This window comes from Pseudomonas sp. TYF_14, assembly GCF_043105275.1.
GTDB lineage: Bacteria > Pseudomonadota > Gammaproteobacteria > Pseudomonadales > Pseudomonadaceae > Aquipseudomonas > Aquipseudomonas alloputida.
The window spans coordinates 1-43836 of record NZ_JBICLK010000058.1; the positions used below are offsets into that span (position 1 = coordinate 1).

General features: G+C 61.6%; 45 protein-coding genes. 4 read left to right on the forward strand and 41 right to left on the reverse strand.

Annotated features, from left to right (window positions below; all coding sequences use genetic code 11):
- Window positions 1–334 precede the first annotated feature (334 nt).
- The 41 genes from flhB to ACF8O8_RS16150 form a co-directional block, all read right to left on the reverse strand.
- Window positions 335–1477: a flagellar biosynthesis protein FlhB gene (gene flhB / locus ACF8O8_RS15950; RefSeq protein WP_010955079.1), complete on the reverse strand. Its 1143-nt coding sequence runs from the start codon at window positions 1475–1477 to the stop codon at window positions 335–337.
- 2 nt (window positions 1478–1479) lie between these two features.
- The gene (fliR, locus tag ACF8O8_RS15955) at window positions 1480–2256 is read right to left on the reverse strand and encodes a flagellar biosynthetic protein FliR (RefSeq protein ID WP_010955080.1); all 777 of its coding nucleotides are present in this window, start codon (window positions 2254–2256) and stop codon (window positions 1480–1482) included.
- 7 nt (window positions 2257–2263) lie between these two features.
- Window positions 2264–2533 carry a flagellar biosynthesis protein FliQ gene (gene fliQ / locus ACF8O8_RS15960; RefSeq protein ID WP_003254414.1) on the reverse strand — a complete coding sequence of 90 codons (270 nt, stop codon included), beginning with the start codon at window positions 2531–2533 and terminating at the stop codon, window positions 2264–2266.
- Window positions 2534–2554: 21 nt separating this feature from the next.
- A complete protein-coding gene (gene fliP / locus ACF8O8_RS15965; RefSeq protein ID WP_003254415.1) occupies window positions 2555–3310 on the reverse strand; it encodes a flagellar type III secretion system pore protein FliP in 756 nt (251 codons plus the stop codon).
- The gene (gene fliO / locus ACF8O8_RS15970; RefSeq protein WP_392509979.1) at window positions 3310–3744 is read right to left on the reverse strand and encodes a flagellar biosynthetic protein FliO; all 435 of its coding nucleotides are present in this window, start codon (window positions 3742–3744) and stop codon (window positions 3310–3312) included. The genes fliP and fliO overlap by 1 nt, the downstream gene beginning before the upstream one ends.
- Before the next feature lie 12 nt (window positions 3745–3756).
- A complete protein-coding gene (gene fliN / locus ACF8O8_RS15975) occupies window positions 3757–4224 on the reverse strand; it encodes a flagellar motor switch protein FliN (RefSeq protein ID WP_029615633.1) in 468 nt (155 codons plus the stop codon).
- Between the two features lie 47 nt (window positions 4225–4271).
- On the reverse strand, window positions 4272–5240 hold the full coding sequence (gene fliM / locus ACF8O8_RS15980) for a flagellar motor switch protein FliM (RefSeq protein WP_003254418.1): 969 nt from the start codon (window positions 5238–5240) through the stop codon (window positions 4272–4274).
- A 9-nt stretch (window positions 5241–5249) separates the two neighbouring features.
- Complete coding sequence (gene fliL / locus ACF8O8_RS15985) at window positions 5250–5747, reverse strand: flagellar basal body-associated protein FliL (protein ID WP_003254419.1); 498 nt, start codon at window positions 5745–5747, stop codon at window positions 5250–5252.
- 351 nt (window positions 5748–6098) lie between these two features.
- Window positions 6099–7364 (reverse strand): flagellar hook-length control protein FliK, encoded by a 1266-nt coding sequence (locus ACF8O8_RS15990; RefSeq protein WP_392509980.1) that lies wholly within the window; start codon window positions 7362–7364, stop codon window positions 6099–6101.
- 70 nt (window positions 7365–7434) lie between these two features.
- Complete coding sequence (locus ACF8O8_RS15995; protein ID WP_004577674.1) at window positions 7435–7782, reverse strand: Hpt domain-containing protein; 348 nt, start codon at window positions 7780–7782, stop codon at window positions 7435–7437.
- Window positions 7783–7830: 48 nt separating this feature from the next.
- Complete coding sequence (locus tag ACF8O8_RS16000) at window positions 7831–9522, reverse strand: SpoIIE family protein phosphatase (RefSeq protein WP_392509981.1); 1692 nt, start codon at window positions 9520–9522, stop codon at window positions 7831–7833.
- Window positions 9523–9530: 8 nt separating this feature from the next.
- Entirely contained in the window at window positions 9531–9836 is a 306-nt protein-coding gene (locus ACF8O8_RS16005) for an STAS domain-containing protein (protein WP_003254426.1), read from the reverse strand.
- A gap of 176 nt (window positions 9837–10012) precedes the next feature.
- The gene (gene fliJ, locus ACF8O8_RS16010; RefSeq protein WP_060489125.1) at window positions 10013–10465 is read right to left on the reverse strand and encodes a flagellar export protein FliJ; all 453 of its coding nucleotides are present in this window, start codon (window positions 10463–10465) and stop codon (window positions 10013–10015) included.
- A 6-nt stretch (window positions 10466–10471) separates the two neighbouring features.
- On the reverse strand, window positions 10472–11827 hold the full coding sequence (fliI, locus tag ACF8O8_RS16015; protein ID WP_010955088.1) for a flagellar protein export ATPase FliI: 1356 nt from the start codon (window positions 11825–11827) through the stop codon (window positions 10472–10474).
- Complete coding sequence (gene fliH / locus ACF8O8_RS16020) at window positions 11817–12611, reverse strand: flagellar assembly protein FliH (RefSeq protein ID WP_392509982.1); 795 nt, start codon at window positions 12609–12611, stop codon at window positions 11817–11819. Before fliH ends, fliI begins: the two co-directional genes overlap by 11 nt.
- Before the next feature lie 162 nt (window positions 12612–12773).
- A complete protein-coding gene (gene fliG, locus ACF8O8_RS16025; protein WP_003254434.1) occupies window positions 12774–13793 on the reverse strand; it encodes a flagellar motor switch protein FliG in 1020 nt (339 codons plus the stop codon).
- Window positions 13786–15564, reverse strand: a complete 1779-nt coding sequence (fliF, locus tag ACF8O8_RS16030) for a flagellar basal-body MS-ring/collar protein FliF (protein ID WP_104961049.1) — start codon at window positions 15562–15564, stop codon at window positions 13786–13788. The genes fliG and fliF overlap by 8 nt, the downstream gene beginning before the upstream one ends.
- A gap of 15 nt (window positions 15565–15579) precedes the next feature.
- On the reverse strand, window positions 15580–15912 hold the full coding sequence (fliE, locus tag ACF8O8_RS16035; RefSeq protein ID WP_019099657.1) for a flagellar hook-basal body complex protein FliE: 333 nt from the start codon (window positions 15910–15912) through the stop codon (window positions 15580–15582).
- Between the two features lie 262 nt (window positions 15913–16174).
- Window positions 16175–17530 (reverse strand): sigma-54-dependent transcriptional regulator, encoded by a 1356-nt coding sequence (locus ACF8O8_RS16040; protein WP_392509983.1) that lies wholly within the window; start codon window positions 17528–17530, stop codon window positions 16175–16177.
- Window positions 17530–18747 carry a sensor histidine kinase gene (locus tag ACF8O8_RS16045; protein ID WP_392509984.1) on the reverse strand — a complete coding sequence of 406 codons (1218 nt, stop codon included), beginning with the start codon at window positions 18745–18747 and terminating at the stop codon, window positions 17530–17532. The genes ACF8O8_RS16040 and ACF8O8_RS16045 overlap by 1 nt, the downstream gene beginning before the upstream one ends.
- Window positions 18748–19186: 439 nt before the next feature.
- On the reverse strand, window positions 19187–20662 hold the full coding sequence (fleQ, locus tag ACF8O8_RS16050) for a transcriptional regulator FleQ (protein ID WP_010955093.1): 1476 nt from the start codon (window positions 20660–20662) through the stop codon (window positions 19187–19189).
- 170 nt (window positions 20663–20832) lie between these two features.
- On the reverse strand, window positions 20833–21126 hold the full coding sequence (locus ACF8O8_RS16055; protein WP_003254445.1) for a hypothetical protein: 294 nt from the start codon (window positions 21124–21126) through the stop codon (window positions 20833–20835).
- Between the two features lie 19 nt (window positions 21127–21145).
- Window positions 21146–21541: a flagellar export chaperone FliS gene (fliS, locus tag ACF8O8_RS16060; RefSeq protein ID WP_019750730.1), complete on the reverse strand. Its 396-nt coding sequence runs from the start codon at window positions 21539–21541 to the stop codon at window positions 21146–21148.
- Between the two features lie 79 nt (window positions 21542–21620).
- Window positions 21621–22976 (reverse strand): flagellar filament capping protein FliD, encoded by a 1356-nt coding sequence (fliD, locus tag ACF8O8_RS16065; RefSeq protein ID WP_367864060.1) that lies wholly within the window; start codon window positions 22974–22976, stop codon window positions 21621–21623.
- A gap of 78 nt (window positions 22977–23054) precedes the next feature.
- On the reverse strand, window positions 23055–23405 hold the full coding sequence (locus ACF8O8_RS16070) for a flagellar protein FlaG (protein ID WP_019750728.1): 351 nt from the start codon (window positions 23403–23405) through the stop codon (window positions 23055–23057).
- A 76-nt stretch (window positions 23406–23481) separates the two neighbouring features.
- Entirely contained in the window at window positions 23482–25503 is a 2022-nt protein-coding gene (locus ACF8O8_RS16075) for a flagellin (RefSeq protein ID WP_019750727.1), read from the reverse strand.
- A gap of 393 nt (window positions 25504–25896) precedes the next feature.
- Complete coding sequence (locus ACF8O8_RS16080; RefSeq protein ID WP_003254453.1) at window positions 25897–26826, reverse strand: ketoacyl-ACP synthase III; 930 nt, start codon at window positions 26824–26826, stop codon at window positions 25897–25899.
- A gap of 489 nt (window positions 26827–27315) precedes the next feature.
- Entirely contained in the window at window positions 27316–28881 is a 1566-nt protein-coding gene (locus ACF8O8_RS16085; protein ID WP_004575773.1) for a flagellar hook-associated protein 3, read from the reverse strand.
- A 13-nt stretch (window positions 28882–28894) separates the two neighbouring features.
- On the reverse strand, window positions 28895–30937 hold the full coding sequence (gene flgK, locus ACF8O8_RS16090) for a flagellar hook-associated protein FlgK (RefSeq protein ID WP_392509985.1): 2043 nt from the start codon (window positions 30935–30937) through the stop codon (window positions 28895–28897).
- A gap of 12 nt (window positions 30938–30949) precedes the next feature.
- Window positions 30950–32104: a flagellar assembly peptidoglycan hydrolase FlgJ gene (gene flgJ / locus ACF8O8_RS16095; RefSeq protein WP_010955099.1), complete on the reverse strand. Its 1155-nt coding sequence runs from the start codon at window positions 32102–32104 to the stop codon at window positions 30950–30952.
- Between the two features lie 11 nt (window positions 32105–32115).
- Entirely contained in the window at window positions 32116–33225 is a 1110-nt protein-coding gene (locus tag ACF8O8_RS16100) for a flagellar basal body P-ring protein FlgI (protein ID WP_004575771.1), read from the reverse strand.
- Between the two features lie 12 nt (window positions 33226–33237).
- Window positions 33238–33933 (reverse strand): flagellar basal body L-ring protein FlgH, encoded by a 696-nt coding sequence (gene flgH, locus ACF8O8_RS16105; protein ID WP_003254461.1) that lies wholly within the window; start codon window positions 33931–33933, stop codon window positions 33238–33240.
- A 36-nt stretch (window positions 33934–33969) separates the two neighbouring features.
- Window positions 33970–34755, reverse strand: coding sequence for a flagellar basal-body rod protein FlgG (gene flgG / locus ACF8O8_RS16110; protein WP_129932589.1), 786 nt, complete (start codon window positions 34753–34755; stop codon window positions 33970–33972).
- Between the two features lie 47 nt (window positions 34756–34802).
- Window positions 34803–35543: a flagellar basal-body rod protein FlgF gene (flgF, locus tag ACF8O8_RS16115; RefSeq protein ID WP_010955101.1), complete on the reverse strand. Its 741-nt coding sequence runs from the start codon at window positions 35541–35543 to the stop codon at window positions 34803–34805.
- A gap of 160 nt (window positions 35544–35703) precedes the next feature.
- Window positions 35704–35895 carry a hypothetical protein gene (locus tag ACF8O8_RS16120; RefSeq protein WP_003254464.1) on the reverse strand — a complete coding sequence of 64 codons (192 nt, stop codon included), beginning with the start codon at window positions 35893–35895 and terminating at the stop codon, window positions 35704–35706.
- A gap of 70 nt (window positions 35896–35965) precedes the next feature.
- Window positions 35966–37288 (reverse strand): flagellar hook protein FlgE, encoded by a 1323-nt coding sequence (gene flgE, locus ACF8O8_RS16125; RefSeq protein ID WP_010955102.1) that lies wholly within the window; start codon window positions 37286–37288, stop codon window positions 35966–35968.
- Window positions 37289–37316: 28 nt separating this feature from the next.
- Window positions 37317–38018: a flagellar hook assembly protein FlgD gene (flgD, locus tag ACF8O8_RS16130; RefSeq protein ID WP_003254468.1), complete on the reverse strand. Its 702-nt coding sequence runs from the start codon at window positions 38016–38018 to the stop codon at window positions 37317–37319.
- Window positions 38019–38030: 12 nt separating this feature from the next.
- Window positions 38031–38474 carry a flagellar basal body rod protein FlgC gene (gene flgC, locus ACF8O8_RS16135; RefSeq protein WP_003254469.1) on the reverse strand — a complete coding sequence of 148 codons (444 nt, stop codon included), beginning with the start codon at window positions 38472–38474 and terminating at the stop codon, window positions 38031–38033.
- A 2-nt stretch (window positions 38475–38476) separates the two neighbouring features.
- Window positions 38477–38887, reverse strand: a complete 411-nt coding sequence (gene flgB, locus ACF8O8_RS16140; protein ID WP_392509986.1) for a flagellar basal body rod protein FlgB — start codon at window positions 38885–38887, stop codon at window positions 38477–38479.
- Window positions 38888–39208: 321 nt separating this feature from the next.
- Complete coding sequence (gene cheR / locus ACF8O8_RS16145) at window positions 39209–40036, reverse strand: protein-glutamate O-methyltransferase CheR (protein ID WP_004575768.1); 828 nt, start codon at window positions 40034–40036, stop codon at window positions 39209–39211.
- A 52-nt stretch (window positions 40037–40088) separates the two neighbouring features.
- Entirely contained in the window at window positions 40089–41018 is a 930-nt protein-coding gene (locus ACF8O8_RS16150; RefSeq protein ID WP_010955104.1) for a chemotaxis protein CheV, read from the reverse strand.
- 77 nt (window positions 41019–41095) lie between these two features.
- Here ACF8O8_RS16150 and flgA point away from each other — a divergent pair, with 77 nt between their 5' ends.
- From flgA to ACF8O8_RS16170, 4 genes are all read left to right on the forward strand, one after another.
- Window positions 41096–41848, forward strand: a complete 753-nt coding sequence (gene flgA / locus ACF8O8_RS16155) for a flagellar basal body P-ring formation chaperone FlgA (RefSeq protein ID WP_392509987.1) — start codon at window positions 41096–41098, stop codon at window positions 41846–41848.
- Between the two features lie 164 nt (window positions 41849–42012).
- On the forward strand, window positions 42013–42327 hold the full coding sequence (gene flgM, locus ACF8O8_RS16160; RefSeq protein WP_003254479.1) for a flagellar biosynthesis anti-sigma factor FlgM: 315 nt from the start codon (window positions 42013–42015) through the stop codon (window positions 42325–42327).
- 49 nt (window positions 42328–42376) lie between these two features.
- A complete protein-coding gene (locus tag ACF8O8_RS16165) occupies window positions 42377–42844 on the forward strand; it encodes a flagella synthesis protein FlgN (protein WP_020193298.1) in 468 nt (155 codons plus the stop codon).
- 80 nt (window positions 42845–42924) lie between these two features.
- Window positions 42925–43668 carry a flagellar brake protein gene (locus tag ACF8O8_RS16170; protein WP_010955107.1) on the forward strand — a complete coding sequence of 248 codons (744 nt, stop codon included), beginning with the start codon at window positions 42925–42927 and terminating at the stop codon, window positions 43666–43668.
- The last annotated feature ends 168 nt before the right edge of the window (window positions 43669–43836 follow it).

Here is a 43836-nt window from a genome sequence, read left to right on the forward strand (position 1 = left end):
GCGTGGCTTTGCAAGAAGCCTTCCAACTTTGTGATCTGCTGTGAATCGGGGTGTTCGCCGTGAGGTTTTTGTCGCCTGTGAGATCGAGCGCCGCCCGCGCGGCGCATCGCGAGCAAGCTCGCTCCTACATTTGTTTCGGGCCAGTTATTCCTGCGGGATTTACGCGCGACCGCCTTCGCGTACACCTCGATATTGCGCCGTACAAGCAAGGCGGTCGCGCGCGCCGGGCACAGGAGGGACTGGCCCGAAACAAATGTAGGAGCGAGCTTGCTCGCGATGCGCCGCGCGGGCGGCGCTCGATCTCACAGGCAACGCAAACCTATCGCCGAACAGATCAACTGTCGCGGCGCAGGTCCGGCGGGATCGGCAGGTCGTCCTTCAGCGGCTCTGGGCGCTTGCCCTTGCCGGCGCGGTATTGGCGAATCTGGAACACATACGCCAGCACCTGCGCCACCGCCAGGTACAGCCCCGCCGGGATCTCCTGCTCAAGTTCGGTGGAGTAATAGATCGCCCGCGCCAGCGCCGGCGATTCGAGGATCTGGATGTTGTGCTCCACGCCAATTTCACGAATCTTCAATGCCATGAAATCGCTACCCTTGGCCAGCAGCAACGGCGCCGCACCGCCTTTCTCCGGGTCGTATTGCAAAGCCACCGCATAATGCGTCGGGTTGGTGATGATCACGTCTGCATCCGGTACCGCCGCCATCATGCGCCGCTGCGACACCTCGCGCTGCAGTTGGCGAATACGTTGCTTGACTTCGGGTTTGCCCTCGCTGTCCTTGTACTCGTCGCGCACTTCCTGCTTGGTCATCTTCATTTTCTTGTGCGTCTGGTACAGCTGGAACGGCACATCTGCCGCGGCAATCAGCAACAGCCCGGCTGACATCCACAAGGCACTCCAGCCCACCACCTGCAAGCTATGGATGATCGCCTGCTCCAGCGGCTCATTGGCAATCGACAGCAAGGCCTGGCGGTCACCGGAGAGCACCACCACCGCCACCACCAGAATCACGAAGAACTTGGCCAGCGCCTTGAGCAATTCAGTCAGGGCCTGCATCGAGAACATGCGCTTGATCCCCGACAGCGGGTTCATGCGGCTGAATTTTGGCTGCAGCAAGCTGCCCGAGAACAGGAAGCCGCTAAGCGCGATGGGCGCCACGAAGGAAACCACGAACAGCAGGATCAGCACCGGCTGCACCGCCCATATGGCCATCTTGCCCGAGGCCAGCAGGAAGGCACCCATGGCCCGTTCATCGACGATGATGTCGCGGGTCAAACTGAAGTTCATGCGCATCAACGCAAGCAATGTCTCGGCCACGTGGCCGCCGAACGCCAGCAGGCCACCGGCACCCGCCAGGGTCACCGCCACCGTGTTCAGCTCCTTGGAGCGGGCGACCTCGCCCTTCTCGCGGGCGTCGCGCTTGCGCTTTTCGGTGGGGTCTTCTGTCTTGTCCTGACCGCTCTCGCTTTCTGCCATGCTCAGCGTACCCTCGCCAGCTCACGCAGCCATTGCAGCGTTTCGCTGGCCAATGCCTGATAGTGGGACAGGACATCGGCCAGGCCGACCCAGAAGATGAACATGCCCATGACCAAGGTCAGCGGGAAGCCGATGGAGAAAATGTTCAGCTGCGGCGCGGCGCGGGTCATTACGCCAAAGGCAATGTTCACCACCAGCAGCGCAGCGATCACCGGCAGAATCAACAGCAGGCCGGCACCGAACACCCAGCCCATGCGCCCGGCCAGCTCCCAGAAGTGATTGACCACCAGCGCACTCCCCACCGGCAAGGTGGTAAAACTTTCGGTCAGTACCTCGAACACCACCAGGTGGCCGTTCATCAACAGGAACAACACACTCACCAGCATGGTCATGAACTGGCTGATTACCGTGACGTTGACCCCGTTGGCGGGGTCGACCATCGAGGCGAACGCCATCCCCATCTGTACCGCGACGATTTGCCCGGCAACCACGAAAGCCTGAAACAGCAACTGCAAGGCCAGGCCAAACAGCGCACCGACGATGATCTGCTCGGCGCACAGCAGCATACCGCGCAGGCTCAACGGGTCGAACTCGGGCAGCGGCGGCAATGCCGGCACGATCACAACGGTCACCGCCACCGCTACGTACAGGCGAATCCGCGCTGGCAACATGCGGGTACCGAAAATCGGCATGGTCATCAGCACCGCGGTCACCCTGAACAACGGCAGGATGAAGGTGGCGACCCAGGTGCCGATCTGCGTGTCGGTCAGTTCCAGCATCGCCGCATCAACCTATGAGCTGCGGGATGTTGGTGTAGAGCGTGGTGATGTACTCCATGAACTTCTGCACCAGCCACGGCCCGGCAATGATCAGCGTGATCAGCATCACCAGCAGGCGCGGCAAAAAGCTCAAGGTCTGTTCGTTGATCTGCGTGGCAGCCTGGAACATCGCCACCACCAGGCCCACCAACAGGCTCGGCACCACCAGCACGGCGACCATGAGGGTGGTCAGCCACAGGGCATCACGAAACAGGTCGACAGCGACTTCAGGTGTCATCGGCGGCTCTCCTTGACGGCGTCAGACGCCGCCGAAACTGCTGGCCAGGGTGCCCATGATCAGCGCCCAGCCGTCGACCAGCACGAACAGCATGATCTTGAACGGCAGCGAGATGATCAGCGGCGACAGCATCATCATACCCATGGCCATCAGCACACTGGCCACGACCATGTCGATGATCAGGAACGGGATGAAGATCATGAAACCGATCTGGAACGCCGTCTTCAGCTCGGAAGTGACGAACGCCGGCACCAGGATCGTCAGCGGCACCTGGTCGGGGCCGGCGATGTCGGTGCGCTTGGACAGGCGCATGAACAGGTCAAGGTCGCTCTGCCGGGTTTGCGCCAGCATGAAGTCCTTGAGCGGGCCCTGGGCCTTGTCGATCGCCTGCTGGGCAGTCATCTGCTCCTTCAGGTACGGCTGCAGCGCGTCCTGGTTCACCCGATCGAACACCGGCGCCATGATGAACATGGTCAGAAACAGCGCCATGCCGGTCAGCAACTGGTTGGACGGCGTCTGCTGCAGGCCCAGCGCCTGGCGCAGGATCGAGAACACGATGATGATGCGGGTAAAGCTGGTCATCAGGATGACGAACGCCGGGATGAAGCTCAGCGCGGTCATGATCAGCAGGATTTGCAGGCTGACCGAATATTCCTGTTGCCCGTCCGGGGTGTTGGACAGGGTGATGGCCGGGATCGACAGCGGGTCGGCGGCCAGGGCCAGCGGCGCAGCCAGCAGCAGCGCCAGAGTCAACAACGTACGCAGCGCGCCGCTCATCACTTGTTGTCCTTAGGGTCCTTGCCCATCAGCTCCATCAGCCGCTGGGCAAACTCCGGCGTCGCCTGACGGGCGCTTGCCGGCACTTCCACGGGTTCGGCCAGTACGTGCAGGGCCTCGATGGTGCCGGGGGTATGGCCGATCAGGATCTGCTCCTTGCCCACCTGCACCAGCAGCAGGCGGTCACGCGGGCCGATGGCACGGCTGCCGACAATCTCGATCACCTGCCCACCCTTCACTGCGGTGCTCTGCAGGCGCCGCAGCAGCCAGGCCAGAAAGAAGATCAGGCCCACCACCAGCAGCAGGCCCAAGACCATCTGCGCCAGCTGCCCGCCAAGACTGCCAGGTTGAGCCGCCGGGGTGGCTGCTGGCGTGGCCGCAGCCAGGCAGGCCTGGCTGGCGAACAGCACCGCTGCCGCAGCGATGGCGCGCATCGTGCCCTTCACTCAGCGCAGCTTCTTGATACGTTCGCTGGGGCTGATCACGTCGGTCAGGCGGATGCCGAACTTTTCGTTGACCACGACCACTTCGCCATGGGCGATCAGCGTGCCGTTGACCAGCACGTCGAGCGGCTCGCCGGCCAGGCGGTCGAGCTCGATCACCGAGCCCTGGTTGAGCTGCAGCAGGTTGCGGATGTTGATCTCGGTGCTGCCCACTTCCATGGAAATGTTCACCGGGATGTCCAGGATCACGTCCAGGTTCGGGCCTTCGAGGCTGACATTTTCATTCGGCTTCGGCGAGCTGGCGAATTCTTCCATCGGCAGGCGGCCCGGGCCGCTGCTGCTGCCGGTGTCCCCGCCCAGCAGTGCATCGATGTCGGCCTGGCCGGCAGAACCGGTTTCTTCCAACGCTGCGGCCCACTCATCGGCCAGTGCCTGGTCCTCTGGGGAGGTGATCTCGTTTTCGTTAGCCATGATTTCCTCGACAGGCATTCAATTCGTTGTAAGCGACCGGCACACCGTCAGCGGCGTTCGATCGGGTCGATGATCTGCAGGGCCAGGTTGCCCTTGTGCGAGCCCAGCCGCGCCTTGAACGCTGGCACCCCGTTAGCGCGCAGCACCAGGTGCTCGGGCAGCTCCACCGGGATCACGTCACCCGGCTGCATGTGCAGGATGTCGCGCAGCTTCAGCTGGCGTCGGGCGACCGTGGCGGTCATTGGCACGGCCACGTCCAGCACGTCCTCGCGCAGGGCCTTGACCCAGCGCTCGTCCTGGTCGTCCAGGTCCGACTGGAAACCGGCGTCGAGCATTTCCCGCACCGGCTCGATCATCGAGTACGGCATGGTCACGTGCAGATCGCCGCCGCCGCCGTCCAGTTCGATGTGGAAGGTGGACACCACCACCGCCTCGCTGGGGCCGACAATGTTGGCCATGGCCGGGTTGACCTCGGAGTTCATGTACTCGAAGCTGACCGGCATGATCGCCTGCCAGGCTTCCTTGAGGTCGACGAAACACTGGTCCAGCACCATGCGCACCACACGCAGTTCGGTGGGGGTGAACTCGCGCCCTTCGATCTTGGCGTGGCGGCCATCACCGCCAAAGAAGTTGTCCACCAGCTTGAACACCAGCTTGGCGTCGAGGATGAACAGCGAAGTGCCACGCAGCGGCTTGATCTTGACCAGGTTGAGGCTGGTGGGCACGTACAGCGAGTGCACGTATTCGCCGAACTTCATGACCTGCACGCCACCCACGGCCACGTCAGCGGAGCGGCGCAGCAGGTTGAACATGCTGATACGGGTATAGCGGGCGAAGCGCTCGTTGATCATTTCCAGGGTCGGCATGCGACCCCGCACGATACGGTCCTGACTGGTCAGGTCGTAGCTTTTGATACTGCCAGGCTCGGATGCACTCTCGGTCTGCACCAGCCCGTCGTCGACACCGTGCAACAGGGCATCGATTTCATCCTGGGACAGCAGGTCCTGTACGGCCATTGCGGACTCCTACTGCAATACGAAATTGGTGAACAGCAACTGGTCGATGACCGGCTTGCCGACTTCCTTCTGCGCCACTTCCTGGACCACCGCAGTGGCCTTCTGACGCAGCATCTCCTGCCCTACCGGGCTGCTGGCGAGGGTGTCGAACCCTTGCCCGGAGAACATCATCACCAGGTTGTTGCGGATCACCGGCATGTGCACCTTGAGGGCATCCAGGTCGGCCTGGTTACGCGCCTGCAGGGTGATGCTCAGCTGCATGTAGCGCTGGCGGCCGTTCTGGTTGAAGTTGACCACGAAGGCCGGGGTCAGCGCCTCGTAGATCGCCGCTGGCTTGACGTTGCTGGCCGCGGCCTCGGCGGCCGGAGCGGGCTCGCTCTTGTGCATGATGAACCAGGTAGCGCCCACCGAAAGGCCGATCGCCAGCAACAGGCCGACGACAGCCAGCAGGATCAGCTTGAGTTTGCCTTTAGTGGCGGGGTCTTTGACTGCTTCGCTCTTCGCCATGCCAATAATCCGTCGTCCATCGGGGGTTCAAAGGAGAATGGCTTGGCTTGAGCAAGTGTTATGCCAGAATTCGGCTTGAGGGATTTTACGTCTGTGAGATCGAGCGCCGTCCGCGCGGCGCATCGCGAGCAAGCTCGCTCCTACATTTATTTCGGGCCAATTATTCCTAAGGATTTGCGCGCGGGCCCTTGGCGCATGGCGCGATATCGTGTCGCACACACAAAGCGGTCGCGCGCGTTGGCACTGGCGTAACTGGCCCGAAACAAATGTAGGAGCGAGCTTGCTCGCGATGCGCCGCGCGGGCGGCGCTCGATCTCACAGCCCCCCAAAAACAAAGCCATGCACCAGACATCAGGCGTAGTAATCGACCGCACTGTCGCCGACAACCACCTGCTGCTCCAACGGCCGGACGCCATCGACCGCCTCGCCCCCACCCTGCTCGGAGCGGCGCGCCGCCACCCCGGAAAGGTTGCTGCCCTGCGCCTGCCCCTGCTGTTGTTGCTGCCCGCGCGACTGGTCAGCCACGTTGACATCCGGCTGCGCCAACCCCTGCTGGGCAAACAGTTCGCGCAGGCGGTGCACCTGGCTGTCGAGGGCATCACGTACGCCGGCGTGGCCGCTGATGAAGGTGACCTGGGTGGCCTGGTCCGCCGCAACATTGACGCGAATGTCGAGGCGACCGAGTTCTGCCGGCTCCAGTTGGATATCAGCCGACTTGAGGTTCTGGCTGGACAGGTACATGACCCGGTTGACCAGGCCTTCGGCCCAAGCGTTCTGGTTCATCGGCAATGGCTGATGCAGCGGGTTCGCATTGGCCGGCACGGCATTGGCGGTCTTGGCCGTGGCCGCCTGGGTCAGGCTGGCCAGGCGGTTGGCAAAATCATCGATGCGGGTGTCGCTGCTGGCACTCTTGGTGTCTTTCAGGCCGTCCTCAAGCAAGGCGCCAAAGGCCTTGCCACCAGACTCGCCGCTCTCGCCATCGGTATTCTCGACCAGATTCGCCAAGGTATTGACGGCCGCCTGCCCTTCCTCGCCCTGAGCCTGGGCAGCATCAAGGGCATGTGCCGAAGTGCCACCCTTGGCCTGGGCACTGTGCTCCAGCGCCAGGCGCAGGGTCGGCAGGTTGGCCAGGGGGTCAGCATCGGGATCGAAGGCCTCCTCGGCGGACGGCTCTTCAGGCAGTGCCGCGGCGACCTGGGTTTGCGCCGTGGCCGCCTGCAGCACTGGCGCCACCGCCTCGGCCTGCGCCTGGATCAATTGTGCGCCAGGCTGGGCATCAGTGACCTGACCGGCCACCAGGCTGGCATCACGCACACCCGTATCGGCCTGGGCCGAATCCTCTTCTGGCAACTTGTTGCCGTCATCGGCAACTGCAGCTTTGCCAGCCGGGTCTTTCTTGCCGCCGGCTGCCGCATCAGGTTTGTCCTTGGGCTTGGCTTGAGCGACCTTGTCGTCCTGCCCGGTAACCTTGTCGCGGCCCTGCTTGGCCATCACCTGGCCAAAGGCATCGCCCTTGTCGCCCAGCGCCTGCAGCGGCTTGTCCGCCTGCACGGTGGCCGAACGCGAGGTCTTGGCAATGGCATTGGCTTGCAACAAAGGGTTGGGTGCGACAGGCATCGAGCGGTCTCCGCGCCAGAAACAAAAATCATCGGGGCAGAGACAGGCAAGACTCGCGCCAACTCGCGTATCAGCCTGCGGAAATACGTTGCTGCTCACCACGGTAAAAGTGCTGCACCACGACGAATTCCATGTCGATGCGGCTGATCAAGTCTTCAATTCCATATAACGGGGGCCGCCGTGCGCGCTCTTCGAGCTGCTGGCACAGGCTGGCCAAGGCCACCGCGCCCATGTTGCTGCTGCTGCCCTTGAAACTGTGGGCTGCCGCGCCAAGCTCCTCGGCGCTTTTGGCCGCGTGCAGCTGGCCAAGACGCCGCTCCGAGTCGTCCAGAAAAGTCTGCACCAACTGCAGGTAGCCATCTTCCATGACCTCACGCAGGTCACTGAGTACCTTGTGGTCAATATGCATGTCAGTCACTTGTTCACTCCTTGATCAAGCCAGATTATGCCCGAGCCAACCCGTGGCTCACCATACGAACTCCACATGCGCGCAACGCCCGCCCTCACTCCAGCGCGCGTCACTGGCCAACTGCCGCACCAGATTCAGACCGCGGCCGCTCAGCCCCTGGTCCGGCGAAGGCCGCGCAAGCACGCGCTGCACGTCGAAGCCGGCACCGCTGTCGCGCACTTCGATCATCAGACGCCCACCGCCGCCATGCGGTTCAACCTTGAAATCGATGCTTACAAAGCCTTCGGTCAGCGAACCCAGGCGCCGGGCACGCTCCTGGTAATAGTCGGTAAAGCCTTGCACATCGCGCTTGAGCTGCGAGTCCAAGCCCAGCACACCATGCTCCAGCGCATTGGCATACAACTCGCTAAGCACACTGTGCAAGTTGCCGGTACGCGCGCGCAGGCCATGAATTTCTTGCAACAACTGCACCAGGTAAGGCACAGGGTTGCAGCGCTTGAGGCTTTCGCCCCGCACCTCGAAGCTCAGCGACCAGTCCAGCGGGCTGGAACGGCCACTATCAGAGTAGATCATCGGTGCCGGCACCCGCTCCTCGGCAGTGAACATGCGAATGTCGCACAAGCTGATGTCATCGCGTGGCTGCCCACCAAAACGCTCCAGGGCCAGCATCAGCTCATCGAACAACTTCACCGGGTCGCGGTTGTCGGCCAGCACCGCTCGCAGGCGCTGGACGCCAAACAGACGTTCCTGGTCGTCGGCGGTATCGAGCACACCGTCTGACAGCAGCAACAGGCGCTCGCCCGGTGCCAGCGGCAACACCTCTGTGCTGTCATCGAAGCGCTCAGCGGCCAGAATGCCCAGCGGCAGGTGCCGCGAACTCAGTGCCGACAGCACTTGGCCATCCACCGACAGGCGATAGCCATCAGGCATACCGCCATTCCACACCTCCACCGAGCCGCGCTGCATGCTGAGGTTGAGCAGCAGCGCACAGCAGAACATGTCCACCGGCAGGATGCGCTTGAGCTTGGCATTCATCTCGCGCAGGATCTGCGCCATGCCGTAGCCCTTGGCGGTCATCCCGTAGAACACCTCAGCCATCGGCATGGCGCCGACCGCCGCCGGCAGGCCGTGACCGGTGAAATCGCCAAGCAGCACACGCATGTCGCCGGCCGGGGTAAATGCCGCCAGCATCAGGTCGCCATTGAACAGCGCGTAAGGCGATTGCAGGTAGCGAATGTTGGGCGCAGAAAGGCAACCAGAGTGGGCCACCTTGTCGAACACCGCCTTGGCGACCCGCTGCTCGTTAAGCAGGTGATGGTGATGCCGGGTGATCTGGTCACGCTGTTCCAGTACCGTTGCCTGCAAGCGACGCAGGCGATCCATGGCGCGAATCTTGGCAGCCAGGATCACCGCGCTGTAGGGCTTGGCCATGAAATCATCGCCCCCCGCCTCCAGGCAACGCACCAGGCCTTCTTCTTCATTCAGCGACGTCAGAAAAATGATCGGCACCAGCGCTTCGCCAGCCAATGCCTTGATCTGCCGCGCCGCCTCGAAGCCATCCATGACCGGCATCAGGGCGTCCAGCAGCACCAGTTGCGGGCGCCGCTCGAGGTACAGCGCTACCGCCTGCTCGCCGTTTTCAGCGGTGAATACCTGATGCCCCTGGCGGCGCACGATCTGCGCAAGCAGAAGGCGATCGACAGCACTGTCTTCGGCGACCAGCACGGTTAACGCCTGTTCGGCAGGCATGTCGGCGCTCAACTGATATCGAAGAGTTTTTCGAAATTGGAGATAGCGAGAATCTTGCGCACATCGGAGCTGGCATGCACCACCCGCACATCCGACTCGTCGCCGCCCGCGTGGTCGCGCAGCAACAGCAGCATGCCGAGCGCGGAGCTGTCGAGGTAGGTGGTGTCCTTCAGGTCGACGACCACCGAATCCGGCCGCCTGGGCTGGCGTTCGTAGGCGTCGCGAAACTCCTGATGCTTGCCGAAATCGAAGCGCCCCTTGATCTTGATGGTCAGTTTTTTCCCGTCCTGCGAAAAATCAGTCTCGACTGCCATGCTAGCGATTCCTTCGATGATGGCGGATGCAACTGCTTTAAGGTTTAGCAGGCGATGGTGGGGGAGGCAAGCGGATGCAGGCTCATGGCTTTGATGGCCTGTACCGGCCTCTTCGCGGGCAAGACCTCTCATTTGTTTCGGGCCAATTATTCCGCTGCAAGGCCTGCGGCGAACACCTATAGAGGGTTTTGCCGCGGCAGGCGCTGCGACAGCTCATCCAGCAAGCGCTGCTCGCGCTTGTCTTCAGCGCGCCGGGCCTCGTCCTGGTAGCGCTGTACCAGCTTGCGCAAACCTTCCACCCGGGCATAGGCCTGCTGCCAGGTACCCCGGGCGTTATTGAGGTTGTTCTGGTGCCAGACCAGGCTTTGCCGCTGCTGGGTCATGGCCGTTTCCAGCTGCCCCAGAAAACGCTGATAATTGACCAGCCAGCTGCCATTGACCCCTTGCCCGCCGCGGTTGATCCACTGCAGCTGGTAATCCTCGCGAAAGCGCTCCAGCTCGGCCAGCTTGGCTTGGGCCGTGGCCACCTGCTGCTGGAAATGACCAAGGCGCTGAGCCGCCTTGCGCTCGGCTTCTTCGGCCATGTCCACCACCGGCGCCAGGCGCGCGGCACGCCCGGGCAGCGCCATGGCTTATCAACCTGCCGGGGGCGTGAAAATTGCCCCCAGCTGTTCGCGGCTCTGCGCCATGCCCACATTCTCGCGCAGGCCTTGGCGCAGGAACTCAACCAGCTTCGATTGCAAGGCAATGGCCAGGTCGGTCTCCGGATCACCGCCGGCCACGTATGCCCCCACGCTGATCAGGTCGCGGCTTTGCGACAGGCGCGACCACAGTTGCTTGAACTTCTGCGCCTGGCGCAAGTGGTCGGCATCGACCACTTGAGGCATGACCCGGCTGATCGACGCTTCGATGTCGATGGCCGGGTAATGGCCTTCCTCAGCCAGCCGACGCGACAGCACAAAGTGGCCATCAAGCACGCCCCGCGCCGAGTCGGCGATCGGGTCTTGCTGATCGTCGCCTTCAGACAGCACGGTATAGAACGCAGTGATCGAACCACCGCCAGGTTCGCCATTGCCTGCCCGCTCCACCAGCTTGGGCAGCTTGGCGAACACCGAGGGCGGGTAACCCCGGGTGGCTGGCGGCTCGCCGATGGCCAGGGCAATTTCCCGCTGGGCCTGGGCGAAACGGGTCAACGAGTCCATCAGCAACAGCACATTCTTGCCTTTGTCGCGGAAGTACTCGGCAATGCGTGTGCAATACATGGCGGCGCGCAGGCGCATCAGCGGCGCATCGTCGGCCGGCGACGCCACCACCACCGAGCGCTTGAGGCCCTCTTCACCGAGGATGTGCTCGATGAATTCCTTCACCTCGCGCCCCCGCTCCCCGATCAGGCCGACCACGATGATTTCGGCTTCGGTGAAGCGGGTCATCATGCCCAGCAATACCGATTTACCCACACCGGTACCGGCGAACAGGCCTAACCGCTGGCCACGGCCGACGGTAAGCAGGCCGTTGATACTGCGAATGCCCACATCCAACGGCTTGCTGATAGGGTCGCGGTTGAGCGGGTTGATCACCGGGCCGTCCATCGGCACCCAGTCCTCGGCCTTCATCCCGCCCTTGCCATCCAGCGCACGGCCGGCGCCGTCGAGCACCCGGCCCAGCATGCTCATGCCCATGGGCAGGCGGCCGCCGTCATCCAGCGGCACGACCCGGGCCCCCGGCGCGATACCGACGATGCTGCCCACCGGCATCAGAAACACCTTGGGCCCGGCAAAGCCCATGACTTCGGCCTCGACCTGCACGGGGTGATAACTGTCATCGTTGATCACCAGACAGCGGCTGCCCACTGCAGCGCGCAGGCCTTCGGCTTCCAGGGTGAGGCCAACCATACGCAGCAAGCGGCCTTCGACGATGGGCTGGGCCGGCAGCTCGATGGCCTCAGCGTAAGTGCCCAGGCGTTTGCCGAAGCTGGTGCGTTCAAGGCGCATCTGGGCTGTCCACGGTACGCTCGACCGGCGCGTCCAGGTCTATCGTCATGTCTGGCGCCGCCGGGTGCAGGGAATGGTCGTGCAACTGGTCGAACAGCTGCGCCACCGCTTTTTCGATACGCGTTTCCATGGTGGCATCGATACGGCTGTGGGCCGTCTCGATGCGGCAACCACCCGGTAGCAGCGCGCTGTCTTCCAGCAGCCGCCAGTTCTCCTCATGGCGTTCGCGCAGGGCCTTGGCCAGCTCGAAATCCTGCGGGTTGAGGTGGATGCGGATATTGTCCGCGCCCATGGGCAGCAGCTTGAGCGCTTCGCGCAGCACCTGAGTGATCTGGCTGGAATCGTTGCGCAGCTCGCGGCCAATCACCTGACGGCTCATGTGCGCGATCAGGTGCACCAGGCTTTTCTCGATCTGCGTGTCCTGCTCGGCGATCGGCTCCATCAGGTTGGCCATCAGCCGCTCGAGGCTATCCAGCTTGGCCTTCAGGGCCTCTTCGGCCTCCTGGCGGACTTTGAGCTGAGTGCTGTGGAAGCCCTCGCGCTCCCCGGTGGCGAAGCCCTCGTTGTAGGCCTCCTGACGGATGGCTTCGAGCTCTTCCAGGGTCAGTGGCTGGACTTCTTCCAGCGGCACTTCCTCGACTTCTTCCGCGATGACTTCGGGTTCCGGCTCTGGCTCGGGCGCAGGCTCCGGTTCCGGGTCGAAGCTGGGCAGCGTCCACACGTCCACGCCCTCGAGGTCGCGGGCGCGGATCAGGTCGCTGGGGTGGTGTTCTTTGGTGGGCATGCTGTCATGTTCTCAAACCATGTTCGGCCGACACGGTCCCTTGTAGGAGCGGGTTCATCCGCGAATGCGTCGGCAGCGACAACCTCGATTGCCAGGGCCGACGCCTTCGCGGGTAAACCCGCTCCTACAAAAGGCGGCGTCGGCTATGGGATCGCCAATACCTTAGATCATTTCCTCGGCGCCCTTGCCGCCGAGCACGATCTCGCCGGCCTCGGCCATGCGCCGGGCAATGGTGAGGATTTCTTTCTGCGCGGTTTCCACGTCGCTGACCCGTACCGGCCCTTTGGCCTCCAGATCGTCACGCAGCAGTTCCGAAGCACGTTTGGACATGTTCTTGAAGATCTTGTCCTTGACCCGCTCGTCGGCGCCCTTGAGCGACACCACCAACACGTCGGAGGACACTTCGCGCAACAGCGCCTGGATGCCCCGGTCGTCGACGTCGGCCAGGTTGTTGAAGACGAACATCAGGTCTTCTATCTGTTCCGACAGGTCGCTGTCGATTTCGCGGATAGCGTCCATCAGTGCACCTTCCACCGAGCTGTCGAGGAAGTTCATGATGTCGGCAGCACGCTTGATGCCACCCAGGGTGGTGCGCGCGGCGTTTGAGTTGCCCGAGAACTGCTTCTCGAGAATCTGGTTCAGCTCCTTCAGCGCCGCGGGTTGCACGGTGTTCAGCGATGACACGCGCAGGACGATGTCCAGGCGCACCTTGTGGTCGAAGTTGCTCAGCACTTCACCGGCCTGGTCGGGGTCGAGGTAGGCGACCACGATGGCCTGGATCTGCGGGTGCTCATAGCGGATCACGTCGGCCACGGCACGCGGCTCCATCCACTTGAGGCTGTCCAGGCCGCTGGTATTGCCGCCGAGCAGGATGCGGTCGACCAGGCCGTTGGCCTTGTCCTCGCCCAGGGCCTGGTTGAGCATCTTGCGGATGTACGCATCAGAACCGACGCCCAGGCTGGTCTGGTCGCCGACGATGTCGACGAACTCGCTCATCACCTGTTCGACCTGGTCACGGTGCACATTGCCCATCTGCGCCATGGCCACACCCACCCGCTGCACTTCCTTCGGGCCCATGTGCCGCAGCACCTGGGCCGCATCGGTCTCGCCCAGCGAGAGCAGGAGGATCGCCGCCTTGTCGACGCGGCTCAGCTTGGCGGTAACGGCTCGGTTATCACTCATCGGCGTTGATCCAGTCTTTCACGACCTGAGCCACACGGCCCGGGTCTTCGGCCACCAGGCCTTTGATTGCGTTGAGCTGTGCCTCGTAACCCTCGCTCGGGCTAGGCAGCAGAATGCTTGTCGGGCCACCCAGGCTGACGCGGTCGTTGGCCAGTTCGCCATCCAGACCCATCATGCCGCCCAGCTCCATGTCGCTGTCCGGGGCAGCCTGCTTGCCGCCCCCGGTAATGTTGTTCAGCACTGGCCGCAGCACGCCGAACACCAGCACCAGGATGAACACCACGCCCAGCACCTGTTTGACGATATCCCAGAACCACGGCTGCTGGTAGAAGGCGATATCGGCGATTTCCTCGCCACGGTCGGCGGCGAACGGCACGTTGATCACCGTCACGCTGTCGCCACGGCTGGCATCGAAGCCAACTGCGTCCTGCACCAGGCGGGTAAAGCGCGCCAGGTCCTCGGCACCCCATGGCGCCCGCGTGGTATCGCCAGTGGCCGGGTCGATCTTGACCTGGTCGTCCACCACCACCGCTACCGACAGGCGAGTCATGCGCCCCTGCTGCTGGCGGGTGTGGCTGATGGAACGGTCCAGCTCGAAGTTCTTGGTGCTTTGCTGACGTTTGTCTGACGGGTACGGCGCGAGCATCGGCTGACCGGTGGCCGGGTCCATGATCTGCTGGCCGTTGGCATCCACCAGCGGTTGGCCAGGCTGAATGGCGGCAGCCGGGGTAGCCGCGCCACCAGTGGTCTGCGGTGCCGAAGCGGCGCCTGGCGGCTGGTTGCTCAGCGCGCCAGGCACGCCTTGCGGGCCTTGGCTGCTGGCACGTTGTTCGTCGACCGACTGCTCGCTGCGCAACGCCGGCTGGTCGGGGTTGAACTGTTCGGAGGTGGACTCGACCGCGCTGAAGTCGAGGTCGGCGGACACTTCGGCCTTGTAGCGGTCGTTGCCCAACACCGGCTGCAGAATGTTGTGCACACGCTGGGTGAGCATGCTTTCCACCCGGCGGCTGTAGTCGAACTGCTTGCCGGCCTGGGTCAGCGCGGAATCCTGAATCTGCTCGGACAGCAGGTTGCCCTTCTGGTCGACGACGGTGACCTGGGATTTGTCCAGTTCCGGCACGCTGGTGGCGACCAGGTTGACGATGGCCATCACCTGCCCGGCTTCCAGTGCACGGCCTGGGTACAGCTCGACCAGTACCGAGGCGCTGGGCTTGCGTTCATCACGCACGAACACCGAACTTTTCGGGATGGCCAGGTGCACGCGCGCGGCCTTGACGTTGTTGAGGCTGGAAACGGTACGTGCCAGTTCGCCTTCCAGGCTGCGGCGGTAGCGGGTGGCTTCCATGAACTGGCTGGTGCCCAGGCCCTGCTCCTTGTCGAGCAGTTCGAAGCCGACATTGCCGTCGCTCGGCGCCACGCCGGCGGCTGCCAGTTTCAGGCGCGCACGGGAGAGGTCGTCGGCCTTGACCAGCAGGGCCCCCGAGTTGGGCTCCACGTTATAGGGGATGTCAGCAGCGGCCAGGGTGTCCATGACCTGCTTGGTGTCCATGCCCGACAGGCTGCCGTACAACGGACGGTAATCGGGTTGTTGCGACCACAGCACCACGGCAAAGCCGATGGCCACGCTGGCCGCCAGGCCGACCAGGAGGCCGATCTGGCGCAGCATGGGCATCTGCGAGATGTTTTCCAGAAACGCCATGCCAAACAGCGGCGGCTTGGCCGCTGGCGAGCCAGCTTTGGCGGGGGCGTTTTCGACGACTGCTTCAGCCATGGGTTACATCCGTCCTCAAACCGGCATCTGCATGATGTCCTGGTACGCCTGGACCAGCTTGTTGCGTACCTGGGTCAAGGCTTGCATCGACACGCTGGCCTTTTGCGAAGCGATCATCACGTCAGTCAGGTCGACGCCGCTCTTGCCGATTTCGAACGCGTTGGCCAGTTGGGTCGAGGCTTGCTGCGTCTCATGCACCTTGCCGATGGCCTGGCCGAGCATGTCGGCGAAGGTGCTTTGCCCTGGCGCCAGCTCGGGGGCGGCAGTTACCTTGGGCAGCGACATGGCATCGGCCTGCATGGCCCGCATGTCCAACATCAGACGATTGAATTCAACACCTTGGCTCATGACCCTTCTCTCTCCTGCGGCCGCATTTTTTTGACAGTCATGCGGCGAATGACCTACCTAAAGCAACAAAGGTGCCAGCCTTCGCAACTCATTTCCCAGAGATCACACAATTCCTGCGGGAGCGGCCTTGCGTCGCGATAGGGCCGCAGAGCGGCCCCGGCGATCTTTGCGGCGGAGCTGAAGACATGGGGCCGCTTCGCGCCCATTCGCGACACAAGGCCGTTCCCACAGAGGTCCGCGCCAGTTGCAGATGATTTGCCAGTCAGCCGAACAGGCTGGCCTCGACGTCAAACCCGGCATCGCGCATCTGCGCCAGCTTGTAGCGCAACGTCCGCGGACTGATCCCCAGGCGTTCGGCCGCCTCTTTGCGGCGGCCGCGCTCGGCGCGCAGGGTGTCGATGATCATCTGGTACTCGTGACGACGCATGTCATCCCCCAGGCCGCCGGCATCAGCAACCACCTCGAGAGATGGCTCGGTGCCAGCCGACAATGGAATGGCGCCTGCCAGACAAAAATCCGCCGCCTCGATCACGCCACCCTGCTGCAGAATCAACGCCCGCTGCAGGGCGTTGTCCAGTTCGCGCACGTTGCCCGGCCAGGCATATGCCTGCAGGCAGGCCCGAGCCGCTGGCGAGAGGCGCACCGGGGCATGCTTCATCTTGGCCACATGGCGCGCCAGCAGGCGCTCGGCCAACTGCAGGATATCGCCCGGCCGCTCACGCAGCGGGCGCCAGGCCAGCGGGAACACCGACAGGCGGTAGTACAGGTCTTCGCGGAAGCGCCCAGCCGCCACTTCGCCGGCCAAGTCGCGGTTGGTGGTGGCCAGCACCCGAATGTCCAGGCTGATCGGCTTGCGCCCGCCTACCCGCTCCACCTCGCGTTCCTGCAGCACACGCAGCAGCTTGGCCTGCAAGGCCATGGGCATTTCCGAGATTTCGTCGAGCAGCAAGGTGCCGCCTTCGGCCTGCTCGAACTTGCCCGCCTGAGCCGCGATAGCACCGGTGAAGGCACCCTTCTCGTGGCCGAACAGGGTGGCCTCGAGCATGTTGTCGGGGATCGCCGCGCAGTTGATCGCCACGAAGGGCTGCGCCGCACGCGGCGACTGCTGGTGAATGTAGCGCGCCAGCACTTCCTTGCCAGTACCGGACTCGCCGGAAATCAGTACGGTCGAGTCACTGCGCGCCACACGGGCCGCCAGCTCCAGCAACTGGCGACTGGCCGGCTCGCAGGCCACCGGCCCTTCTTCGCCGGTCACACGCCCGGCGGCATGCCGCTCCACGAGGTTGAGCAGCGCCTTGGGCTCGAACGGTTTGACCAGGTAGTCGGCAGCGCCTTGGCGCATGGCCTCGACCGCACGCTCGACGGCGGCATGCGCCGTCATCAACAGCACCGGCAACTGTGGCTGCTGGCGGCGCAGCTGGCTGAGCAACTGGTGCCCATCCATACCGGGCATGTTGACGTCACTGACCACCAGGCTGAACGCGTCATCCAGTACGGCCTCCAGCGCTTCTTCGGCACTGCCCACGGCCTGGTAGGCGAAACCGCCGATTTCCAGGGTATCGCCCAGCGCCTGGCGCAATACGCGGTCATCCTCGACCAGCAGCACCTTGATTGCCATTACACCCCCTCCGCCAATTGCCCGTCGATCAACGGCAGCTCTACCCGCACGCAGGTACCACGGCCGACTTTCGAGCGCAGGTTGATCGTGCCCTGATGCGCACGCACCACCGCCTTGACCACGGCCAGGCCCAGGCCGGTACCGGTGGCCTTGGTGGTAAGGAACGGTTCGCCCAAACGACCGAGCAAGCCTGCATCGATGCCACTGCCGGCATCGCTGACGCAGAGGTGCAAACTACGTTCGCGACGGTACAGGTGCACCTTCAGCCGAGCCGGGCCATCGCTGGCCTGCAGGGCATTTTCAATCAGGTTGAGCAAGGCGCCGACCAGGGTGTCGCGGTTGCACAGCAGCTCACCCAGATGACTGTCGCACTGCCAGCGCACGGCGTGCCCCTGCACATGCGCCTGGGCCGCCTGCTGCAGGGCCTGGAACAGCGCTTTCGGGGTCACCCGATCCCCCAGCGGCAACTCGCCACGGGCAAACACCAGCATGTCGCGCACCTGGTGTTCCAGTTCGTGCAGGCGCTCCTTCAAGGTCGCGGCGAAACGCAGGCGGGTTTCCGCGCTCAGCGCTTGCTCGCTATCGGCCAGGTGGCTGGCATACAACATGGCTGCGGACAGCGGTGTGCGGATCTGGTGGGCCAGCGAGGCAACCATGCGCCCCAACGACGACAGCCGCTCGTGGCGAGCCAGCTGGTCCTGGAGGCGACGGGTTTCAGTCAGGTCGTTGAGCAGCACCAATTGGCCAGGTTCGGCATCCAGCGAGCGGGTGGCGATCGACAGGCGGCGACCGTCGCGCAGCGAGACTTCGTGGCCGTCGTCCTTGCGCGGGGCAAAGCTACGGGCGATCACCTGGCGCCACAATTGGCCGATCAGAGGCTCACCGAGCAACTCGCAGGCGGCCGGGTTGGCTTCGCGCACCAGGCCCTGGCCGTCGATCACGATAACCCCGCCGGGTAGCAAGTCCAGCAGGTTCTGCAGGCGGTTGGCCAGGCGTTCCTTTTCACTCAGTTCGTCGATGCGCTGGGCGCTGACCACGGCCAGCTCACCTTTGAGTTCACTGACCCGGGCTTCAAGCAGGCTGTAGGACTGGCTCAGCTGGCTGGACACCTGATTGAACAGGGCAAAGGCTTGCGCGATACCCTGGCCGCTGTCCTGCGCGACCTGGGTTTGCCCCTGCTGATCGGGGGCTCGGGATACGTGGGCGGCCTGGGGCATCGTGCTCTCTCGCGTGGCTGACCGTCATAAAAACGGTGTGTTGCCAGCGGTGTAGCAATAGCCGTGCCGGAGATGGGGGTTTGGGTTTGACGTAGGATTGCGTTAAGACCGAGAAGGGTTCGCCGTGAGTTTTGTTGTGCCGCGGAGATCGAGCGCCGCCCGCGCGGCGCATCGCGAGCAAGCTCGCTCCTACGTTTGTTTCGGGCCAGTCCATCCTGTACAGGCGCGCGCGACCGCCTTGTTTGTACTGCGCAATATCGAGCCATGCACCAGGCGTTCGCGCGCAAATCCCACAGGCATAATTGGCCCGAAACAAATGTAGGAGCGAGCTTGCTCGCGATGCGCCGCGCGGGCGGCGCTCGATCTCCGCCCAAACAAAAACCTCAAGGCGAACACCCCGCCCAAACGCAACCCCCAAGGCGAACACCCAGCCCAAACATCAATCCTCCGCCTGGTCCTCACCGCCCTGGCGGCTCATGCCGTACTTGCGCATTTTCTCGACCAGGGTGGTACGGCGAATACGCAAACGTTCAGCCGCGCGCGCAACGATACCGTTGGCATCGTCCAGCGCCTGCTGGATCAGGCCCTGCTCCAGGCTACCCAGGTAGTCCTTGAGGTCCAGGCCTTCGGGCGGCAGCATGGCGTGGTTGCTGAAGTTTGGTGTGTGGCCATTGATCGCCACGCGCTCTTCCAGGTCGCTGCGCAGGCTGTCGACCATCTGCTCGTCTTCATCATCGACATAGCGGAATTTCTTCGGCAGTTCCGACACGCCAATGACCCCGTACGGGTGCATGATCGCCATGCGCTCGACCAGGTTGGCCAGCTCGCGCACGTTGCCCGGCCAGCCGTGACGACACAGCGACATGATCGAGGCGGAATTGAAGCGAATGGAACCGCGCTTCTCGTGCTCCATGCGCGAAATCAGCTCGTTCATCAGCAACGGGATGTCTTCCACCCGCTCACGCAGCGGCGCCATTTCGATAGGGAACACGTTCAGGCGGTAGTACAGGTCTTCGCGAAAGGTGCCGTCCTCGATCATGGTTTCGAGGTTCTTGTGCGTCGCAGCGATGATGCGCACGTCGATGCTCTGGGTCTTGTTGCTGCCCACGCGCTCGAAGGTACGCTCCTGCAGCACACGCAGCAGCTTGACCTGCATCGGCAACGGCATGTCGCCGATTTCATCGAGGAACAGGGTACCGCCGTTGGCCAGCTCGAAACGCCCGGCACGGCTGGTGATGGCCCCGGTAAAGGCGCCCTTCTCGTGGCCGAACAGTTCGCTCTCCAGCAGCTCGGCCGGGATCGCGCCACAGTTGACCGGCACGAACGGCGCCTCACGGCGCTTGGAATGGTAGTGCAGGTTACGCGCCACCACTTCCTTGCCGGTGCCGGACTCACCCAGGATCAGCACGCTGGCGTCGGTATCCGCCACTTGCTGCATCATTTGCCGCACGTGCTGAATGGCACGACTGGTGCCCACCAGGCTACGGAACAGATTGGGCTCGCGCTGGCGACCGCGCTCGCGCGCCTGGTCGTACATTTCGCGGTAAACCTGAGCACGGTGCAGCGAATCCAGCAGCTGGCTGTAGCTTGGCGGCATTTCCAGGTTGGAAAGCACCCTGCGGCGAAGGTCTTCCGGCAGCTCGGCAGAAGAAATTTCACCTAAAAGCAAAACCGGAAGGAACTCATCCCAGGTAGCCACTGTCTTAAGCAGCCCAAGGAGATTGCCCGGAGCATTTACGGTGCCGATGAGCACGCACAGCACTTCGCGGCTCGAGGACAATGGCTCGACCGCCTGCTGCCAGTCATGGCTGGCACATGCGAGGTTTTCTTCGCCGAGGAAGTTCAGCACCACCGCAAGGTCGCGGCGGCGCGCGCTGTCGTCATCGATCAGCAGAATCTTGGTTTCACGCCACATGCAATAGCAACTTCCCTAGTCATATCGGCGCCCTGCAGGGGCGTGCTCGACATCATTCCGACTGAATGGTCAGTGTTCGGACGTCTGAAATTCGAAAACAGCCACTAGTAAAGTCAAAAACTTAAAGGCAGTCAAATTTATGGCGCCGAAGCGTTGCTCTCTGCCCAGCTTCAGCTGAACAGATGGTATACCTTTGTGGCGTGTTTCGCTTGGTTGATATTCGACATTTGTGCGACCAAGGATTGACGCTCGTCACTTGCAACGTCGATCAGCTGACGATAAACCGCCATCAACGCTTCCAGATTGGCCCGGATTGCGGCCTCATCATCCTGATTCTCTTGCAGTAATTCATCCATCAGCGCACGACAGGCCAAGTCCAACTCACCAATGGCCGCCCAGTCGCGCACTTGCAGGGCCTCGCTCAGGGCAAGGCGGGTGTCTTCGATTTGCTGCAGCGCGCTCATGGGGGGGCTCCTCAGGGTGTTATTGCTCGGCGGAGGCGATGGCATCCCAGCCGCTTTTGACAGTGATCATCAATTGCGCGACTTCGTCGATCATGGCCGGATCGCTATGCAGGTTGGCCTGAATCAGGCGGCGAGCCATGTAGTCGTACAGGCTGTCGAGGCGGTCCAGTTCGTCTGGGTTATCGGTCTTTTCCTTATCCAGCCCCTCACGTAGACCACCGATGATGTCAATGGCCTTGCCCAGCATCACACCCTTCAGCGCCACATCGCCGCGCGCGATCGCACCTTTGGCCTGAGCCATGCGGTCAAGCGAGCCTTCCATCAGCAACTGCACCAGGCGGTGCGGAGTGGCTTCAGAAATCTGAGCGTGGGAATTGACCTTCTGGTACTGGCGAAGGGCTCTCATCGGGTGCATGGGGGATCCTCAGTGAACGGGGCTGGACGTGGGCCGCATACCTATTGAATCGGCCGCAGCCCGGTTTTCTTTAACGTAATCAGTCGTCGCTGTTGGACTTGTTCAGGGCATTGAGCGTGGTCATCACGCTGTCGCTGGTGGCCTTTAGCTGAGCAACCATGGTGTCCATGGCGTTATATTTTTTGGTCAGCGTATCGGTAAGCGAAGTGATGCGGCGATCAAGCGCTGCCTGCGCCTCATCGAGCTCTTTAAGCTGGTTGGTCAAGTTTGTCTGGCGAGTCTCCAGTATCCCGCCAGTTTTTACATAATCCTCGGTAGTGTTTGTCAGCCGGGTCAGCAAGCCATCTTTTCCGGTAAACAGCCCACTGATGTCAGCCCCGTAGGTCTTGACCGCTGCATCCCACTTTGTATCGTTTAACTCCAGCAGGCCGGTCTTCTGGACAGTATTGATACCCAGCTGCGACAGACTACTCAGACCAGTAGTCCCCACGCTACGAGTGATCTCGCTACGAATCGAGTTAACAAGCGAGCGCATGGTTGCATCGCCAGTCAACGCTGCCGCTCCGGTAGCAGCGCCGTCAGCGCCCGTGGTGACCTTGGTCTGGGCGTTGACTGCTGTCATAAGCGCGTTATAGGCCGTGACAAAAGACTGTACGGAGGTCTTCAAGGTATCGTTGTTGCTGGCGATCCCAAGGTTGGCCTTACCCTCTTTGACCAGCGTGATATCGACACCACTGACGGCTCCAGTGACAGTATTGGACGCTGATTCTAGCTCCAGACCGTCCAGTGTATATTTGGCATTTTGGGGTTTAGCGACCGTTGTGACACCGGTCGCCATGCTGGCGGTGCCACCAAGCGTCAACTCGGTACCCTCGCCCATCTTTGTAGACGAGAATATCAGCCGCGAACCTTTGGCATCTGTAACGATGTTGGCTGTAATGCCTTTGGACTGAAGTTGGCCGTTGATCGCATCGCGAGCCTGCTGCAGCGTTGCACCGTCGGCGATGGTGACACTGTGGGTAGAACTGCCCTGACTGATAGTGAGGGTCTGTGGCTCACCCGAATCGTTGACTACGGTAGAGGTCTTGTCATAAACCTGCGTCGATATCTTCGAAGCAGTTGCCAATTGGGTTACTTCAAGCGCGTAATTGCCCGACGAAGCCCCGTCGCCCAGCTTGATCTTTGCAATCGCCTCGTCGGACGACGATGACGCCAAACCGGAAAAACTTGATGCCGTATTCAGCTTGGCGATTGCCGCACGGAACGTGTCCAGCGCACTTTTGATGGTACCGATAGCCGACAGCGAAGTAGTGGCCGTAGTGGCTTGGGTATTGATCTGTTTCTGCTTGGGCGCCTTTTCGGCATTTGCTAGCGCCGCAACGATTTCGTCGATCTTAAGACCAGAACCCAGGCCGGTAATAGTTGAACTCGCCATCTTCACTCTCCATTTCGGTGACCGTCGAAAAACCGACGAAAACGCGTCCGTGCGGCTTTACAACAAAAGCCGTGCCAATCAGACCTGAGTGTCGAACAACAGGCTGTTGGCATCCTTCAGGTTTTCCGCCAGCTTCAGCGCCACTTCGGAGGGCAGCTGGCGGATGACTTCGCCGCTTTGGCGGGCAATGACCTTGACCACCACCTGGCCGGTGGAGTCATCGATCGAGAAGTCGAGTTGTCGCTCTGAAGACTTGACGAAATCCTGGATGGCACTGATGGCGCTTTCCAAGTCTTGCCGAGCTTCAGGCTTGGGTTGTTTGTCGACCGGCTCGCTAGCTGCCGGGTCGCTTGCTTGCCGCTTGCTCGCCGATGTGTCAGGCGCAGCGGAGGCGGGATAGGACAGGCCTAGCTTCACGCTCATATCCATGTCTTACACCTCTTATTCTCGGAAAGACGAAAGGGTACGTCGCCGTACCCTTCGTCAAACTACTCAGCTTTTGAAATTAGCCCAGCAGTTTCAGTACCGACGACGGCAGCTGGTTGGCCTGGGACAGGATCGCGGTGGAAGCCTGTTGCAGGGTTTGCTGCTTGGTCAGTTCGGCAGTTTCAGCCGCGAAGTCAGCATCTTGCACACGGCTGCGGGCAGCAGTGGAGTTTTCGCCGATGCTCTGCAGGTTATCGACGGTGCTGTCGAAACGGTTTTGAACAGCACCCAGCTGAGAACGCTGGCTGTCCACCTGCTGGATTGCGCCATCAAGAGCCTGGATGGCTTGCTGGGCGCTCGCGGCATCCAGGATGCTCAGGTCGTTGACCGAAGTATTCATAGTCACTGCGTTGGTGGTACCAGCGCTCAGACCCAGAGCAGCAAGACCGGTGCCATTGCTACCATCTGCAATTACGATGTTTTGGTCAGCGAACAGACCCAAGGTACCGTCGTCGTTTACAGAGGCAGTAACGCCGCTGCTCGAGCTGTTAATTGCTGCAGCGATGGCCGCCATGTCGTCGTCTTTCTTGAATTTAACTTCGACATTATTGACGGTGATCGAAGTAGCCTCGGTCAGCTTGGCCTTGGTGTTACCAGAGGTCAGACCCAAGGTGTCCAGTGCGCCAGCGCTGTTATTTTCCAGCTTGATGTCTTTGCCATCGGCCGAGGTCAGAATCAGACGACCATCAGCGCTGGCGCTAGCGGTCACACCAGTGGCCTTGGTCCCATCACCAGAACCCACAGCACCAGCACCGTCATTGATCGAAGCAACGATCGAACTCAGGGTATCGCCAGCCTTAAAGCTGAACCCCTGACCATTAACTTTGATGGAAGCATCGGAAGTCAGGCCAGTAGTGGTCGTAACAGCAACATCACCGCCAGCAGTGCCGTAACCAAACGCGGTTGCAACAGCTGCACTAGTGGAAGCGCCCAGGGTGAAGTCAGTTTTCGAACTCAGGCTGAGAGAGCCAGTGCCATCGCCGTTATCAGCAATTTTGGCAGTTACGCCAGTCGAAGAAGAGTACTGGTTAACTTTATTTACGACATCTTCAAGGGTATCAGTTGCTGCGAGACGGATTGCAGAACTGCCAATGACCAAGTCACCGGCTGCGCCAATTGCCTGGACCCCCATCTGCACCGTACCATCGGTGTCAGCAGTACCACCAATTGCGGTAGCGCCAGCTGTCAGACCAACTGCGGCCAGAGTACTGGCATCACCAGCGAGCGCCATGTCGGCACCGGTGTTGTTGAGGCGCAGCACACCGCCCTGGTTCGATGCAGTGATGCCGGTGACACCTGCAGCATTGATCTTGGTAACGATGCTATCCAGATTGTCGGTTGCAGCCAGATCAACATCAGTAGTGCCAATGGTGATTTTGCCAGCACCAGTAGCGCCCAACGTTTTTTCTTGAGCAACAAATTTCGCGGAGCTTACGTCGTTGGCGTTGGAAGTAATTACCCCAGCCTTGCCTGTGACAACAGCGCTCAGCTTGTTGGTACCAGCATCTACCGACGCTTCGTTATAGGAACCTTTCAGCTCACTAGCGCTAACGCTCTTCATACCGAACGAGATAGTTTCGTTCGCATTCGCGCCAACTTGGAAGCTGGTGCTGGTGAAAGTACCATCCAACAGGTTACGACCACCGAAAGTAGTGGTGCTGGAAATACGGGTCAGTTCGCCCGACAGCGCGGTGAACTCTTGCTGCAGCGAGGTACGGTCTTCATCGCTGTTCGAGCCGTTCGCCGATTGCAGAGCCAGTTCGCGCATACGCTGCAGGATGTTCGTGGAAGCTTGCATCGCACCTTCAGCGGTCTGGGCGATGGAGATACCGTCGTTGGCGTTTTTTACGGCAACGTTGAGACCGCTGATCTGACTGGTCAGACGGTTGGAAATTTGCAGGCCAGCGGCGTCGTCTTTGGCGCTGTTGATTTTCAGGCCAGAGGACAGGCGGGACATGGAGGTGCCCAGCGCGTCGGAAGCACGGTTCAGGTTCTTCTGAACGCCCAAGGAGGTGATGTTAGTGTTAACGGTCAAAGCCATGACGAATTCCTCGTTGTATGGATACTGCGGCTTCCGGCCCTGGCGACAGCCGGGTGTGGCCTAGAGAACCTTCGTAATGGTTATCGTCGGGTGTGCGGGTTGCTTGAGGGTTTTTTCAAAAAAAAAATACTGGCATGGGGCCAGCCCTGAGAAATCAAGGGGTTAAGGGCGGTTTATTGGCGTCAAAAACTGTTTGGAATGGGCTGAATGCCTCATCCCGCCTGTAGGAGCGGGTTCACCCGCGAACACCGGCGAAGCCGGTGCCATAGACCGAGCTGCCTTCTTCGCGGGTGAACCCGCTCCTACAATGGGCTGCGTCAGGCAGACATTTATTTTCGACAGAAAAAAAGCGCCGGGCGGTGGCCGCCGGGCGCTTTTAGGGGCTGACTGGGATCAGTCGCGGTACAGGATGGCCGAGCCCCACGACAGACCCACGCCGAAGCCACTGATCGCCACGCGCTTCCAGCTGCCATCGAGCATGTGCTTCTGCAGCAGCAGCGGAACACTGGAGGACACCGTATTGCCGGTTTCCAGCATGTCCTTGACGAACTTCTCCGGGTGTTGCTCTTCAAAGCGTCGCGCCACGGCGTCGACAATCGCCGCACTGCCCTGGTGGATGCAGAAGGCGTCGATATCCGACGACTTCAGGCCGCTGGCATCCAGCAGCTCGTGCAGGTGCGCTGGCACCTTGATCAGGGCGAAGTTGAATACCTGGCGGCCGTTCATGAAGAACTTGCCGTCGCTGACTTTCAGGTGCTCAGCCCCGGAACCGTCAGTGCCGAAACGCGCCTGGCCCAGGTTCCATACCGCGTTTTCACCCATCCAGGTGGCCGTGGCGGCGTCGCCGAACAGCATGGTGGTGTTACGGTCTTCCGGGTCGACGATCTTCGAATACGGGTCGGCGGTGATCAGCAGGCCATTCTTCAGGCCTGCCGCTTCCATGAAGCCTTTGATCGCATACAGGCCATACACATAGCCGGAGCAGCCCAGTGACACGTCGAACGCCGCCACGCGGGTAGACAGGCCAAGTTTGCTCTGGACGATGGCTGCGGTGTGCGGCAGGCCTTCTTCGTCGCCGTTCTGGGTGACCACGATCAACGCATCGATCGATTGCGGATCAAGGTCGGGGTTGCTGGCGAACAGTGCCTGGGCGGCCTCTACGCACAAGTCGGAGGTTTCTTGCTCTTCGGCCTTGCGCGGCAAGAACGACGCACCGATCTTGCCGAACATGAACTCTTCGTCCTTGCCGAACTTCGCACCCTGAACGTAGTTGTCCAGGCCAGCGGTGGGCACGTAACTCGCAATGCTTTTGATGCCAATCATTCTGGCTTCCCAATGAAAACAGCCAAAGACCACCACTCGATGAATTGAGGGCGCCAAATACCGGAGCGACCACCGCCAGGGGTTGTAGCCAGGGCTCGCCTGCGCACCGGTAACAAAATGCTGCAACAGCTGCTGCATAGAATACAGGGAAGATGAGCGTTTTGACTCATTGGTCACATTGAAATGCTACGAAAGCCGTGGCGAGGGTGTGGGGACTGGGGAATTTGCGGAATGACCGGGCGGGCACTGGACCTCGAATGATCAGCTTCGCAGCAGATATCGATGGGGCCGCTTCGCGACGCAAGGCCGCTCCCACGAATACGCAACCTTCAGGAGAAAGGACGACCTGGACTGCCCCCAAGAAGCTGGACACCAATCCAACCCTTGGGAGCAGTCCAAATACGCCGCCCTCAGGAGAGAGGAGGACCTGTGGGAGCGGCCTTGTGTCGCGATAGGGCTGCGCAGCAGCCCCAGGATCAGGCAGGCAGATTAGATCTTGTCGAACAGGCTTAGCTGAGAAATGCGCGCAAACGCCAACTGCGAAGCCTCAAGCATGGCCTGCTGCAGGGTCAGCTGAATGGTGGCCGAGGCCATGTCAGTATCGCCAATGGCACTTTGTGTGCTTTGGTTGGCCAGCCCCAGGCTTTCGTTTTCCTGCGCCTGAATATCCAGCGAGTTGCCCCGCGCACCGATCGAACCACGGGTAATGTCGATACGATCCCGGGCACTGGCCAGGTTGGAAATCGCCGAGTCGGTGGCGGTTTTCAGTGCAGCCTGCGCCTCGGGTGTGTCCAGTGGCTTTTCCAGAGCGCTGCGTAGCTGGCCCAGGGTATCCAGTACGTTCTGCGTGCGATGGGTATTGGCATTGACCGAGAACTGGTCGCCTTGCTTCGGCGCGCTGTCGAACTGGTAGGTAACGCCTGCCACCGTCACTGCGTTGCCCGCCCCTACTGTACCCGAGCCAATCGGCTTGCTTTCGGCACTGTACGGCTGCGCATACAACGAATACTCGGTGTCGCTGGTGAAGCGGATCACCGCGCCGTTGCTTGGGAAGGTGCTACGGTAAGCTTCCGGGTCGGTGACGCTGGTGCCGGTCACCTGCGCCGTCGACGGGTTACCCGCGCTACGCGTCGCCGTAAGGGTATCGGGCTTGGCTTCGAGGGTGAACACATGGCCGGCAACGACGGCGTCAGCATCGTCACCTTCCGCCAGGTTCAGGTTGATCTCGAAGTCGACACCGCGCAGCGAGATCATCTTGCCGCCTTCGGTATTGACGTCGAACTTGCCCTTGCCGGCGGTTTCATTGGTGATGTCATTGCCGGCGGCATCCCTCACGCTGTACTCGGTGGCACTGGTGAAGGTGACAGAATACGGCTGACCAGCGGCAAACTGATTGCCGTAGGTGGTGGCCGAGGTCAACAGGCCGCCAGACAGTAATACCTTACCGTCATCCGGCGACGGTGCTACCAGGCTCGACTGGGTGCGGCTGTTGTTGGTGGCCTGGTCGAAAATGCTGTAGCCGGTGTCGTTGGTCGCCAGGCGCAAGGTGTCGGACACCTGCAGGCTCAGCTGGGTCTGGTCGCCCTGGTAGCTGTAGGTGCCGTCGGCGTTGCGCACATAGGGCGGGGTCGACGACTTGGAGCCGCCAAACATGTAGTCGCCGTTGGCATCGCGCGAGTTCAGCAGACCGAACACGTTGGCTTCGATTTCCTTGATCTCGCTGGCGATCGAGGTACGGTCGGCATCGCTCAGGCCCCCGTTACCCGCCTGGATCGCCAGCTCGCTGGCACGCTGCAGGGCATCGTTGATGGTCGATAGCACGCTCTCTTCCTGCAGCAGGGCGTTCTTGACCGTGGTCATGTTTCCGCTGTACTGCTCCAACAAGGCGCTCTGTTGCTGCAGCACCAGCAAGCGCGCAGCGCCGACCGGGTCGTCACCGGCCGACTGGATGCGCGATTTGGAGGTGACCTGTTCGGTAATCTTGGCCAAGTTGGAGTAGTTCTGGGAGTAGCTAGTGGCGCTGGTCTCATAGAACTGAGCAGTTGAAATACGCACGGTCCGCTACTCCTTACAGGGCGTTGATCAGGGTGGAGAAGGTTTCTTGCGCCGCCTTGATGATCTGCGACGACGCTGTGTAGTAGTGCTGGAACTTCACCAGGCTGGCCGCTTCGTCATCGAGGTTGACGCCCGACACCGCGCTGCGGCTCTCGGTCGCAGACTTGAGCACTGCCTGGGTCGCCGTGGTGTCAATGGTGGCCTGGCTGGCCTTGGCCCCTACCCGCTCGACCAGCGAGGCGTAGGCCGAGGTGAAGCTGGTACCGGTGCCGGAATTGGTGCCCACGGTCGACTTGGTCTGCAGGTCCAGCAGCGCGTTGGCATTGCGGTTGTCCGCCTTGCCGTCGGCATTGAACGACAGGGTAAAGCTGTCATTGGCCGCAGGGCTGCCACCGATTGTGGTCTCGACGGCAAAGGTACGCGGGTTACCGCTACCATCCAGAATCGGGTCGCCGGCCGCATCCAGCATCGGCACGGCGATGGACAACTTGTTGTCCTGCCCAGGCACCACGCTGCCGGTACCAATCTGGGTACCCTTGGCGTCGAACAGCTTGTAGCCCTGGGAGCCACCGCTGGCAGCGTCGAACACCACGCGCACCGGCATCGAATCGCGAATCGACTGCTGGATCAGCGCGGTATCGGCACCGCCATAGATATCCAGCGATTCGCCCAGCGTAGGTTGGGTGATGGTGCCGGTACCGCTGTTGCCACTGCCTGCCGCAGCACTGATCGGCCCGGCGAAGGCCAGCTTGTTGGCATCGGTCAAGGTCGTGGTAATGCTCCCGGCAGCTGCACGGGTGGGGATGACCTTGAAGCTGTCGCCGGCCGCCAGGCCGCCGCCTTTCAACGCCAGGCTGAATCCATCGATCACCGGTGCCGGGTCGGTATTCAGGTCGAAGCTGCCCATGTCGGTGCCGTCCGAGCGACGCACACTGTACTGGTTGGCGCTGGTGAACTTCACCTCGTAGTCGTAGGTGGTCAACGCACCGCTGTTGGCGATGGTGACATCCAGATTGCCGGAGCCTGCACTGTTGTTCGACGAGGCCAGGCTGCGCTGGGCAATGGCGGTGGCGCTGTTGATGCTGGAGAACAGCGAGCTGCCGAACTGGCCGTTGGCATCCAGGCCCTGCCCCAGCTGGCTATTGATGCTGTCGGCGACGACCAGGGCAACGCGACCAAGCTCGTTCATCGACGGCGTCAGCACGTCCTGGCGATAACGCAACAGGCCGCCAATGGCGCCACCGGACACCACCGAGGTCACGTCTGAGCTGAACGAGTCATAGTTGATGCGCAGGGCAACCTGGCTCTTGTCGGCCACACCCGGCTCCACCGACAAGGTGTTGGCCTTGGTTCCGGTGACCAGCGATTGGCCACTGCCCAGGTACACGTCGTAGTTGCCATCACGCTCCTGCACCGTCACCCCTACCAGCTCGTTGAGCTGGCGCACGGCTTCGCTGCGCGCATCCAGCAGGCTGTTGGGGCTGTTGCCGGAGGCGCTGGCCGCGGTGATCTGCTTGTTGTACTCGGCAATGTTGGCGGTGAGCTTGTTCACCTGGCCGGCCATGGTGTCGAGCTGGGAGTTGATCGTGGCGTTCTGCTGGGTCAGCTGGGTGCTCACCGCGTTAAAACGGTTGCTCAGGGTTTGCGCCTGGGTCAGCAGCAACTGACGCGAGGCAACGTCACCCGGTTTCGCCGCTGCAGTCTGCAGCGCCGAGAAGAAGGCGGTAAGGACCGAGCTGATGCCGGTGTCACGGTCGGCCAGCAGTTTGTCGACGCTGGTGATCTGATCCTGGAACGTCACCGAGTCTGCCTGCAACGAGGTGGCCGTCTGCAACTGGTTGTCCAGGTAGGAGCTGTAGATGCGACGCACATCCGCCAGCGTGGTGCCGGTACCCAGGAACCCTGCGCCTATGTTGTGCGAAGGCCCCGCCGCCTGAACCGTCTGCTGGCGCGAGTAGCCACTGGTCGCGGCGTTGGCGATGTTGTTACTGGTTACCGACAAGGCCGCCTGGCTGGCACTCAGGCCACTCAGGCCGATGGAAATCAGGCTCGACATGATTTAGTCCTTTTATAAGTTCGTGGTTCTGCCAGCCATGGCGTATTGCGGGGTTGACTGCATTTGCTGGGCGATGCTGATGATTTTCTTCGCATAGCCCGGGTCGGTCGCATAACCTGCTTTTTGCAGCTCTCTTGCAAACTGCTCAGGGTTATCGGCCGCATCCAGCGCACCTTGATAGCGAGCATTGCTCTGCAGCAAGGTAACGAGATCGTGGAAGCTGTCCTGGTAGGAGTCGTAGCTGCGGAACGCCGCGGTTTCCTTGACGAACTGGCCATCGCGGAATTCGCTGGTGATCGCCCGCGCCTGCTCGCCTTGCCAGTTGCCGGTGGCTTTGATGCCGAACAGGTTGTGGCTGCTGCTGCCGTCGCTGTTGCGCATCACCGACTTGCCCCAACCGGTTTCCAGCGCGGCCTGGGCCACCAGGTAGCGTGGGTCGACACCAATGCGCCGGGCGGCCTGCTCGGCCATTGGCAGCATGGTGGCGACGAAGGCGTCGCTGTCGGTGAAAGCCTTGTTCGGCGCCAGCGGTGGCTGGGCCACGGCACGGCCGACAATGCGCAGGCCGTTGTCCGGCACGGCGAAGGCCTTGGCTACTGCCTGACCGTCACGGGCAGGCACGGCGGCGTTATTGGCAGTTTCCGCCGACGGCACGATACCGGCCAACAGGCGGTCGGTGAGTTTGCTTGGCAGGGCCAGGCGCCGCGCGTTGAGTGCAGCAACGTCGTTGCGCGTAGCGGACGAGGCCATGGCATGCGCTGGCTCCGCCACCTTGTTGCCCCACAATGCCGGGCCACCGCTATCGACGCGCGGGAACGGGCTGGTATTGATCGACGCACTGCGGCCCTTGGTCAGCTGGCGCACCAGCACGTCCTGCAAGCCGATGCCGCCACCTTCGCGGGACATGCTCACGGCCAACTGCTGGTCGTACATGTCGCGGTACTGCTTGACCGTTTCGGTGTTCATCGGGTTGTCGTCGGCCAGCACGTCACTGGCCTTGCGCGAGGCCTTGAGCATTTCGCTGATGAACAGCGACTCGAATTCCTGGGCCACCTTGCGCACATTGGCTTCGCTGTCGCGATCGCCGTGCTTGAGGGCACTCAGACGGTTGAGGTCGGTGTAGGCGCCGCTGTCGGCACTACCGGATACCTGGCTTTTGATATTCATCCGCGCCGTCCTCAGATCACGATCAGGTCGGCCTGCAAGGCGCCGGCCTGTTTCAAGGCTTCGAGGATCGCCATCAGGTCGCCGGGCGCTGCGCCCACCTGGTTCACCGCGCGGACGATTTCATCCAGCGTGGTGCCCGGGCCGAACTTGAACATCGGCTTGGCTTCCTGCTCGGCATTGACCCGCGAGCGTGGCACCACGGCAGTCTGGCCATTGGAGAAGGCCCCCGGCTGGCTGACGATCGGGTCTTCGGTGATGGTCACGGTCAGGCTGCCGTGGGTCACCGCCGCCGGCGACACCTTGACGTTCTGGCCGATCACGATGGTGCCGGTACGCGAGTTGATGATGACCTTGGCCACCGCCTGGCCCGGGTCGATTTCGAGGTTTTCGAGGATCGACAGATAATCCACGCGCTGGCTTGGGTCCATCGGCGCGCTGACCCGTACCGAACCACCATCCACGGCCTGGGCCACGCCAGGGCCGAGCAGGTCGTTGACCTTGTCCACGATGCGCTTGGCGGTCGTGAAGTCGGGGCGATTGAGGTTCAGGGTCAGGGTGTTGCCCTGGTTGAAGCCGCTGGGCACCGCACGCTCGACACTGGCACCACCCGGAATACGACCGGCCGACGGCACGTTGACAGTGATCTTCGAGCCGTCACGGCCCTCGGCGTCAAAGCCACCCACGACCAGGTTGCCCTGGGCAATGGCGTAAACGTTGCCGTCGATACCCTTGAGCGGGGTCATCAACAGGCTGCCGCCGCGCAGGCTCTTCGAGTTACCGATCGACGACACGGTGATGTCCACCACCTGGCCCGGCTTGGCGAACGGTGGCAGGTCGGCATGCACCGACACTGCGGCAACGTTCTTCAGCTGCACGTTGCCGGAACCGGCCGGCACCTTGATGCCGAATTGCGACAGCATGTTGTTGAAGGTTTGCAGGGTGAACGGCGTCTGGGTGGTCTGGTCACCCGTGCCATTGAGGCCTACCACCAGGCCGTAACCAATCAACTGGTTGGAACGTACGCCAGAGATGCTGGCAATGTCCTTCAGGCGCTCGGCCTGGGCAGCGAAGGCGCAGGACAAAAGCAGGGTTGTGGCAATCAGCTGCCTCACGTTGAACATGGTCATCCGTACTCAGAAAGGCCAAAGCGGGCTGATGAAGAAGCGGTCCAGCCACCCGGGCTGGCTGGCATCGGCGAACGAACCGGTACCGGAGTAGGTGATGCGCGCGTCGGCCACACGGGTGGACGGCACGGTGTTGTCGGTGGCGATATCGTCAGCGCGAACCATGCCGGCAATGCGCACCAGCTCTTCGCCGGTGTTCAGGGTCAGCCACTTCTCGCCGCGCACGGCGATGATGCCGTTGGGCAGTACCTCGGCCACGGTGACGGTGATCGAACCGGTCAGCGTGTTGCCCTGGGTGGCCTTGCTGTCGCCCTTGGTCGCGCGATCGCCGCTATAACCGGCCTCCAGCGAAAGGTCACCGCCACCGAACGGATTATTGGTGTTGGGCGTGCTACCAAACAGCGAAGTCAGGCCGATGTCGGTCTTGCTGGTCTTGGCGATCTGCGAGCCCGCGTTCTTGCTGGCGGACGTGCGCTCATTGAGCGTGATGGTGATGATGTCACCCACCCGGAACGCCTTGCGGTCGCTGTACAGGTTCTGCTCGAAACCGGCCTGGTAGATCGAACCGTTGTTGGCCGCTGCCGGCAACGGGGTGCGCGGCAACACCGGCGCATAGTACGGGTCGTTGGGCTTGGGCGTCGGTGCGACGCAACCTGCCAGCAACACCGCCCCCCCCAGGGCGAAAACGGACAACAGACGATTCATGACACTTACCTCACGGGCGCAGCTGAGTGACAGGGCTTAGAGCTGTTGAGTAACGAACGACAGCATCTGGTCGGCCGTGGAAATGACTTTGGAGTTCATCTCGTAGGCACGCTGAGTGGTGATCATGTTCACCAGCTCTTCCACGGTACTGACGTTGGAGTTCTCCAGCGTCTGCTGCAAGGTGGTGCCAAAACCGTTCAGGCCTGGGGTGCCGACCTGAGGCGCGCCACTGGCGGCGGTCTCGAGGAACAGGTTGTCGCCGATCGCCTGCAAGCCAGCCGGGTTGATGAAGTCGGCGGTCTGGATGTTGCCGATCACCTGTGCAGCCGGGTTGCCGGCGGTGGTGATCGACACGGTGCCGTCCTGGCCAACGGTGAAGGTCTGGGCGTCGTTAGGCACGACAATGGCAGGCTCCAGGGCGTAGCCGTTGTTAGTGACGATCTGGCCGTCGGAGTTCAGGTGGAAGGTACCGTCACGGGTATACGACACGGTGCCGTCCGGCTGCAGGATCTGGAAGAAACCGCGGCCGTTGACTGCCATGTCCAACGGGTTGTCGGTGGTTTGCAGGCTGCCGGCAACGAAGCTTTTCTGGGTGCCCACGATACGCACACCGGTACCGACCTGCAGGCCCGAGGGCAGCTCGCTGTCCTGGGTCGACTGGGCACCAGGCTGGCGCTTGATCTGGTAGAGCAGGTCTGCGAATTCGGCGCGATCACGCTTGAAGCCGGTGGTCGAGACGTTGGCCAGGTTGTTGGAAATGACCGTCAGGTTGGTGTCCTGAGCGGACAGGCCGGTTTTAGCGACCCAAAGAGCCGGAAGCATGTGAGTTCTCCTCGTGCGCCTGTTTTACGGCACCCGTTCAAAAGTGATTAGCCGATTTGCAAAACCCGAGCCATGGCTTCGTCGCCTTCCTTGGCCGTATTCATCATCTTGACGTGCAGTTCGAACTGGCGGGACAGCGCCAGCACCGAGGTCATTTCCTCGACAGCGTTGACATTGCTGCCTTCCAGGAAGCCAGCCACCACCCGCACGTTGACGTCGGCATCGGCCGGCTGGCCGGAAGTGGTATGGATCAGACCGTCCAGGCCCTTCGTCAGGCCTTTGGTGTCCGGGTTGACCAGTTTGATGCGGTCGACCTCGGCCATCACCCGCGGGTCTTCACCCATGGAGCGGATGCTGATGGTGCCGTCGGCACCCACTTCCACTTTCTGCTCCGGCGGGATGGCGATCGGGCCACCGTTGCCGATCACCGGCATGCCATTGCCGGCACGCAGCACACCGAGGGCATCGATGTTCAGGCTACCGGTACGCACATAGGCTTCGCTGCCGTCCGGCGCCTGCACGGCGATAAAGCCTTTGCCGGTCACCGCCACGTCAAGGTCGCGGCCAGTTTCGACCAACGGGCCTTCACTGAAGTCGGTGGCCGGGCGCTCGGTCATGGCGAATGCACGCGCCGGAAAGCTGTCACCGAACACCGGCATCGAGCGGGCCTGCTCCAGGTCGCGCTGAAAACCGTTGGTGGAAATGTTCGCCAGGTTGTTGGCGTGGGCCTTCTGCGCCAGCGCGTTCTGGCTGGCGCCGGTCATGGCCACATAAAGCAACTTGTCCACAGTTTCTCCTCTGCGCGTAGCTGCCGCGCTGTCACTGGGCAGGTTCCAAGCAATAATTGAACCAAGTCTGAAACACCCGGTTTACGGGGCTTTCAGCGCGGCAAGGGGCAATAACCGTCAGTTTGTCGGCGGATGTTTGCCGCCTGCGGCAAGGGCTTGCTCAATGGGCGCGGCAGGCGGCGTTGTTGTAGGGGCCAGAGTGGCGCACCCAGCCTTTGCCCGGGTTGTGGGCCGAACACAGGTAGCGGCCGGTGACCAGGCTTTGCCATTGATAGAACGGGGCGGGGGCAGCGGGGGCAGGCAGAACCAGCACCAGCAAGGGGAACAAGGCCAGTAACGACAGCCGCTTCATTCGCGTGAACCTTCACATTCTTGGGGCCGCTTTGCGGCCCCAATTACAAACACCAAAGCCAATACAATCATCAGGTCATCTGAATGATGGTCTGCATGATGGTGCTTTCAGTGGAAATGGTCTTGGCATTGGCCTGGTAGTTGCTCTGCGCCTTGATCAGGTTTACCAGCTCGCCGGTCAGGTCGACGTTGGAGTCCTCCAGGGCACCACCGGAAATCTGGCCGAGGGTACCGGTGTCCGGAGCGCCGATCACCGGCACGCCCGAGGCATAGGACTCTTTCCAGTTGGTACCGCCAATCGGCGTCAGGCCCTGCAGGTTGGCGAAGTTGGCAATCGCCACCTGGCCGATCACCTTGTCCTTGCCGTTGGTGAAGCTGGCAAACAGGTAGCCGTTCTGGTCGATGCTCAGCCCCGACAGCTCACCGGTGGCGAAGCCATCCTGGGTTTTGGCGATTTCTGCGGACGACGCGTTGTATTGGGTGGCACCCAGCATGTCCAGCTTCACACCGTCCGCGTTGGCGATGGCGCCATTGGCCGACCACTCTCCAGCGGCGTTTTTCTGCGCCGGGATCCAGTCGTTGAGCTGGAAGATCTTGTCTTCGCCAATGCTCAGGCCGCCCGCGACGTCACCCGCAGTCATTGCATCCTTGTCCAGCGTACCATCGGACTTGAACGGCACGGCGTTGACCAGCGGCGTGGTGGAGGCCGGATTGGCCGGGTTGCGGCCATCGATAGTGGTGTGCATGGACCAGGTATTGGTCGCGTCGTCCTTGATGAAGTACTGGTTCATCTGGTGTTCATTACCCTGGCTGTCGAACACCGGGGTATTGAACGTGAAGTTGTAGGAACTGGCATTGGTGGGATCGAAGGGCGTCACCGACGGGGAGGTCGCAGCCGAGTTCAGGTTGATCTTCTCGGTGATGAGGCTGGTCGGCTTCGGCGTCAGGTTGGAAGTATCGATCTGCAGGTCAGTCAGGATGCCCTGGATGATCTTGCCGTCCTCGCCGACCGCATAACCCTGCAGGTTGGCACCCGAAGCATTCACCACATAACCGGCCTTGTCGCTGTAGAAAGCGCCCGCACGGGTGTAGATCTTCGAGCCGTTGTCGTTCAGGGCAAAGAAGCCGTTGCCATCGATAGCCATGTCCAGCGCCTGGCCGGTGGCGTTGATATTGCCTGGCGTGAACAGCTGCGACACCGCGGCAGTCTTTACCCCGGTGCCGATCACGGTCTTGCCCGCGCTGGTGCCGCGGATGGAGTTGGAGTACTGGTCGGCGAACTCGGCACGCGACGACTTGAAGCCGGTGGTGGCAACGTTGGCAATGTTGTTGCCGGTAACGTTCAGGGCCTTGTTTGCTGCATAGAGGCCGCTAAGGCCGATATTGAAAGACATGTGTAACTCCTGTCGTTTTGCTCAGGCCCTAGATGCCGATGCTTTGGATTTTGGAAAGCGCAACACTGCCCAGCCCGGCCAGGTTGAGCGTCATCTCCGAACCGTTGCTACCCATGGTCACACTGGTAACCGAGGCCGGTAGGTTGGTGGTCATGGCCGTGGCCTTGCCATCGATCGAGGCGGTGGCCTTGAAGGTGTAGGTCCCGGCGGCCGCGACTTCACCGTCATCGTTCAGGCCATCCCAGGTAAAGTCGATGCTGCCAGACTTCTGGGTACCGAGTTCGATGGTGCGCACCAGCTTGTCGTCCTTGTCGTAGATCCCCACCGAGGTGGAGGTACTGGACGACGTCAGGTTGACCGAGCCCTTCATGTCCTTGCTGGTATCGACCACAGCCTTGTCGGTCTGGACAATGACATTGCGCCCGACCAGCGAGGAGGCCTGCAAGGCCTGGGAAGATTGCAGCCCGGCCGCGATGTAGGTCACAGCGTCGTTCAGCGACTGCATGCTTTCCAGGCTGCTGAACTGCGCCAACTGGGCCACGAACTCGCCGTTTTCCTGCGGGTCGAGCGGGTTCTGGTTCTGCATCTGGGTGACCAGCAACTGCAGGAACGCGTCCTTGCCCAGCGCGCTGCCGGCGGCGCCGGTAGAGCTGTCAGTCTTGGACGTCTGCTTCTGCAGCGAGGTCAGGTATGCGCTGCCGACGTCTGTAGTGGAATTGGTGGTGGTCATGTCGGCTTCCTATCACTGCCCCAGGGTCAGCACTTTCTGCATCATGTTCTTGGCCGTGTTCATCAGTTCAGCGTTGGTCTGAAACGCGCGGCTGGCGGAGATCATGTCAGCCATCTCCTCGACCACATTGACGTTCGGGTAGTAGACGTAGCCGTCCTTGTTCGCCGCCGGGTGGTTCGGCTCGTAGCGTGCTTCAAGGGTGCTCTGGTCTTCGACGATGCCTTTTACCTGCACGCCCTGCCCTGCCTCGCCCTGGTCTTCGAACAGCGACTGGCTGCTACCGGCCTGCGCATTCTGGAAGGTGGTGGCGAACACCGGGTGGCGGGCGCGGTACGTCTGGTCGATGCTCGAAGACACGGTCTCGGCGTTGGCGATGTTGGACGCCACGGTGTTCAGACGCGTGTTCTGTGCGCTCATGCCGCTACCGGCAATGTTGAAGACACTGGAAAGGGACATGGTCATTCTCCCCGCAGGGCGGAAACCAGCCCTTTGAATTTATTGTTGAGCAAGGTGAAGCTGGCCTGGAAGCCAATCGCGTTTTCCGTGTAGTTCGATTGCTCGATCTGCGCATCCACGGTGTTCTGGTCGATCGACGGCTGCAGCGGCGTGCGGTACTTGAGGGTTTCATCGGCCATGGCCAGGCCCTCAGCTTCGATGTGCCGGCTGTTGGTCCGGTCAAGGTTGAAGCGGCCGCCGCTCTGCTGCTTGTCGCTTTCGGCTGCGAGCACCGAGGCGAAGTCCATGTCACGGGCCTTGTAGTTGGGCGTGTCGGCGTTGGCGATGTTGTTGGCCAGCACTTCAGCGCGCTGGGCGCGGAAGCCCAGTGCCTTTTCGTGAATACCAAGCGCCTTGTCGAAGCTGATGCTCATGTCAGGGAAACCTTCAGAGGTTGACCGGAATTTCGTTGAGCAAGGTATAGCAAGGGCTGTGCCAACCACTGGAAAGCCCGTATTTATGGGGTTTTGCGGCGCGGTACTGTCAGATTGATGCCAGAAAAGCGGCAAAGGCCTTCCGCCTGAGGTGACAAAAGCGGCAATTGATGGGCGGCAAAAGCGGCAAAACAAAAAATTGACGTCAGTGTTTTCCTGGGCCGGCCTCTTCGCGGGTAAACCCGCTCCTACGGGGAGCTCGGCAGGAACAGCGGATAGGCATACAAAAAGGCCGGCATCTCTCGATACCGGCCTTCGTGCTTACTTGGCCTGGTAGATGATCCCCGGGCTGCACTGCACCATCTGGTAATGGTCCGGCAAGCCGTTCAGCGCTTCCGAGGCGCCGAGGAACAGGTAGCCACCGGGCTTGAGGGTACTGTGAATGCGCAGCAGGATGTCCTTCTTCACCTGCGCCGAGAAATAGATCAGCACATTGCGACAAAACACGATGTCGAACTTGCCCAGACTGGCATAGCTGTCGAGCAGGTTGAACGAGCGGAACTCGACACGGCTGCGAATCGCCGGCTTGACCGCCCAACGCCCCGGCCCCTTTGGATCGAAGTAGCGCTGCAGGCGTTCCTGGGACAGGCCGCGGGCAATCGCCAGGCTGTCGTATTCGCCGGTCTTGCAGTTGGTCAGCATGGTGCCGGAGAGATCGGTGGCGACGATCTGCGCCCCCATCTTCAACTGGCCGAGGTTGCTGCGCTCGAACTCGTCGATCGCCATTGAAATGGAATACGGCTCCTGCCCCGACGAACAGGCCGCCGACCACATGCGCAGGCGCTGGCCGGGGTTGTTGCGGATGAACTCGGGGATCACCTTGTTCTTCAACACCTCGAACGGGTAGGTGTCGCGAAACCACAGGGTCTCGTTGGTGGTCATGGCATCGACCACCTGCTCGCGCAAACCGCCGCGCGGCTGGGCCTGAATGCGCTGCACCAGCTCACCCAGGCTCTTGATGCCCTGTTGTTCCATCAGCTTGTTGAGACGGCTGGAAACCAGGTACTGCTTATTCTCGCCCAGCAGGATGCCACAGGCTTTCTCCAGGAAGACCCGGAACTGTTCGAAATCCAAATTACCCGTAGACACTACTGCCGCCTCTTTTCAATCACTGGTGCCGGAGGGCATGCCCCCGGCTGCTTCAATGCGCTGCCTTGATCCGGTCGACCACCCGCTGGGCCAGGTCGTCCGGTTTGAACTTGGCCAGGAAGTCATCGGCACCGACCTTCTTGACCATTGCCTGGTTGAACACCCCGGAAAGCGAAGTATGCAGGCAGATGTGCAATTTTTGCATGCGCGGATCGCTGCGAATCTCTGCGGTTAGCGTATAACCGTCCATTTCCGGCATTTCAATGTCCGAGATCATCATCAGGAACTCTTCTTCCGGCTTTTTGCCCTCATCCACCAGCTGACGCAGGTAGTTCAGCGCCTGACGGCCATCATTAAGCGCCACTACCTCGACCCCTACGGTCTGCAGGCAACGGCTGACCTGCTTGCGCGCAACCGACGAATCGTCGACGGTCAGGACCCGCATCAACACCGCCTTGTCCTGCACTTCTGCATCTATCACACCGGCCGATACCGACTCGGACGACGGCGACACTTCGGCCAGCACCTTCTCCACGTCGATGATCTCGACCATGCGGTTGTCCACCCGGGTGACAGCGGTCAGGTAGTGATCACGGCCGGTACCCTTGGGTGGCGGATGGATCTCTTCCCAGTTCATGTTGACGATGCGCTCCACCGAATGCACCAGGAAGCCTTGGGTCTTGGTGTTGTACTCGGTGATGATCACGAAGCTGTTGCGTGTGTCTTCCTGCAACGGCCGCAACCCGGTGGCCATCGACAAGTCGAGGATCGGGATGGTCGCCCCGCGAATATTGGCAACGCCACGCACCACAGGGTGCGCCTTGGGCAGCAGGGTCAGCGCAGGGCATTGCAGTACTTCCCTGACCTTGAACACATTGATGCCGTAAAGCTGTTCGCCATTGAGGCGGAACAGCAGCAATTCCAGGCGATTCTGCCCCACCAGCTGCGTGCGCTGGTTGACCGAATCCATAACACCCGCCATGCCAGACTCCTTAACGTTTCAGCCTTTCGTTGCAACTCAGGTAGCGAGTCGGCACGGGCTTTGCTTTTTTGAGTGTCATGCACACGAAAACGACATTTTCCCGACGATTGACACGCCTGCTGACTGGCCCGCTGGCCACGCTGTGCCTGCTGATGCCCGGCGTTCGCACGGTGGCGAACGCGTTCACCTTGCCTGAACAGCTTATCGGTGTCACCCAAGGGTTTCTTGAATTCACCGTTGAAGATTATCTGTCCACCACCCAGACTGCCGGCCGCTATGAAATCCAGGTCAACCCGTTGGACCCACGCCTGCGCATGCCGTTGTGCAGCCAGCAGCTGGACGCCTCACTGGAAAGCCCGGCCCAGCCGCTGGGCCGGGTGACGGTACGGATACGCTGCAACGGCGCAGCACCGTGGACGGTATTCGTGCCGGCCACCGTGCGAGTTTTCCGCGACGTGGTGGTGGTGACCCGCCCGCTCAAGCGCGACAACACGGTCGGCGAAGGTGACGTGGCCCTGCGCGAGCGCGATGTCGGCACCCTGGGCCAGGGCTTTCTGACCGAGCTGGACCAGGCGGTGGGCATGAAGATGCTGCGCCCCACGGTGATCGACCAGGTGCTCACCCCGCAACATCTGGAACAGGCCGAGGTGGTGCGCAAGGGTGACCAGGTGGTGATCATTGCCCGCAGTGGCAGCCTGAGTGTGCGCATGCCGGGCGAAGCCCTGAGCAAGGGCGGCCTGAGCGAGCAGATTCGGGTACGCAACCTCAATTCCAAACGCGTGGTCAAGGCCAGGGTGACCGGCCCGGGCCAGGTCGAGGTCAGTATGTAGGCCAGCCACCAGATTGCGCTGGCAGTGAGGAACCGCTTTTCCTAAACTGTGTCAGAACACGGGTTCGCGGGCTTGCCGACAGGCGGCAATGCATTTGTGCCTAAAGTTTATATCGGGTTGGCCGAAAACAAGGCAAGCGTCCAAATACCCAGAGGTTTCTGATCATGGTCATCGACTTCAGTCGTTTGAATAACTCTCCGTCCGTCACGGGCGGCGTGCGCGGCAACACCGCGTCCGGCAGCGCCGAAAAACCGGCAGCCAGCCAGGAAGCGGTGAAAGACACCAGCGCCAGCGGAGAGGCGGTACACCTCAGCCAAGAGGCACAGCAGTTGCAGAAGATCAGCGACAAGCTGCGCGACGAGCCCGTGGTCAACAGCGCCCGTGTGGCCCAGTTGAAGCAGGCGATCGCCGACGGCAGCTACCAGGTCGATGCCGGCCGGGTCGCCAGCAAACTGCTTGATTTCGAAGCCCAGCGCTGACCGTACGGCGCGCTGACTTCACGGACGCCAGAAAAGCCAAGAGTTAGCCATGCACGACACCACCTTGCTGCAACTGATCGAAGATGACATTGCCCCGATGCAGGAATTGCTCGACCTTCTGCACAAGGAAGCAATCGCCCTGCATGGCCGCGACATGCCGCTGCTGGAGCAAATCCTGGCGCGCAAGCAGTCGTTGATCATCTTGCTCGAGCAGCACGGCCAGCGCCGCAGCCAATTGCTCGGCAGCCTGGGCCTGAGTGCCGACCGCATCGGTGTGCAGGCTGTAGCTGCGCAGTCACCCCATGGTGATGTGATGCTGCAGCGGCTCGACATGTTGTCGCAACTGATGGACGACTGCCAGCAGGTCAACCAGACCAATGGCCGGATCATCCAGGTGCAGCAACACGTCACCAACAACCAGATCCGCATCCTTCAGGGCGGCGATTCGCCTTCGCTCTACGACAGCCGTGGCAGCACCTCGCCGCTGGCCAAGCCGCGCGCGCTCAGCCAAGTGTGATTTTTTCTATCAAGGCACAGAACATAGTGGCAAAATGCCGTTACTTGCGTGTGTCGCTTTTGCCTGGAGAACAATAAGCTGTGTTCAATGAATCCGATGCCCCGCAACCACCCAAGGTGTTGAGCACCCCCTTGGAGATTGCGGCCAACTTGCGGCAGCTGCAGGAAAGCCACGACCCCCTGATCATCACCTTCCACGACCGCAGCCATCGCTTCCAAAGCTATGTGGTGCACGTGGACCGCGAAAGCAACACCCTGGCACTGGATGAGATGATCCCCCGTGACGGCGAGAAATTCATCGAGAACGGCGAGCACTTCCGTGTCGAAGGCTTCCACGATGGTGTACGCATCGCCTGGGAATGCGATCACGCGCTGAAAATCAGCGAAGTCGACGGCCACCGCTGCTACAGCGGCCCCCTGCCGCAAGAGGTGACCTACCACCAGCGCCGCAACGCCTTCCGCGCCGCGCTGAAGCTATCGCAGCTGGTCGACATCATCCTTGACGGTGCTCACCTCAAGGGCAACGGCGCCATGCGAGGCAAGCTGCTGGATATCTCGGCCACCGGCTGCAAACTGCGCTTCGAAGGCAATGTCGAAGACCGCTTGCAACTGGGCCAGGTGTATGAGCGCTTCAAGGCGGGCAACCCACTGGGCCTGGTGGACACCATGGTCGAGCTGCGTCATCTGCACTATGAAGAGCGCATCAACACCACCTTTGCCGGCGTGCGTTTCCACAACCTGAGCGGGCAGGCGCAGCGCAAGATCGAGAGTTTCGTGTACCAGCTGCAGCGTGAGGCGCGGCGGTTCGACAAGGACGATTATTGATCGTCGGTCGGTAAAACAGAAAACGCCACCTGCTGAGGTGGCGTTTTCATTTGTGTTTCTGCTGGGCTGGCCGCTTCGCGGGTAAACCCGCTCCTATGTATGGACTCGCCCACACTGTCTAGCTGCTTTTTGAACATAGGAACCCGGTTGCATCTATGTATCAGGCCT

Excerpts from the sequence above, each read along its gene's own strand:
- flhB (WP_010955079.1), bottom strand. The coding sequence starts at position 1,477 with ATGGCAGAAAGCGAGAGCGGTCAGGACAAGACAGAAGACCCCACCGAA.
- fliR (WP_010955080.1), bottom strand. The coding sequence starts at position 2,256 with ATGCTGGAACTGACCGACACGCAGATCGGCACCTGGGTCGCCACCTTC.
- fliQ (WP_003254414.1), bottom strand. The coding sequence starts at position 2,533 with ATGACACCTGAAGTCGCTGTCGACCTGTTTCGTGATGCCCTGTGGCTG.
- fliP (WP_003254415.1), bottom strand. The coding sequence starts at position 3,310 with ATGAGCGGCGCGCTGCGTACGTTGTTGACTCTGGCGCTGCTGCTGGCT.
- fliO (WP_392509979.1), bottom strand. The coding sequence starts at position 3,744 with ATGCGCGCCATCGCTGCGGCAGCGGTGCTGTTCGCCAGCCAGGCCTGC.
- fliN (WP_029615633.1), bottom strand. The coding sequence starts at position 4,224 with ATGGCTAACGAAAACGAGATCACCTCCCCAGAGGACCAGGCACTGGCC.
- fliM (WP_003254418.1), bottom strand. The coding sequence starts at position 5,240 with ATGGCCGTACAGGACCTGCTGTCCCAGGATGAAATCGATGCCCTGTTG.
- fliL (WP_003254419.1), bottom strand. The coding sequence starts at position 5,747 with ATGGCGAAGAGCGAAGCAGTCAAAGACCCCGCCACTAAAGGCAAACTC.
- ACF8O8_RS15990 (WP_392509980.1), bottom strand. The coding sequence starts at position 7,364 with ATGCCTGTCGCACCCAACCCTTTGTTGCAAGCCAATGCCATTGCCAAG.
- ACF8O8_RS16000 (WP_392509981.1), bottom strand. The coding sequence starts at position 9,522 with ATGCCTGCCGAACAGGCGTTAACCGTGCTGGTCGCCGAAGACAGTGCT.
- ACF8O8_RS16005 (WP_003254426.1), bottom strand. The coding sequence starts at position 9,836 with ATGGCAGTCGAGACTGATTTTTCGCAGGACGGGAAAAAACTGACCATC.
- fliJ (WP_060489125.1), bottom strand. The coding sequence starts at position 10,465 with ATGGCGCTGCCCGGGCGTGCCGCGCGCCTGGCGCCGGTGGTGGACATG.
- fliI (WP_010955088.1), bottom strand. The coding sequence starts at position 11,827 with ATGCGCCTTGAACGCACCAGCTTCGGCAAACGCCTGGGCACTTACGCT.
- fliH (WP_392509982.1), bottom strand. The coding sequence starts at position 12,611 with ATGCCCACCAAAGAACACCACCCCAGCGACCTGATCCGCGCCCGCGAC.
- fliG (WP_003254434.1), bottom strand. The coding sequence starts at position 13,793 with ATGAGTGATAACCGAGCCGTTACCGCCAAGCTGAGCCGCGTCGACAAG.
- fliF (WP_104961049.1), bottom strand. The coding sequence starts at position 15,564 with ATGGCTGAAGCAGTCGTCGAAAACGCCCCCGCCAAAGCTGGCTCGCCA.
- fliE (WP_019099657.1), bottom strand. The coding sequence starts at position 15,912 with ATGAGCCAAGGTGTTGAATTCAATCGTCTGATGTTGGACATGCGGGCC.
- ACF8O8_RS16040 (WP_392509983.1), bottom strand. The coding sequence starts at position 17,530 with ATGGCAATCAAGGTGCTGCTGGTCGAGGATGACCGCGTATTGCGCCAG.
- ACF8O8_RS16045 (WP_392509984.1), bottom strand. The coding sequence starts at position 18,747 with ATGCCCCAGGCCGCCCACGTATCCCGAGCCCCCGATCAGCAGGGGCAA.
- fleQ (WP_010955093.1), bottom strand. The coding sequence starts at position 20,662 with ATGTGGCGTGAAACCAAGATTCTGCTGATCGATGACGACAGCGCGCGC.
- ACF8O8_RS16055 (WP_003254445.1), bottom strand. The coding sequence starts at position 21,126 with ATGAGCGCGCTGCAGCAAATCGAAGACACCCGCCTTGCCCTGAGCGAG.
- fliS (WP_019750730.1), bottom strand. The coding sequence starts at position 21,541 with ATGCACCCGATGAGAGCCCTTCGCCAGTACCAGAAGGTCAATTCCCAC.
- fliD (WP_367864060.1), bottom strand. The coding sequence starts at position 22,976 with ATGGCGAGTTCAACTATTACCGGCCTGGGTTCTGGTCTTAAGATCGAC.
- ACF8O8_RS16070 (WP_019750728.1), bottom strand. The coding sequence starts at position 23,405 with ATGGATATGAGCGTGAAGCTAGGCCTGTCCTATCCCGCCTCCGCTGCG.
- ACF8O8_RS16075 (WP_019750727.1), bottom strand. The coding sequence starts at position 25,503 with ATGGCTTTGACCGTTAACACTAACATCACCTCCTTGGGCGTTCAGAAG.
- ACF8O8_RS16080 (WP_003254453.1), bottom strand. The coding sequence starts at position 26,826 with ATGATTGGCATCAAAAGCATTGCGAGTTACGTGCCCACCGCTGGCCTG.
- flgK (WP_392509985.1), bottom strand. The coding sequence starts at position 30,937 with ATGTCGAGCCTGATTTCCATCGGCCTGAGTGGCCTGAGTGCCAGCCAG.
- flgJ (WP_010955099.1), bottom strand. The coding sequence starts at position 32,104 with ATGAATATCAAAAGCCAGGTATCCGGTAGTGCCGACAGCGGCGCCTAC.
- ACF8O8_RS16100 (WP_004575771.1), bottom strand. The coding sequence starts at position 33,225 with ATGTTCAACGTGAGGCAGCTGATTGCCACAACCCTGCTTTTGTCCTGC.
- flgH (WP_003254461.1), bottom strand. The coding sequence starts at position 33,933 with ATGAATCGTCTGTTGTCCGTTTTCGCCCTGGGGGGGGCGGTGTTGCTG.
- flgG (WP_129932589.1), bottom strand. The coding sequence starts at position 34,755 with ATGCTTCCGGCTCTTTGGGTCGCTAAAACCGGCCTGTCCGCTCAGGAC.
- ACF8O8_RS16120 (WP_003254464.1), bottom strand. The coding sequence starts at position 35,895 with ATGAAGCGGCTGTCGTTACTGGCCTTGTTCCCCTTGCTGGTGCTGGTT.
- flgE (WP_010955102.1), bottom strand. The coding sequence starts at position 37,288 with ATGTCTTTCAATATCGGCCTTAGCGGCCTCTATGCAGCAAACAAGGCC.
- flgD (WP_003254468.1), bottom strand. The coding sequence starts at position 38,018 with ATGACCACCACCAATTCCACTACAGACGTCGGCAGCGCATACCTGACC.
- flgC (WP_003254469.1), bottom strand. The coding sequence starts at position 38,474 with ATGTCCCTTTCCAGTGTCTTCAACATTGCCGGTAGCGGCATGAGCGCA.
- flgB (WP_392509986.1), bottom strand. The coding sequence starts at position 38,887 with ATGAGCATCAGCTTCGACAAGGCGCTTGGTATTCACGAAAAGGCACTG.
- ACF8O8_RS16150 (WP_010955104.1), bottom strand. The coding sequence starts at position 41,018 with ATGGCGGGTGTTATGGATTCGGTCAACCAGCGCACGCAGCTGGTGGGG.
- flgA (WP_392509987.1), top strand. The coding sequence starts at position 41,096 with ATGCACACGAAAACGACATTTTCCCGACGATTGACACGCCTGCTGACT.
- flgM (WP_003254479.1), top strand. The coding sequence starts at position 42,013 with ATGGTCATCGACTTCAGTCGTTTGAATAACTCTCCGTCCGTCACGGGC.
- ACF8O8_RS16165 (WP_020193298.1), top strand. The coding sequence starts at position 42,377 with ATGCACGACACCACCTTGCTGCAACTGATCGAAGATGACATTGCCCCG.